Consider the following 57,671-nt stretch of genomic DNA (forward strand, 5'->3'; position numbering starts at 1 on the left):
AATATGCTGGAGATACAATGCCTTTTTGCTAATTATGTTCCAAAAGGGATATAGAGCCGCTAAAAAGGAATAGGAAAGATCTAAAGTTAAGATCGAGATCATCATGGTGGGGCATTTTCTTTTGAAACTTTGTTTAAAGCGCGTTCATAGAGAGTTTTTGTTGATCATAAAAAAAGGGGGTGAAAACGACAAGGCATGTCTATAGGGCTTTATGAGGTCATTATAATATAGATGCTGTTTTGTTTATATTCTTTCATAAAGTTGAATTTTTATTTCATGACAATGTTTTGGTTGATAAACATATGATAAGCGTTACGAATGGGAATATATTTATGTTTCATAAATAAAAGCACATTTTGTATAGAGAGCTCTTTCTTTGTGTTTTCGCTATTGTATTCTTTTGACAAATGCTTTTCTTTTTGATTGTATCAGAAAGTTTAAAGAGAGACCTTGTTAGGATATAAAATGTTTCGTTCAACTTTTTTTAAAAATCGTGAAATCTATGGACCTCTTTGTATTGGCTTTGATCCGAGCCATAAAGTTTTGCAATCGTGGAAACTAAGCTTTGATTATAAAGGTCTAAAAGATTTTTGTGATATTCTCTTAACAGCAGTTGTTGGTAAAGTAGGGATTATAAAGCCGCAAGTCGCATTTTTTGAATTATATGGTGTGGAAGGTCTTCAAGCTCTCAAAGAACTGATTGAAAATGCACACGAACAAGGCATATTGGTTCTGGCGGATGCAAAAAGGGGGGATATTGGCTCTACTGCTGAAGCCTATGGTAAGGCTTGGCTTGGTTCAAGCAGTGCGTTCAAGGTGGATGCCATGACAGTTAATCCTTTTTTGGGTTTTGATGCTCTTATTCCTCTGATAAAGGTTGCAGAAGAAACTGGAGCAGGGGTTTTTGTGGTTGTTCAGTCTTCTAATCCAGAGGGAAAACAAATACGAAATGCGCTTATTGGTGATCAGACACTCTCTCTTCATCTCGCACAGTGTATTTGTGATTATAATAGTCAGTCTTCGGTTCTCCATCATAATATTGGCCCCATAGGTGCGGTTATAGGAGCGACATTAGGATCTGAATCAAAAGATACAATTGAGCAGTTAAACAATAGTCTGTTTCTCGTTCCGGGTATTGGCGCTCAAGGTGGAACAATGACACAACTAGCAAATCAATTTCCACAAAGACTTTTGCAGAATGTTATTCCCTCTGTATCACGCTCTATTACAGATGCTGGACGAAATATTGTTGATTTAAAAAATGTTATCAATCATTTTGCAGAACAAGCGCAAAGCACACTGATGTCTTGAGGATTTTTGCATCTGTAATAAATCCGAAGAATTCTGAGAGGGAGGGGTTTTGAGGGGGATGCTTCCGATTTATCAAGAATCAACTGTCGCTTTGAGGTTTCTTTCAACAAGCACAGATGTCTTTTCATTGAATGTTAAGCGGGCATTTCATGTTGAGCGGGGGGCTATGTTCCTATTGAAAATGCAAATATTTTCAGTAGATTGCCTTAAGGGTAAAGGTTTGCATCTTTTAAAAGCAAAAGCTTATGCATATTGTTACCAGTTTCCAGTTGATAAAGTTATTGCAGCGTTTGTTTCTATAAGATAGACACACGTTATCGGTGAATATATATTGTTGTTAGAGAAAAACATGTCATCAAAACAAGAAAAAACCAAAGCCCGTTTACCCCGTGGGTTTGTTGATCGTACAAGTGCACAGTTGTATGCAACTGAAACAATGATTGCGCAAATTCGTGAAGTTTATGAGCTTTACGGTTTTGAAACGCTAGAAACTCCAATTTTTGAATATACAGATGTGCTGGGTAAGTTTTTACCGGATTCAGATCGTCCAAATGCGGGCGTTTTTTCGCTACAAGATGATGATGAGCAATGGATGTCTTTGCGCTATGATCTTACCGCGCCTCTTGCTCGTTATTTTGCCGAGAATTTTGAAGTTTTGCCAAAGCCTTATCGCAGTTATCGTCTTGGCTTTGTTTTTCGCAATGAAAAACCAGGTCCAGGGCGGTTTCGGCAATTTATGCAGTTTGATGCGGATATTGTTGGAACACCAACGGTAGCCGCTGATGCCGAAATTTGTATGATGGCAGCCGATAGTTTGGAAAAACTAGGGTTTCAGCATCATGAATATGCCATTCGTCTGAACAACAGAAAAATTCTCGATTGCGTTTTAGAGAAAATTGGTTTGGGGGGAAATGAGCAGGTTGAAAAGCGCTTAACTGTCTTAAGAGCAATTGATAAACTGGATAAATTTGGTTCTGAAGGGGTGCGTTTGCTTTTGGGAAAAGGGCGTTTGGATGAAAGTGGTGACTTTACAAAAGGGGCGGAGCTTAAGGATAAAGAGATTGAGTGTATTCTTACCTTAACTGCTGCTGGAGCTGAAACAGCAGAAGAAACGCTTGAGGCTCTTAAAGAAGTGGTTGGTGATCATGTTCAAGGGCGTGAGGGAATTCGTGAGCTTGAGGAAATGCAAGCAATTTTTGCCGCAAATGGCTTTCAGAATCGTATCAAGATTGATCCATCGGTGGTGCGTGGACTGGATTATTATACAGGTCCTGTTTTTGAGGCTACGTTGCTTTTTGATGTTTTCAATGATGATGGGCAGAAAGTTGTTTTTGGCTCCGTTGGTGGTGGTGGGCGCTATGATGGATTGGTGGCACGCTTTCGTGGTGAAAACATTCCAGCAACAGGTTTTTCAATCGGGGTCTCGCGTTTGATCGCTGCTTTGCAAAATCTTGAAAAGTTGCCTATGAAGGAGACAACAGGGCCGGTTGTGGTGCTGATGATGGATAAAGAGCCAGAGGCGGTTGCTGGTTATCAAAAAATGGTGATGCAGTTGCGTGGTGCGGGAATTCGTGCTGAGCTCTATTTGGGGGCATCGGGGATAAAAGCGCAGATGAAATATGCAGATCGACGCCAAGCGCCTTGTGTAGTTATCCAAGGCTCACAAGAACGTGAGAGCGGAAAAATACAGATTAAAGATTTGATTGAAGGGGCGCGTTTGTCTCATGAAATTAAGGATAATCAAACATGGCGTGAAAGTCGACCAGCACAAGTGACGGTTGATGAAGATCAATTGGTCAAAACAGTACAGGATATTTTAGCCGCCCAAAAATGATAATGGTAAAAGTCTTTATCGAAGTGATTGTTCGAAATATTTTGGAAATTTGAAATTCAATTTTTAAAATTTGTGCTTTGCTCGTTTATACGTGTTGGTGCACGCGTTCAAAAGCGCGGTTTTGAAGTGTGTGCGGCATAAAAGAGAGATTTTTTAAGAGATAAATAAGCGCTATTTGCTATAAAACGTGCCCTTCTGAGGATGCGATGATAATGCGTTAAAATGAGCAAAAAAATTGTAACGAACAAAAACTCTGAGAAAATTAAAAGGTTTCACGCAACGCTTTCCCAAAAGTTTATAAAAATATTGACAAGTTCATATTGGCTTCATCTTTGAATTCTCATCTATGAGTATAAAATCCTTTGATGTTCTCTTCTTGGACATTACAAAATTTAGCCTTATTGCAAAAGGAGGGAGAACTAGAGCGTTTTATCCTAAAAGACTTTTTAAGCTTCAAAAAACAATGGAATGACTTAAATCGAACAATTTTTTACAGGAGCATGTTTGGATGAATTGTAAGCTGCCATAATGGTAACATACTGATAATATGCATTTTTCATAAAGTCAATTCTTTAACGGAGAAATGAAAATGGTCCAATATGATTTTACTCTGCTCTATGAACGAAATCCCTTTATTCTTGAAAGACCTGAGAATATTGGAAAATCATTTAAACTTCCTCCTTCAAATTTCGGATTTGAAGATCTTCCGCAAATTACCTTTTCAGGCGCCTCGTCGTGTCGGCGTATGATTTTTGGGTTATCATTTAGTGGTATGAAAGCATTTTTTGTGATGTTGTGGCAGGTAGGGAAAATGTTAGATGAGGGGGATGATGTGGATTTATGGTTTGATCAGATAACATTGGATCATGATATTCTTGAAGAATTTTTGACTTGCGATCTTTTAATTCAAGAACCAGAATATCTTAATTTTGAAAGTTTTAAAGAAGGTATCAAAGAATTAGAAACAAATAAAATTGTAGCGAAGGGAACAAAAAAAGATTGTTATTTCATCAATCCAGATATTTTTGGTCTTCCTGAATGTGATGAAGATTTTGAGTTCGATGAAGAGGAAGAGATAGAAACACACTTTACGGTAGAATACCCGAATAAACAACTCCTTTAACCGTTTTTCTCTTAGAGAAAAATAAAAGCTTAGAATAAATGGCTATGAGAACAGCAATGAGTCTGTTTATGGTATGTGAATTGGAATGTTTTCGGGATTTGTTTTGATTTAATATTCTCCATGAATGGTTCTTTATGCAGAGCAGTTTTTATGCCATATTTTCTTCTTTTTATGAGACATAAGTCAATTTGAAGTGTGCACCTCTTCAAACAAATGTTTGATCTGTATTTTCTTTCTTGATACTTTTGTGAACTTTGCAGTCTTGATGTTCATACCTCTTGTATTTTAGAGCGTTTACGAGAGGTATTTTTACTCTTTTTAATCGTTTATTCATATGCCAATCCCACTTGCTAATGAGCAAGAAAATAGTTTTAAGGGATTCAATATAAGAAGGGATAAAATAAAACAATCTTATGATATTCGGCTCCTCTCATTCAATATGCAAAATTATAAATTATCTTTATAAATCAAATTATTATTCGACACAAAGTTTTTCTCAGTATGAGAAATTTAGCATTGATCTTGCATATTTCATCAATACGTTAGTCCTTGATGTTTCCGAGAGAGTTTTTGCATGAATTTGCGCATTTGGCAATTGCATCCCCATTTTTTGATAGCGTGCAACAGCTTTTAACTCTTTGATTTTTTAGCGCTACAACGGGATTTTTCATCGGCAATTTTCCAAGCTTTTGCAAAGCCGTTAAAACATGAAAGATTTATTGAAAAATTATTGTTGGAATATTTTCTCACAGAAGGCGCACAATCAACTTATCGTGTCTGTTTTCACGAATAGAGGTTGCAAAAAGTAAACGACACAAATTCCCTGAGGAGGGAGATTTGTGTCGTAAAATTTTGTTTAAATAAACGATTGGGGGAATTAGCTTTTCAAGGCTTTTAAAACATGTTGTGGTGAAGAAACTTCATAAGGATCTGTTGCACAATTATCTGAAAAACCTGCTTCTTCGAACCATTGTTCAACCACACCATCATTAATAACAGCTGCATAGCGCCATGATCGCATGCCAAAACCAACATTGTCTTTTGCAACCAGCATACCCATTTTGCGCGTGAATTCACCAGAGCCATCGGGAATTAATTTCACATTTTTGATATTTTGTGCTTTTCCCCAAGCATTCATGACAAAAGCATCATTGACGGAAAGACAATAAATTTCATCAATACCCGCTTGTTTAAATTCATCATAGAGTTTTTCAAAATCAGGCAGCTGAAAGGTTGAGCAAGTAGGGGTAAAAGCTCCAGGAAGAGAAAAAAGAATAACACGCTTTCCTTTAAAGTAAGCATCGCTGTTAACTTCTTGCCACCGATAAGGATTGTCTCCAGCCATTGATTCATCGCGTACGCGTGTGTGGAATGTTACATTGGGAACTGTTTTTTTCATCATCATGATGCTCCTGTCTTCTTTTACGAAAATTTTGTTTTAAAACAGCCTTCGTATTTAAAAACATATGGCAAAAAGCGTTTTAAACAAAAGGGCTTCTTTAAAAATTCTTACTTCTAACGAGTGTGCAAATATTTCACACTTCCGTCAAGTAGAATTAATGGTCGACTTTGGATACTCTTCACCTTAAAATTATAGGAAAGAATATAAAGGTATTGATATGACCATAAAGACAGTTTTAACCACGGCTTTTGAGGGGCAAAAACCGGGAACGTCTGGTTTGCGCAAAAAAGTGTCTGTTTTTCAACAACCCCATTATGTAGAAAACTTTATACAGTCTCTTTTTGATAACATTGGGCCTCTTGAAGGAAAACTGTTGATTCTTGGGGGGGATGGGCGCACTTTTAATCGTACTCTTCTTCAGATTGTGTTGAAGATGGCGGCGGCGCATGGTGTTTTTTGTGTTAAAATGGGAAGGGGCGGTATTCTTTCTACACCTGCTGTTTCGCATCTTATTCGTAAAACTCATGCTCATGGTGGACTTATTCTTTCTGCAAGCCATAATCCTGGTGGTCCAGGGGGAGATTGTGGTATTAAATATAATATTTCTAATGGGGGTCCCGCTCCTAATTCTTTATGTGATGCTATTTTTGCAACATCGCAACGTCTTTCCTGTTATAAAATTTTTGAAGCACCAGATGTTGATTTAGATAGGCAAGGTACAACCTTTATAGGAGCCATGCGGATTGATATTATTGATCCTGTCACTGATTATGTTGCTTTGATGCAGGAGCTTTTTGATTTTGACTGTATTGCTAAGGCCGTTGCTCGAGGTCTTACTTTACGGTTTGATGCCATGCATGCGGTAACAGGGCCTTATGCCCATGAAATTTTTGAAAAATGCTTAGGATTTTCTGAAGGGACGGTGGTTAATGGTATTCCTTTGCCAGATTTTGGAGGTGGTCATCCAGATCCCAATTTGGTTTATGCCAAGGCTCTTTATGATTTATTGATGTCAGAGCAAGGACCAGATCTTGGCGCAGCCTCTGATGGTGATGGAGATCGTAACCTTATTATTGGACGTCAACAATTTGTTTCGCCTTCCGATTCTTTGGCTATTATGGCTGAACATGCACATCTCATTAAAGGATATCGGAAAGGTGTTGTGGGGATAGCGCGCTCTATGCCGACGGGGCGTGCTGCTGATCTGGTTGCGGAAAAAAAAGGACTAAACTTTTTTGAAACGCCAACGGGATGGAAGTTTTTTGGAACCCTTTTGGATGCAGGAAAAGTAACCTTTTGTGGTGAAGAAAGCTTTGGAACGGGCTCTCTTCACATCCGTGAAAAAGATGGTTTATGGGCTGTCCTATTTTGGTTAAATCTTTTAGCGGTAACAGAAAAAACTGTCGCACAAATTGTTCAACAGCATTGGTTCACCTATGGGCGTTTTTACACGTTACGGCATGATTATGAAGAAGTCGAAGCAGACAAAGCCTTGGCACTTATAGAGCATTTGCGTGGGCATTTACCTCAAGAAGGAACCGAGATTGCTGGATTTTTCGTCAAAAAAGCAGATGATTTTACGTATCGTGATCCCGTTGATCAGAGCGTTAGTACGCAGCAAGGTATCCGTATTTTTTTCGAGAATGGCGCACGGTTGGTGGTTCGTTTGTCGGGAACAGGGACGCTAGGTGCTACTTTACGACTTTATTTTGAACAATATGAAAGTGATCCGCGCAAACACAATTTTAATCCGCAAGACGTTCTTAAACCTTTGCAACAGGTGGCATTAAAACTGTTAAACATACAACAAGCATTGGGGAGAGATCACCCTGATATTATCACCTAAGATCATTGGAATGTTTTTTTGTAAAGGTATGATGATTGATCACATGGGTGTGATTTTAGGGGTGTGATTTTATGTGCATAAGGGAGATCTTCCATTTTCAAGCTCTCTTTGTTTTTTCCTCCCTTACATATCAATCGGATTCCTCAAACTGCCGGATTCTTAAAACTAAATGCTGTAGGAAATTATAATCGAGCATAATCGGAGCATTTATGTCCAATGGGTTTGCTCAATGGCTTGATAGAAATTTTTGTTTAATAGGGGAATGTTTCTCATGCAAAACAAAATACGATCATTGTTGCACATTTCATATGTTTGTTTTAAAGAAGCTTCTCTCTCAAGACGCTAAAAACGCATCTTATGCGTGTTGCTTTGAAAGGTATAACCGGCCATCCATTGAGCAGCATCATTTTTACGCTTATGAGAGAGTAAGACGGCACCATCATTCACTTTGCTCGCTTTCAATGTTGGCTCTTATATTTGAGAGTGTTTAGTATTTTGGATAATCGTGTTACACGGATTTTCCTACTTGTAACATGCAAACAAAAGGCTTTGGTTGTTTCAATGTAAAAGGGGTTGAGAGAATCTCAGCTTATTTATCGGCTCTCATTCAATATACAAAACCATTAACTATGATCATAAATCAGTCTGTTCTCTAACATTATGACTGTTATCTTTACTTAAATAAAAGGTTAAGTTGGGGACATCATTTTCTTGTTTCTCAATGCTGCAATAGTTTTTAGCTCTCTGAGAACGTTTTATTCAGAGATGTTCCTTTTCTAATTGTTTTGTTATCCATTCGTTAATTGCATTGGTGATGTATAAGAAAATGATTTTGATTAATTTATTAGAGAGAATGAAGTGTGTAAATTTTATGATATGCGGGGGGCTTATTTGAGTTGTATAATGATCAATCATTTTTATAAACTTGTGTATAGTATGTGATGATAGTATTCATGAACACAGTTGGCAGATGAGGATTGAAACAAAGGGAAACATTTTTCTAAAATAATGGACAATAAGCACTTCTTGCTTTATGACCAGTCATAATGAATGTTTTTTCTAAAAAAGGGGAATTTATGACCCAATATCCCAAATGTCCTCGTTGTGATTGTCTTTATACTTATGAAGATGGTGAAAATTTTGTGTGTCCTGAATGCGCACATGAATGGCCACAAAAAAACGATGATACGGTTCTTGCCAATACTGTTTATGATGCCAATGGTCAGATTTTAACAAACGGAGATACCATTATAGTGATAAAAGATCTGAAAGTAAAAGGCGCTTCATCTGTTTTAAAAGCGGGGACGAAGGTAAAGAATATTCGCTTGGTGGATGGAGATCATAATATTGATTGCAAAATTCTAGGGATTGGTCAGATGAGTTTAAAGTCGGAGTTTGTGAAAAAAGTTTAAGCATTTGTCCTCTTGCAATTGTTTTTGGATTTCGTTGGTTTTCTATTTTTACATTCTTCTCTAATTGGGCATATTTTTCTCCAGTGGCTTCTTTTCTTGTTTCATAGATTACACCAATCAGATAAAAGCAATATGTTTTCCTTTATTGTAAGGCCATGTATAGCAGAGAAATAGCGACTCTGTCTTTTTCTTTTAATATGCGGTTATGAGGGGACAGGATGTTGACTCATAAGCAACAATAAAAGTATGCGCTTTATGAGAAGAACAATACCGTAAAGTAGACAAACTTATTCCTGCTGAATTGAAAAAATATTCTCATTTTTTTTATCAGATAATTTCTCAAACAACCATAATAGATCTGGCTTCAATGTATTTATTTTTTATGGGTAGTTACACCTTTTGCGTCATATTTATGGAAATGAGATTGAAAATGATAGAGGAAATTCTTGATTTTAAGAATGGAAAAAGGACGCTATGATCTTGATAAGGTCTTATTGCCATGCATTTTCCAGCTCTTAGTACTGCAACAGTCTCTTATAAAAGTGTACATAAGAGCTATTAAAAATAGTTTTTGTTATTATCCAGTTTGTGCTGTGTAAGCGGACGATTTTGATTGATGCAATAAAAACATAATTGAAATAAGAAGAATGTCAGAATTCTCATTGCAAGTTGCAAAATGTGATCTTTGTCGAGTGGCTGAAACAACATATTGATTTATAATAATAAATTAGCGTTATTCATATTGAATTAGAACCCCGAATAACGTGGGATTCTCTCATTTCAAATCTGTTCCATGTTGAATCAATTAAAATCACTTGCTTGCACACCACACGCGGGGCTGGCGTGTGGGTAAAAATGAGGAAAGAAAGGATTAAAAATGACTCTTATGAATCGTCTTAATGAAAGAGCTGTCGCATCATTAGGGGCTGGCAGATATGATGATGGTGCCGGCTTGCTACAAGAAGTATTTTGCGTGATTTGTCGTTGGAAGCACTGAGAAAGATAGAGCAAATGAGCACTCTATCGTACAATGTTTTCTTTTTTGGGTTTTCTTTTTTTGTAACGAGGTCGTGTTTTCCTCGTTAAAATTGCATGACAAGATTATGAGATAAAATAAATTTAAAGTGCACACCCATACATTGTACTTCTGTGTACGATTGGTTTGTTGAAATAACTTATGCTTCTTAAAGGGGGCTTTGAAATCTTTTTAAGGCATATGTGGAGGTGAAAGGTGAGTGAAGGTATCATTATTGGACAGATTTTTGTAACAGTACTCTATTTTTATGACTGCATGGCTTACTTCGAAAATTTCAGGAATAAAATGACGTAAGATTTTTGCACTCCATGTTTGAGCGCTGTTGAAGAGGGGCAATCGGTGTGGTTATTTTACCTATTGAGGTCAATATTTATTGTGGCATGGCTTCAACGCCTAAAACTTCAGGGATAAAATGACGTAAAAGATTTTCAATACCATGTTTGAGTGTTGCTGTTGAAGAGGGACATCCAGCGCAGGAGCCGCGCATATTGAGATAAACAATACCATTTTCAAATCCGCGAAAAGTAATGTCTCCACCATCGTTGGCAACTGCGGGGCGGATACGTGTTTCAAGGAGCTCTTTAATGGTTAAGACAATATCAGCATCTTTTTCGTCATAAAATTCTTCGTTAAGGGCATGGGTTTGTGCTTGTGTTGTAGCGTTGGTGGTGATCACTGGCTCATTGGATAGAAAATGTTCCATGATTGTGCCTAAAATGACGGGCTTGAGATGTTGCCATTCTCCTTCTTTTTTGCTTACGGTGATAAAATCATAGCCTAAAAAAACACCATTGATATTGGGAATATTAAATAGTTTAGCCGCTAAAGGTGAGTTTTTAGCTGCTTCTTCACGGTCACGAAATTCTAATACTCCCTCAGAAAGAACCACGCGTCCTGGCAAGAATTTAAGTGTTGCAGGGTTTGGGGTGGTTTCAGTTTGAATAAACATAAATTCTCCTTTTATAATGAAGGATTGGGAAGATCTTACATTGTAGAATATTATATTTTTTAGGCAATAGATCTAATATCTTCATCGGCAAGATTGCTAGGAATAACAATGACAGGGATTGAAAAAGCTGTTCCTTTATTCCCGATTAATTGAACAAGGGGTCCTGGTCCTTCTGTATGTCCACTGGCTGCTAAAACAATCAGTGCAATCCTTTTATCTTCGTCGATCAGTTTAGAAATCTCATCAATTTTTTTTCCTTCACGCACTACTATTTCTGTTTCAAGCGCATGGGTGGTGCGGACTTCACTGGCAATGTCTCCTAATATTTTATGAGCACTTTGCTTTGATTCTGTACGCATAACGTTGTTTACACCCAGAAAATGTTGAAATTCTGCACTATCAACGACACAAAGTAATACCAATGTTCTACTGGTATTTTGGGCATGCTGTGCGGCAAACGCAACGGCACGCCGACACTCTGGTGTTTCATCGATAATAACTAAGTTTTTTTTCTTTGGTTTTTTTTTCGGATTTTGGGGTTTGGAAATCATGCACTTTCTCTATTTTGTACAAACGATTTTTTTGCTCTCTACAGTTTTTAGTTTTATTATTTTTATGTATCGTGCAAAAATCCAATAATTTCACGAATTTTTTTCATATTTTCTTCTGCGAGCATACTAGCACGTTTAGCGCCATCATGCAAAACAGAGTCGATATAATCATTTTCTTGATGAAGGCGACGTAACTCCTCTGTTATAGGGGCAAGCTTATGGACGGCAAGGTCGGCTAGAGCTGTTTTAAAATGCGAAAATTGTTGACCAGAAAATTCTAAAAGAATCTTTTCTTTGCTAACTTTGGCAAAGGCGGCATAAATACCAAGCAGGTTATCTACTTCTGGTCGTTCTTTTAAAGCGGCAAGGGTATCGGGAAGTGGAGCCGAATCCGTTTTGGCTTTGCGTATTTTTTTTGCGATAAGATCAGCGTCATCGGTCAAATTAATGCGTGAAAAATCTGAAGGATCTGATTTTGACATTTTTTTCGTCCCATCGCGCAAAGACATAACGCGTGTGGCTGTTGTTCCAATAAGCGCCTCTGGGAGGGGAAAAAAGCCTTGTCTTTTTTCTTCATCCGTTTGCATAGAGACGCCAAAATTTAATTCGGCAATACGCTGTGCATAGTCGTTGTTAAATTTTTGTGCAATATCGCGTGTGAGTTCAACATGCTGTTTTTGATCTTCACCCACTGGAACATGCGTTGCACGATAGACTAAAATATCAGCAGCCATCAAAGTGGGATAGGCAAAAAGCCCGAGGGATGCTTTTTCACGATCTTTTCCCGCTTTATCTTTAAATTGTGTCATGCGTTGAAGCCAGCCAATGCGGGCAACACAATTTAAAATCCAGGCGAGTTCAGCATGTTGAAAAACACGTGATTGATTAAAAATAATATGTTTTTGAGGATCGATACCGGCGGCTAAAAAGGCTGCTGTCACTGTTCTGGTGGATTCGCGTAAAGTAAGGGGATCTGGGTTGACGGTGAGCGCATGCATATCCACAACACAATAGAGACAGTGATGAAAGTTTTGTAGTTCAACCCAATGCTGAATGGCTCCAAGATAATTGCCAAGATGTAAGTGACCACTCGGTTGTACGCCGGAAAAGACAAGTGGTGTGAAGGTATCCATAGGAGTGCTCTTTCTTCAATTAAGGTTATTCATTTTATTGTTTTTGACAAAGTATAGATATTATGAGCGTTTTTTCAAATTTTTAAGCGTGTGAAAAAAGGAACGGGTGTTGAATAAAAAATAGGCACTAAAATAGATCAAGAATATGCCGAGCATAATCCCTACTAAGGTGATCGCGCGCAAGAAAAAGGATGCTTGTGAGGATAAAGGAAAAGACAAAAAACCAAGCACATTCAATCCGTAATAGAGGGCTAGTGCACTCAAAAGAGTTGCCATCATGAGACATAATATTCGCTTTATCAGTTGGAAGTCGTATTTCCAATAACCGCGTTTGATAAGGACCCCCCAAAGCAACAGTGTGTTGACCCATCCAGAGGTAATTTCAGCAATAACAATGCCTCGTGCAGATAGAATAGGAAATAATGTTAAGGCGAGACCGATATTGATAAAAACGCAAATACCTGTAAAAATCATCGGTGTTTTGGTATCTTCATGGGCAAAAAAATTAGGAATAAAGACCTTAATAAGAACAAAAGCTGGAAGTCCTAGTCCATAAAGCTCTAGTAATTGTGCAACATGGTGTGTTGATTGACTGGTAAATTGTCCTCGCTCAAAGAGCAAACTGACTATGGGAGTGGAGAGCAGCAAAAAAGCGATGGATGCTGGAAGTGTTAAAAATAGCGTTAATTCAATAGAGCGGTTTTGTAAATGGTGGGTTTCTTCATGCTTTTTACTTCGCAAAGCGCGTGTTAATTCTGGTAAAAGAACGGTTGCAACGGCAATGGCGATTACGCCTAAAGGCAATTGATAAAGACGATCAGCATACATCAAAGAAGAGACAGCACCCGATTGACTAGAAGCAATATTGGTATTAATAAGCAAATTAATTTGCGTGATGCCACCCGTAATGGCTGCGGGGAATGCTAAAGTTAATAGCTTACGAACATTAGGACTTAAATGGGGCTGGCGGAAGGAAATTTTCATGCCACTTTGACGCAAAGCAAGGGCAATTAAGGTGAGTTGAATAAGACCTGCTGCCAATACACCCCAAGAGAGATTTAAACCGATATGCCAAGCGTCAAGTTTATAGATCCAAGCATAGGCAAGCACACCAATCAGAATAATGTTTAAAAAGAGTGGGGCAATGGCGGCAATAAAATAGCGTCGCAGTGCATTAAGCATGCCCCCCATCATGGCAGCAAGCGACATGCAGGTTAAATAGGGAAACATGATCGCCGTAAAATGAATTGTGGCGTTAAGCTTTGTTGCATCTTCGGTAAAACCTGGAGCAATAATGGTTCGTACCAAAAAAGGCATACTGAGTTCCATCGCAATCGTTAACAGTAAGAGCAGTGAAAAGAGAACGCCAAACACCTCTTCTGCAAACTTGCATGCCGTTTCGTGACCATCTTCAGTGATTTTTTTGGCAAAAAGAGGAATGAAAGCAGCATTAAAGGCACCTTCAGCAAAAAAACGGCGGAATGTGTTGGGAAAACGGAAAGCAGCATTAAACGCATCAGAAACAGGACCAGTTCCTAGTGCTGCTGCCATAAGCATTTCGCGTACGAAGCCAAAAATACGGCTCATGAGGGTTCCGGAAGCAACTGTTGCAATTTTTTTAATCAATGTCATAAAGATATATCAACTTTGTTGTAAAAGAGAAGCGATGACAGGAGAAATAAAGCGTTTTAAATCGTAAAAATCTGATCTCTATCCTAATCAAGGATACTTTTTGAAAGCGTTTTACGACGGTGTTTATCTTTCTGTCAACAATGGTGCTTGAAGACTTTTTTATGCTCCTTGTTTACTGTTGCATTAAAATTTTTATTGTTGCCATAAAATAATTAAAATTTCTTTTTCAAACTGAAATATGGGAGTGATATCATAACAGTTTGAAGAGACATGTAGGGATATATAATGATAATTTCTCTTTATGGTGTGATGTCGTGAATAGTGCAACCCAATGCCGTTCTGTTTTATGTGAGGGGTGTGCCCCTATTAAAAGAATGCAAATAAAATAAAAGCGTGGAGCAATACGTAATTTCCATTATTTATTCATTATTTAAAAAAAAACAGCGCTTTAGATGTTTTAAAAAGTCGTAAGGCTAAGCTAAAAGGTGATGGTAAAACTGGTGATTACTTTTCACTTTTACGGCTTTATGTTCTCCCCAAATGTGGCTGCCTTCCCATTTTAGAGATTACATAAACAAGAGGATAGGAAGACATGATCTTTCAACAGCATTTTTCTTGTTCAGGTTTCTTTTCACAGTTGATGAGGATAAAATCTGAGAAAATAAGATAAAGTTGCTCTCTCATGGTTTCCATTCTCGTTGAGGTGCGATTGATTTGCCGATGAAGGCAAGGGGATAAAGGCTATCATTTTTACCAGAGGGGGCGAAAAAGTTAAAGTTTATGAACCTTTTAGACATTCATTGCCGTTGCTTTTGTGTGCGCCGTTTTGTGAGGTTGAATATTTTCTTGTCTTTTGGGACTCTGATTGACGTTTTCTGTCATTTTTTGCACTTTAATTGCTTCTTTATCAAGGGTGTTGGAACATTTTTTTTCATTGTTTTTCTTTATAGATTGATGCTGGATAGATTGATACTGGTTTGGTGCGAAGCGCTCATCGAATTTATGGTTATAAAAATACATGGGTTGTATATGCGGTTCTATCTCTTTTATCTGCTTGATTATTTCCATAATCTCTTTTGCTTTAATGGTTGATGTGCCAAGACTCTTCGCAAGTCTTTCAGGATTATTTTCTTTTATAACTTCATGCTCGTTTGAAGATAAGCGCTCATTGATTTTTTTGATATAAGTCCTTATCTCCCCCCTTAATTCAGGAGAGTTTGATAACATTTCTTGCTGTTGTGCTTTTGACAAGGAAAGGAGATTTTTCATCCAAGCCTTAGGCATTTCTACCGACTGTTCACACCGCCTTTGTTTTACATGATGGGTATGGAGAATGTCTCTTTCTGTTTGTTTAGAAATATTGATATAACGATCAATGGCTCTACAGAGGGGCAAAATATTTTCTTCAGCATGGGCGCGCGCGTTGTTTTTTATGCCAAATACATTGCTACCAGAAAGCTTAGAAATCGATTGGGGAGAGGTGGTAATTTGATAGGTGAGTTGTTCTCCTTCAGTATGATTTTCATGGATCATCTCAATTCTTTCCCGCAAAATATGACGATTGCCATAAATGATTTGGCACAAAGTTTCTATTTCTTTTCTTCTTGCTTGAATGGAAACGTTGTTTTTTATCCTTGTGGCAATTTCATTGTTGGTAAGGGGGGCTATTGTTTGTGCGGGGATAAGCACTTCTTGCTGGTTTTGAATTTTTGGTGCTGTAAAGGAGAGGGCGTCACCGATTTTTAATGTCTGTATTTGCTCTGGGGTGAGATCTTTTTTATTTCCCAAGATGAAAGTTCCGTTAGCATCAAGCATAAAGCCATTGGGTCCACTGCCTCTGTAAAAGCCTTTATAGGTATGACCTTCTTTTGCTGTTATAATAAGATGATGATGAATACTCTCAAGCCCGATATGTTTCATACTGTCCATGAATTCTTTTAAAATAAGTATTTTTTCTGGATTTGAGATATCCTCAAGCAGATGTTTCATTTCTTCTTTATCTTTATGTTTTAGCGATGCAATGCTGGCAAGATTCATGCGTTTTTCTGTTACAAGAGAAAAGTCGAGTGTGTGGCCAGCAACTTGCCCAAGTTTTTCAAAAAACATTCGTTGTGTGCGTCCATTACCTTCTCTGAAAGGATGCGTATAGTTGAGTTGTATCAACATTTCAGTGACATGTTCAATAAATGTTTCGCGGGTTAAGCCTTTTAAACTATTCGTTTCAGCAAGTGTTTTATCTAAATTGTCTAGACCCTCCTGTATCTGTTTTGCTGAGGCAAAAGAAATACCAGCTTTTTTCATCATTGGCATATAAGCAACGGTACCATCTTCAAATGTAAATGGTTTTTCGCGTGTTTGTCCGGCCCATTCAAAAGTATTTTTAAATAGGGTGTGATGAATATATTGGAGATATGTGGAGGTTAGTTTTTGTGGTGGCGCTTCTTGGCGCAGATGAATGATTGCTTTTGTTGTATCATGGGCACATTGCACTTTTAATTTTCCATAGTCTTTTATTCCATATTTATTCTTTAAGGTGATACTATTGGGATAAAAGAAATTACGATGTATTGTCTTATTTTCTTCGGTTTCAGGCGGTGATGATAATTTCTCCTGTAAGGTGAGAGGGACGGTGTCCGTTTTTCTTGTACCAGTATCCCAGTATGCCATTGCTTTTTTTGGGGGCTGTTTTGTTCTTTCTTGATGATCAGAGCGTGTTTCCTTTGTCATTTTGACAGATATTGGATTATTTGTCGCTGTATTACTGCTCTGTAAAATGTTTTTTTGAAAATCTTTTTGCATTTGCCTCATAGCGGAAGCCGATTGAGCAATTGGTTGTGCCATTTGTTCTTTTTCTTGTTCTTGCAAACTTTGGGGCATAACTTTAACGCTGTCATGTAAAGCATGAGGGGCAATACACGGTGAAAAATGGGCTTGTTCTTTTTTCTTTGTTTGAATGGATGCGTTGTCTTTGCTCTTTTCAGTTATTTCATCGTTTTTAAGAGTGGCTCTTTTTTCTTCTTTTTCTTCTGGAAGCAATGTTTTTTGCTGGGTTTTTTCTGGGTTTTGAACTTTTTGTGCTGTAAAGGAGAGGGCATCACCGATTTTTAATGTCTGTATTTGCTCTGGGGTGAGATCTTTTTTATTTCCCAAGATGAAAATCCCGTTGGCATCAAGCATGAAGCCATTGGGTCCACTGCCTCTATAGGTACCATGATAGGTTTCTCCTTCTTTTGCAACGACAGCGAGATGATAATTTTTTTCATCCAATCCAAGCTCTCTCATAGAGTTGGTGAATTCTCGTAAGAGGAGCAATTTTTCTGGATTTGAGATATCTTCAAGCAGATGCTTCATAGGCTCTGGGTTGCCATGTTCCATGGCAGCGGCGCGGACAAAGTCTTTACGTTTTTTGCTCACAAGAGAAAAGTCTAGCTCATGTCCTGCTGCTTGAGAGAGTTTTTCAACAAACAGTCTCTTTGTGCGCCTATTGCCCTCTCTGAAAGGATGCAAGTGGTGCAAATCTATCATTATACTAGCTGCTTGTTCAACGAATTCTTCGCGCGTTAAGCCTTGTAAATTATTCTTTTCAGCAAGCGTTTTATCTAACTTTTCTAGTCCCTCCTGTATTTTTCTGCCAATCGCAAAAGTTTTTGTAAATTCTTTTCTTTTCAAAATGGGCATAGAAGCAACAGTGCCATCTTCAAATGTAAAAGGCTTTTCGCGTGTTTGTCCGGCCCATTCAAATGCATGGGAAAAGAGGCGTTGATGAAGGTATTTTAGATAAGAGGCATTAAACTGCTCTGGTAGAGGTTCTTGGTGCAGTTTTATCATTTCTTTTTTTACATCATTAGAACAGCATTCTTTTAATATTTCTTTATCTTTGATGCGGTATTTATTTTTAAGCACTTTGCTATTGGGGTAGAAAAAATTTTGCGCTTCTTCATTGATTTGCTTTGAAATGGCTGCATTAATTACAGAGTGTTGTTCTTGCAATTCTTCCTGTGTAGAGGAGGCACAATGTTCTGTGTTTTCTTTCATGCATATTTCCTTTCAAATGGTAACATTATTTTTGAAATCTTCTTTGTTTACATTTTTTGCCTTATATTATTTTCATAGCGTTTTCTTCAAAGAAGAATGCCTATTTGAATGATTGAAAAAATTGATCTTATTCGCATGTAACAAAGTTAAAGTTTATAATTTTGAAGTATTATCGTGAAATTTTATCAATGAATTCTGTAAAATAATGGGGTGTCTTATTCAAAAATTTCTGTATTTCATACACCGTCTTTGGTGCAATCTTGACAAGATAATTGCACCAAAGTTTTGGATAAAAAGCCAACAATTAGGAGATTTATCACGACAAAGCCATTGCTTTTGATGTTTCGGCTCTGCGCGGTCGAACATGCGGCTGGTCTTCTTGTCTAGAAGTTGCTGCAACTTCTTGATGCCGCTTTGCTGTTGAGCGTTCAGGCAGCTTCGGGGGCTGCGATAAGCTTTGCTGCTTTTGTAATTTTTTATCGAGATCGGTAAGTGGTTGATGACGTTTTTGTTGTTCTTCCTGATGGTTTTGCACAATGGTTTCTCTTAACTGTTTTATCGTATCAGCATAATCCTTAATGGCGGTACAAAGGGTAGGAAGATTTTCTTCAGCAGCTTTGCGTGCTCCGTTTTTTACGCCAAGGTTTTTTCTACCAGCAAGTGGAGCAAAAGATGTAGAATCCTTTTCAATTTGAAATACAAGCTCTTCTCCCATCTCTGGAATTTTGTGCATATCTTCTAGTCTATATTGCAAAATAAATGGATCCTTATAAACAATTTGGCACCAATATTGGATCTCTCTTTGACCATATTGAACCGATGGATCTTTTTGAACTCTGCGGGCAATTTCCTCATTTGAGAGAGGCTTTATTTTCTTTTCTGAATTGAGCGGATTTTGTAAATGTTGATTTGTTAGCTCTTCCTCTTGTGCTTGTCGCTGATGTTGTTGTTCCGTGTGAGAACCTTGTAAAATATTTTCACTTTTTGTATATTTTGAAGTATACACATAACCGTTAATGGCAGCACATAGGGTGGGAAGAGCTTCTTCAGCTTGTTTGCGCGCATGATTTTTTATGCCAAGAACTTTTCTACCAGCAAGCTTAGAAATAGACTTAGGCTGTTCTGTAACATCCCATAAGAGTTGTTCTCCCATATCAGGGTTTTCTTTAATTTCTGCTATTTTTTCTTCTAAAATAAGTCGGTCGCCATAAACCTTTTTGCACAAAAATCGTATCTCTTCTTGATATGCTACGAGCAATAGCTCTCTTTCCATTGTATTAATAGATGGTTTTTGTTCGTGAGACGGTTTTGGTTGTTCAATTGCTGTGTGTGGAGAGGCAGGCTTTTGGACGACAGTATCGCTTTGTTTTCTGTTTTCCATACGGTGCGGTTTTCTTGAAGGCGGGACGGCATATGTTCCACTGTCTTGTGATGATGAACTGCTTTGCTGCCTGACTTTCATATGTGATAGTGTTTTGGGTCTAACACTTGGTTCGTGTGTTTCAGGATTTTGGATTTTTGTGCCGTTTTGTACTCTTTCTCTCATGCGTGGGGGAAGGGGCGGAGCAGGCGTTGCATAGAGATGTTCTCCCTCTTGAGCTGTTGTTTTGTTTTGTTGCTTATCTTTTGCGCGTGGAGGTCTTTGTGGAGCTGCTTTTGTGTGCGGAGAGGAATGTTCTTGGATTTGTGAGCTGGTGATTTTTGCGTCGGCTTGTGTTTTTTCTCTCATGCGTGGAGGAGGGGGTGGAGCCACTTTTGTCTGTAGGGAGGGGGACTCTTGAACTGTTTGTTTATGTTGTTGTCTCTCTTTTACACGCGGAGGTTTTGGTGGAGCTGCTTTTTTTTGTGGGGGAGGCGTCTCTTGGTTTTTGGCGTTAGGAGGCATTGTGCTGGTTTGCATTGGGCTTTTCATACGAGGGGGTGGTGGTGGAGCAACTTTTGGGTGGTGTGATAAATTTTCTGGGCGTTTTTGTACAGTTGGTTTTGGCAAACTTTGAGAAACTTGGGAAGGAGGGGTTCTGGTGGGGGATTGTTCAGCCGGTTGTTGAAATTTTTCCATCATTTCGGTGATAAAAGGGGAGGGATTTCTTTTTTTCATGCATGTTCCTTTCAAACTCTTCCAATATTGTTTTTAAATACTATTTAAAAATGTACGTTGGTTTTTATTCTGTTTTATGCTTTTTCATTTGCTTTTATGAGAGAGGATATGAAACTGAGAAGTTTCACAAGATTTGACTCTCTTAGTGCAGATCATGATCACTCTCTAAATATTGTTTGATCAATAGCTGAGATTAAGTAGTGGAGGAATGAATTTCTCCATTTCTTGGCGCAAATCACCTCTGCTATGGTTGCGCCAAGACGTTGGATTCAACGTGAAAACTTATGTCTGTTTAGCTGGCAAAAGCCATCGCTTTTGGGGCGGCAGTTTTGCGAGGACGAATATCTGTTTCTCTTTGTTGAGTAGAGGTTGTTGCTCCTTCATGCGTTACTGTTGAAAGCTCAACGCGTTGAGCAGACTGTGAGACGCTTTGTTGTTGATGCAAGATTTTCGCTCTCTCAGAAGATGCTTCATTATGTTCTTGTTTTGTCTGCTGAGTTTTTGAAAGATTCTCTCTTACTTGTGTTACAGCTGTTGCATAATTGTCAGCGGCGTCAATGAGGTGAGAAAGACCCGCTTCAGCATGTCTGCGTGCTTGATTTTTAAAGCCACAAAAGTTATGACCAGCGTACTTGTGAATAGATTGAGGATTTCCAATAAGTTGCTGTGCCAGCTGTTCTATCGTTTCAGGGTTTTGGAAAAGTGTTTCCACCTGTGATTGCAAAATGTTTGTGTTGCCAAAAACAACTCCGCACCAATATTGGATTTGGGCATGGTGTCTTTTGACTTTTGAATGTTGATGAATTTGGGTAGAAATTTCTGTCTCTGAAAGAGTTTCTTTTTCACGTTGATCTGGTTTTTGTAGAAGTTCAGCGACGGCTTCCTTCCCCATTAAGCGTTTATAGTTTTTGAGTTCTTGATCTGGAGATTGTACGAGGCTCTCTCTTGCCTGCTTTACAGCTTCTGTATAACAATCAATAGTAATGCATAGAGCGGAAAAACTTTCTTCTGCTTGTCTACGCGTTCGATTTTTAAAGCCCAACGCGCTGGTGCCGGAAAGTTTAGCAAGACTTTCAGGATGGGCTGCCATGCGCCATGAGAGCTCCTCTCCTGCAGCGGGATTTCTTTGAATTTCCTGCATTTTTTCTTGCAAAATGTTTGGGTTACCATAGGCACTTGCGGATAAACGTTGGATTTCCTCTTGATAGGTTCGAACCAATGAATGGTGTGGAAGCAATAGAATGATTTCTTCCTCTGAGAGAACTCTTGTTGTCCTTTGGGTAACTTGTGAAGTAACTGTTGAGTGTGTCGTTTCAGGTTTTTGCTGCCTTTTGGTAGAGCTGCCTCTTGCTAACGAAACTGTTCGATTTGTTGATGCATGTACAGTTTCTTCGCTTAAAAGAGATTGTCTTTCCTCATCTTCTTCCGGTATGGATGATAGTCTTTTGCTTTTTGAAGGTGTTTCTTTAGGAAGGGGGGCTGCGCCTGAGACCTCTGCCGCCGCTTGTTCATAGAGCTTTATAAGTTCTTGTATTGAAGAGGATGGAAAAGGATGAGGGTGTTTTTTTTTCATGCATGTTTCCTTTCAAAAATTGTTTTAGAAAACCTCTTTGGAGCATTCTTGCCTTTTATGCTTGGATCGCTTTGAGACAAAAAAAATATCGAGCTGAATGAGCTTCCAAAGATCTGCGCTATTTGCAATCAGCTTAATAGACATTTGTGTCTTTTATACAGTTTTTTTGTGAAATATTATCAATAAGTTATCAATAGTTATCGTGAATTACAGGCGCCATTTTTAGGACTATTTTTTGTAACATTCTAAAACAATTCTTGGCGCAATCGCGATGAAACAATTTGCACCAAGAAACTCACTGAAAAAAAGATTACATGAAAAACAAAAACTATCTGTTTTTATGTTTATGCCCCTTTACATGGCATAAGAAAATCCTTTTTCTCCTTGTCTTTGTCTTTGAGGGCTGTGCTCTGAACTATTTTGTTCTTGTCCTCTTGCGTGATGACGATGATGATGATGGTGTCTCTCAACTTGCTGAGAATTTTCTTGACGGCGTCTTTGTTCCGCTAGAGGGGTTTGCGATAGCCTCTCTGTGGCTCTTTCTACAGCCTTTGTATAATCATCAATGGCGTCAACAAGCGATTTAAAACCCTCTTCAGCTTCTTTGCGTGTTTGACTTTTTAGTCCAAGTGCGGTACGGCCCGCAAGCTTATGTATAGACTCAGGATCTTCAGCAAGTTGATCTGAAAGCTCTTTTCCTTTATTGGGATCTGTAAGTATGCTTTGCAAATGTTTTTGGAAAATTGTATCATTGCCATAAACAATTTTACTCCAATGTATGACCTCTTCTGCACGTGCTTGGACCTGTGGATTTTTTAAAAGCATTACACTCTTTTGATCAGTTGTGAGAGAAGGTGAAGATGATCTTCCTTTTTGTTGTGGAGAAACCTCTGTATAGTCAGTTTCAGGATTTTCTGTCCTTTGATGTTTACCTCTTGAAGGAGAAATACTGCTAACGGATGCGTATGTAACCTCAGCTTCGTGTTTTGGGGGAGCAACCTCTGTGTAATCGGTTTCAGGATTTTCTCTTCCCCGATCAGGATGTCTCCCTCTTGAAGGAGAAACACTGCTAACGGATGCGTATAGAACTTCCTCTTCTGGGGTTGGTCCGCGCTGGTTTCCTCTGGTTGGTTTATTAATTTTTGCATAGAGGGCTTCTGGATTTGCAGAAGGATGTGGATGATGTTTTTTCATACATATTTCCTTTCAATATTTTTAGAAAACCTCTTTGGTGCATTCCCCACTTTTAGTTTTGATAACTTTGATATAAAGGAAGATATCCAACCGAATGACCTCCAAAGATTCTGCGCTATTCAATATTGATATGTAATGAACATTTATGTCTTTTATACAGTTTTTTTATGAAATTTTATCAATAAGTTATGATAAATTATAGGATCCACTTTTAGAATTATTTTTTGTAATATTTTAAAACAACTCTTGGTGCAATCACGATAAAATGATTTGCACCAAGAAACTCACTGAAAAAAAGATTACATGAAAAACAAAAACTATCTGTTTTTATGTTTATGCTCCCCTTACATGGCAAAAGCCATTCCTTTTTCTCCATGTCTTTGTTGTTGTGGTCTGTGCTCTGGACTATTTTGTTCTTGTCCTCTTGCGTGACGATGATGATGGTGGTAATGTCTGTCTTCTGTATCTCTTTCTGGACTTTCTTGTCTTTGACCTCTTTCTCTTTCATGCTCCCGTGTAAACTTTTTATGGAGCTTTTGTGTATTATGTATATGTCTCTCAAGAGCTGAGCAAAGAGGACGAAAACCATCTTCAGCTTCTCTGCGGCTTAGAGATTTTACACCAAGTATTTTGTGACCTGCAAGCTTACCAGCGCTTTCAGGATTTTCTGCAAGGCTCCATAAGACTTTTTCTGCATTTTGAGGGTCGTCAAGAATCTTAGCCAGTTGTTGATTCAAAGCATGTTCGTTACCATAAACAACTCTGCACCATTCTTGCGTTTCTCTTACACCATATTGAAAGTCTACGCTTGTTAAAAGCTTTGTTGTAACCACATCTTTTGGGGTTCTGGGAGGGGAGATTCTGCCTCCGCCAACGCCTTGATAGATGGGATTTTCTAGTTGTTCAGATTCTTGCCCGCCTTCAGCTCCCATGCCAACCGTTGCATAGACGGATTCGAGTGGTCTTTGGGGAGAGTGCCTACCATTTTCACCAACTTCAAGCTCTGCATAGAGATGTTCTGGTTCTTGGGGATGTCGTCCACCCTGTGCACCTTCACCAACTGTGTCGTAGGGTGTTTGCCAATTTTGTGCTGCCAAATCCGTTATTGAATAGGGGTTTACGAGTTTGTCGGTGCGTCGCCCATCACCTGGTCTTTCACCAAGTCTATCATAGGGATTTCCTAGTGGCTTTTGGGGAGCATAGGCCGTTTCTGATGGTTGTTGAAGTGTATATTGAGGTGAGGTGCGCTGTTCTTTGGGTGGCTTATTAACCCTTGCGTAGAGGTCTTCTACATTAGAAGCTCCTAGGTTTTGTTGGTCAAGTGGCTTTTTGGGAGCATAAACCGTTTCTGGTGGTTGTTGAAGTGTATATTGAGGCGAGGTGCGCTGTTCTTTAGGTGGTTTATTAACCTTTGCGTAGAGGTCTTCTACATTAGAAGCTTCTAGGTTTTGTTGGTCAATTTGTTGTCTTAGTTCCTCTACATTGGTAGAAGGGCTTGGGTGACTTTTTTTCATGGCTGTTTCCTTTCAATATTTTTAGAAAACCTCTTTGGCGCATTTCCCACTTTTTGATATTTTTTAAGACAAAAGAAGAATATCAAACTGAATGGTCTCCAAAGACTTCGCGCTATTCATATTGATATGTAATGGATATTTATGTCTTTTATACAGTTTTTTTATGAAATATTATCAATAAGTTATAGTAAATTATAGGATTCATTTTTAGGACTATCTTTTGTAACATTTTAAAACAATTGGTGGGCGCAATGGAGATAAAATGATTGGTATAAAGAGTTTTGTTGGAAGGCAAAAGTTCACGCGTTTTTAGCCGGTAAGAGCCAGCGATGAGGAACGACTAACTTTCAAGCTGCGAGCTTGGCATTGTGCTTCTTGGGTGTTCTTTACAGTATTCGCAATTTCTTTTGCTTTGCTTTCCGATGTCCCAAGGAGGCAAGCTAGTCTGGTATAATCTTTTTCTTGTATGGCTTTACGATCTTCTGAGGATAGACGATTGTGTAGTTGTCGTGAAAAGGTATGGAGTTCTTGTCGCAGTGAACGAGAATGGAATAAAGCTTCCCTTTGTTGTTCTTCTGGTAAGGCAAAAAGGTTTTGTAAATTTTTTCCAGGTTTTTCGACAGTGTGGTTCAGGCGATTTTGTTCTCTTTGGTGTTGCTCTAGAATTGCATCTTTTGTTTGTTGTGTTATTGCGCCATAATTTTTAAGGGCTTGGCTGAGTTGTGGAACAGCCTGTTCGGCTTGTCTGCGATTTGAACTTTTCATGCCAAGTATTTTACTCCCAGCAAATTTAGAAATTGATTGAGGGTTTTGTAAAGTTTCATCGGCAAACTGATTTCCTAAGTTTGGAGCTGCCGTTATGATATCTAATGTTGTCTTTAAGGCGTGGGTTTTACCATAAACAGTCTTTGATAAATTTTCGATTTCTTTTCGGCTCCCTTCAACATAAGCGTCATTTGAAATCCTTTCAAATAACTCTTCATGGGTAAGAGGGGCTAATGTTTCTTTTGGGATCAGTGTTTCTTTTAAGCTTTGAACGTTGGTTTTTTGAAAGCAGAGGCGGGCACCGTTTTGTAATGTTTTGACGAGTTCTGGGGTGAGATCATCTTTGTGTCCGACGACGAAAGCCCCTTCTATTTCCATGACAAAACCTTCTGCTGAAAAACCTCTAAAGACGCCTTCATAGGTTACATCTTCCTTTGCTGCAACAACAACACGATCGTTAATTTCATCCAGTCCAGCGTTTCTCATTTGGGAGATGAATTCTTTTAAAACAAGGGATTTTTGCGGATGGGTGATATCTTCAAAAAGATCTTTCATCGGTTGGGGATTGCCATATTGCATGGCTTCAATACAAGCTACTGCCATGCGTTCTTTTGTGATGAAAGAAAAGTCAATGGTATGCCCTGCTGCTTGTCCAAGTTTTTCCATAAACATTCGATTGACGCGCCCATTCCCTTTTCTAAAAGGATGTGCGTGCTCTAGCGCCATAAAAACTTCAGCGGCACTTTCAGCAAATTCTTGGCGCGATAAACCTTTTAAATTGTTCTTCTGGTTCAGTATTTTTTCGAGTTGTGTGAGTTCTTTTTTAATCTGTGGACCGATAGCAAAAGGAATTTCATAACCTTTGGGACGCATCGCCGGCATATGGGCAGAGGTGCCGTCTTCAAATGTAAAGGATGTATCACGGGTGTGGCCTGCCCATTCAAAAGTTTTGTAGAAGAGGCTCCAGTGGATTAGTTTTAGATAGGAAGCATCAAATTTTCGTGGGGGTGGTTCATGGCGAAAATTGACGGCTGCTTTAGTGACGTCATGGGTACTGCGTTGATACAGTTTTTTAGGGTTTTTGATGCCATATTTATTTTTGAGTGTTTTGGTTCCTTTATATAGATAATTTTGCTCTAACATGTAATCTCTCCTAAGTAGGTAGGGTGGTGGTTGATGAGCGTCTTAAACGCTGCATGTGAAAAATTCCCCTTCGCGTATTCTTTTGAGATTTTGGGTGTTATGAGAGGGAGTGTTTTTCCCTTCAGTGTATGGATGTTGTATAAATCGTTTCGTGATGCTTTTGAAAAGCTTTTCTGATGTTTCCTTTGTTTATTATCTTGTACTGTAAAATGCTGGTATTTAGGGCGCTGATATGAAGCCCATGAGTGGTCAGAAAATGGATTTTCTATAAAATTGACTCTGGGTAAAATCTTCGTTTTTTGAGGTGTAAGGAAGAGGTCAAAAAGAAAAATGTTGCTTAAAATTGTTGTTTTTTCCTTTAACAAAGTTGTTTGCAAGAGCGCTTTGATGAGGGGCGTGGATATAGCGGGTGTAATCGCTCTTGGTTAGTGGATGGTGCTGGTACTTTTCATACACAGCTCTCAGATTGGTGAATCTATGGGCAAAAGCAGTCATCAAAAATTTTTCTCCATTATATTTTTTTTTATTGCTCCATATGAATATCTTGCCATACGAACATTTTTTTGTGTATTTTTGCAACAAAATGTTTTTTACTTTGTGTTGTTGCTCTTATTGTGTGCGCTGCTTTAAGATCCATAAGAGAGGAAACCCTTTCTTTGGTTGGGGAGAAAAGCCTTTTTCAGCGCTTTATCATTAAAATAGAACACTTTATGATATCGTAAAGGGGGAAAAGCTTGTATAAGAATGATTTATTCATTTTGATGTATATCTTAAATATTTTTTGGGAAAAATCGATGTTCTTGAGTGTAGGTGTTTTGAGAGTTGTTGTCTCAAAGATCAACCGTTTTTTTCTTAAGTCTTGATATTGGTGATTAGCGTTGTGAAATGTTTTTGCTTGTTTGTAGGGGATAAATTATAAACAAAAAGCTTTGGAGGAATGTATTTGCAGGACGTTCTCAAGTGGAAATGTTGGTTTGATTATAGGTGATTTGAGGGGGGGTGGACTTTCTTGTAAAGACGATGGGTACTGGTAAAACGATACACAAAATACAAAAAGGAAAAAACACGGATTTTTTATCATGTTTTCCTTATGTATGAAGAAGCGGTCAAAAACTTTTTGTTAACGGGTTTTTAAAAAATAGAAATGTATGTTGTTTTTGTGGTTGGTCTTTTCATAGTCAAGATCTCATAATAGGAAGTTAGTTTTTCTTTTGTGGAGCAAAGCGGTTTTTTGCAGCTGCGGCTAACATTTCTTTCCTTCTGAAATAGATGGCGCAACCACATCGCGAAGGGGAGCCTTGCATCAGAATAATTTGTTCATCTTGACGCATTTCTCGGATAACTTCGTGGGGTAAAATGAGTGCTCTTTTTAAAATATTCATATAACCACGAAAATCGACTCCATCTAAGACAAATAAAATAGGCTTTTGTAGCTTTCGTCGGTAGTAATCATGACGTTTAAAAGGAATTAACAATTATCCTGTCCAATTGCTTTGGATATGGTGTATATGCTATGTGCAAAATTGGTGGTAGGGCGCTTAAGTAGTCTGTTTTTTGCATGTATGATAAGAATATTAAAATATCTCTTCCACATAGGTGTTTAAATCAAAAAAACAAAGTTTCATATTTTTTAGTTGGCCATAGCAAGTGTATTTGAACGATTTTGTGTGCGTGTGTAGAATTGGCTATGAGCGTTCCTTGCTTTTTGAACAATGTCGGTAATTTCTCGTGCTTTCTGTTCTGATATACCAATACTTTGTGCAAGTGTTTCATAATCTTTGTTTGTGATCGCACTACATTCGTTTGATGAGAGACGATGTTCTAAACTGTTTATAAAAGTACGGAGCTCTTGGTATAATTGAGGAGATTGAGACAAGATTTCTCTTTGTTTTTCCGGTGATAAAGCAAAAATATTTTGCAAGTTTTGACTGGGATTCTCTACCGCTTTTCCAAGGCGTTCTTGTTTAATTTTATGGTCTCGAGTGACTATATTATAGGTAGCTTCTACAGTATACACATAATTCTCAATTGCAAGAGAGAACACATCAAGATAATTTCGAGCGTGTACACGTGCCGGATTTTGTAGACCGCATATACTAAAACCTGCAAGAGGAGAAACAGAGTGCGGTGCCTGTTTAATCTGATTAGCAAACTGTCTGCCTAATTCTGGATTTTTAATAATCTCTTCTATCTGTTCGTTTAATACGTTTGCGTCACCATAAACAGTTTTTGCGTAAGCTCGGACTTGCTTTTGAGCTTTGAGAACGTAACTATCTAGCGCAACTGTTTTGGCACATTCACTTTTTGTGAGAGGCGCTAATGTTTCTTTTGGAATAAGCGTGTTTTCAAGCTCTTTGCTGTTGGGGGCGGTAAAGGTAATGATATCACCAGGTTTTAATGTTTTTAATCGTTCTGGTGTGAGATCATCTTTGCTACCAATGATGTAAGTTCCTTGCATATCGAGTATAAAACTTTCTGAATAACAACCTTTATAAGTTCCTATATAGGTTTCTCCTGCCTTTGTTGCCATAACAAGGCGATCATCCACGTTGCGTCCCGTATTGTTTACGTGGTCCATAAATTCTTTTAAAAGACGTATTTTAGGGGGATTGGAGATATCCTCAAAAAGATCTTTCAACAGTTGTGTATTGCTATATTGCATTGCTTCGCTACAGGCAGCCATCATACGTTTTTGTGTGACAAGCGAAAAGTCAAGCTGATGTCCTGCAGCTTTGGCAAGATTTTCAAAAAAGACTTGTTCTGTGTGCTCATTGCCATCTATGAATGGGTGGATTTTGTGAAGAGAATAAAATAGACTCGTTGCTTCCTTGACAAATTCTTCGCGTGTTAAGCCTTGCAAATTGTCTTTTTCGGCAAGCGTTTGATCTAATTTTTGTAAGAGTTCAGGGATTTCTTCACCGGTTGCAAAATTATTGCCCCATTCCATTCTTTTCATTTCTGGCATGGCGGCAATGCTATCGTCTGTAAATGCGAAGGGGATATGGCGCAGATGTCCAGCCCATACAAAGGTATTTTTAAACAATTGTTGGTGGATATGGCATAGATAAGTTGAATTAAAATATTCTGGCAGGGGTTCTGCACGCAGATTGATCATGGCTTTTTGCCTATCATGTGAGCATTTTTCCAGAAAACGTTTTAAATCTGTTTCTCCATATCTATTTTTGAGAATTTGGGTACCAAGATAGATATAATTATGGGGTGAGGGAATTCCTTTTGTTTTTTCTTTTGCTTTGGGCATTGTTACATTCCTTATAATGTTACATTGTCTATGAGAGTGTGTTAAACTTTTTGTTTGAAAATCCCCCACGCATATTGTTTTGAGATGTTGAGACTTGGGTGAGGAAAAAATCCCTCAAATTCGTAGGTGTTTTTGAGTGTATCAATCTTTATCTTGGCATTTTTTTCTTTTACTGAGAGAGAATGGTTCATTTGGGTTGTTTTCATGCATATTGTCTTTTAATTTTTTTGTAGAAAAATTTCCCTATAAAAGCGGTGCCTTCAAAAGTTTCCTGATAGGATTCTCAAGGCATAGATATGATTGGTATTTATTATTTGGAGATGAGGAGAGTGCTTTATAAAGAAAATTGGCATTGGTAAGCACAGGCATAATACCATCATTTAAAGACTTTTCCCCATATTTTTCTTGTTGTATCAAGCGGGAATTCCTTCTTTATAGGCTTTTATGAGATAGAATCTCTGCTTTTATCCTTTGATGTTTTTGTTTTGATGCATTGCCTCCATTAGAGGGTGTTTTTTAGTTTTTCTTTTGTGGAGCAAAGCGGTTTTTTGCAGCTGCGGCTAACATTTCTTTTCTTCTAAAATAGATCGCTCGACCACAACGTAAAGGGGGTTGTCCTTGCATCAGAATAATTTGTTCATCTTGACGCATTTCTTGAATAACTTCGTGGGGTAAAATCAGGGCTCTTTGTTGGTAATTGACGTTGTATGAACTCTTTCCTAAAGATAAACCTCTTGATTTGTTTGTTCCGGTTACTTCAACGGTCATTTGGCCACAGCGTTCTGAAATGTCTTTGGCAGTTTGGAGATCTTTAATGGCAGCATAGCTGACAAAGGAACAACTTTCAAACCATGAACGTGCTCCTGCTTCTCCAAAGTGGTTGACCAACTGGCCAGAGGATTGATAGAAGAGCATCAAGGATGTACCGTATTTACGTCCACGGTCGCGGGCTTCTTCTAAAATATTCATATAGCCTAAAAGATCAACTTCATCTAAGACAAATAAAACACGCTTTTTATAGTTACCGTCTGCTGTAACCATGGCATTGAGAAAGGCGCCAATAATCACACGTCCAATAGCTGGATAACTGTTTAAAATGCTTGCGGGGAGATTGAGAAAAACATCTGTATTGCCATTGGTAATATCTGAGGAAAAAAAATCATCTCCGCAGACAAGATCTGCATAATTGGATAAAGAAAGCCATTGGGTGTCTTTTGAGGCGGTGGTATAAACCCCTGAAAAGGTTTGCTCTGCCATTTCTGTAAAAATACCAACCATTTCACGAATAAAAGGAGAAGGTGTTGTTTCTTGAATCATGCGTAATTGATTAACAACAGCTGTTTCTGATTGAGAGAGAATACCACGCAATGTTTTTAAATTGCGCTCGCTGTCTTCATATTCATCAGAAAATACAACATGAGCAAGAAGAGCTGTTAATAGATTATGGGCTTGTGTTGAGAAATATTCCGCTGAAGAATTATCTGATTTTTTATCTGTAAGAAGCAACTTTGAAAAGCTTACAATATTTGCTTCGCGTTGTGTGCGTGGTACGCTGTCGTCTAAAAGCCAATCGATGACATTAAAGTTTTTTGTTAACAATGAGTTGGGATCGAGAACAATGACATTTCTATTTCCCATTTTTTGACGCGCAAATTTGACCATTGGGGCAACTTCTGTTGAAGGATCAAGACAAATAATAGACCCTGGATAGGTTAAACACGTAGGAACTACTGTACTTGTTGTTTTATAGCCACCAGAACCAGCAAAAAAGATCATATGAGTTGAACCAAAATCAAGATTAAAGGTTAGCAAAGGGGCTGTTCCACCCTTTCCCCATGTTGTTTTATTGCCAGGTGCAAAGGGAATGTTGCACACATTATCTTGATCGACACGGTATCTTTCACCCACAACAATTTGCCCATTGGCAGGAAAGATTTTTGCTGCCTCTCTTAAATTCATCCAAGCGGCCTCACCAAAAATACCTTTTTTTGCACGCTTGACCTTACTTTTAGGGGGAAGGGTTGTTACGAATTGAATGATGGAAAAAAAAACACCAATGATGATGCCAAAAACAACCATGGGGTCCATGAATTGAAGAGCATAGCCCCATGTTATTCCTTGTTGGCCAACATAGGGACTTAAACGTTTTATTTCACCACCAATATAGTAAAGAGCGGTTGTTCCAAAAAAGACAACGGAGACAAAAGTGATCATTTTACGCAGGTGCAGTTTTTGCGAGAGACTATACAACAATGAAACAGCAGCCGTTAGTGCTAAGACTAATAAAGGCTCAGAACGAAGTGTCCAATAAATTTGATCGCTTTTTAGTCCATTTGTTATAAACAATAAAAAATGAGGGACAAGGAATATCGTTAAAGCACCTAAAGCGATCGGTGTTAAAATGAGTACCATTTGTGTTTTGGTATATTTCATTGTATTTTACTTTCAATTCTGTCAGAATATGTTGCGAAGTGCTCTTTTCCCGTTGTGTGATATGAACTCTCATCTCTTTTTGCAAAGGTGCAGATAACGCCAAACAGTTTTCGCTTATGAGCCTTTCTCATTAAGGAGGAAGGTTTTGTCTATTCTTAGCAGGCCATAGCGAATGCTTTGGAACGGTGCATTGTGCATACTTGTGCTTGCTGGTGTACTTCTTTGGTTTGCTTAATAATTTGTGTAATTTGTTTGGCTTTATTTTCTGATACACCAATGCTTTGAGCCAATGTTTCATAATCATTATTTTGAACTGCTTTATGTTCATTTGGTGAGAGACGGGTGTTGATCTTTTTTACAAAGTTGCTGAGCTCTTTTTGACATAAAGGATTTTTTGTTAAAGCTTCTTGTTGTAATTCTTTTGGCAAGGCGAAGAGGTCTTGCAAGCTTTGACTTGGCATTTCTACCGTTTTTGCACGACGACTTTGTTCTGTTGCATGTTCTTGCGTAATTTCCTTTTCAGCATGTTTTACAGCATACGCGAAATTTGCAACGGCAGTACAGAGCATCTCAAGATGATTTTTAGCGTTTGCACGTGTCTGGTTTTGTAGTCCACATAAACTGAAACCGGCAAGATGAGAAATAGAGTGCGGTGCTCTTTCAATCTGGTTAGCGAGCTGTTGGCCTAAGCTTGGATTTTTGATGATTTCTACCATCTGTTTGTTTAATGTTTTTTCGTTACCATAAACAATTTTTGACAATTGCTGAACCTGTTTTAGGCTTGCGTGGACACAAGAATCTTCTGCAACCATTTGGGCCGTTTTATTTTCTGTCAAAGGGGCTAATCTTTCTTCTGGAATGAGAATGCTTTCAAGCTTTTTTGTTTTGGGAACGGTAAAGGTAAATCTATCACCAGGTTTTAATGTTTTGAGTTGTTCTGGCGTGAGCTGTTCTTTATTGCCGATGATGTAAGCGCCTTTCACATTGAAAGCAAAGCTATCATAACCAGCACCCCTATAGGTACCTGTGTAGGTTTCACCTTCTTTTGCAACCATAACAGGACGATCATTAACATTGCGCCCAAGTTCTTTCATGTTGCTCATGAATTCCTTTAAAAGAAGTATTTTATTGGGATTAGAGATATCTTCAAACAGATGTTGCATTGGTTCTAGATCACCATTTTCTGCTACAGCAACACTGGCGAGCATCATGCGTTCTTTTGTAACAAGTGAAAAATCAAGCTGATGCCCTGCGGCTTTGGCAAGATTTTCAAAAAAGACCCGTTGTGTACGTCCATTGCCTTCTCTAAAAGGATGAAGTTGGTTAAGGGCGTTAAATAAGCTTATTGCTTCAGCGTTAAATTTCTCACGCGTTAAGCCTTGCAAATTATCTTTTTCGGCAAGCGTTTGATCTAATTTTTGTAAACCGTCTTGGATTTCATCGCCGAGTGCAAAAGGATTTTCCCATCCTGTTCTTTTCATTTCGGGCATAGCGGCTATGGTGCCATCTTCAAATGTAAAGGGGAGATGGCGCAGATATCCAGCCCATTCAAAGGTATTTTTAAATAAGTGGTGATGTATAGAGCATAGATAGGAGCTATCAAACTTTTCTGGTACGGGGGATTCACGCAGATTAACCATCGCTTCTGCTGTATCATGTGAGCATTTCTCCAGAAAGGATTTTAAGTCTTTTATTCCATATTTATTTTTGAGTGTTGTGGTGTTTGGGTAGACATAATGATGGGGAGAAACTGTCTGTATATTTTTTGTCTTTGCTTTTGCTTTTGGCATCGCAGCTTCCTTATAATTTTACGTTGTCCATAAGAGTGTTAAATTTCTCGAGTGAAATATTCCCCTTTGCGTATTCTTCTAAAATTTTGAGTGTTGTAGGATGAAGCGCTATTCCCTCTATCGTATGGGTGCTGATGGCTGCTTCAACGGCTTCACGGCGTTTTTTTAATTCTTCCTCTGTCATCGATAAAAGATTTTCTCTATTTCTGTTTCGTTGGTTTTCATGCATTTTTTCTCTTATTTGCAATTGTTGCTTTAAAAGAGCCTTTGGCAGCCGGTGTGATCTTCTTTTAGTCACCTCCAAAGATGTTTCGTTGTTTGAAGGGATCGTAATAAATTTCTGTGACCTTAAATTTTCCTTCAATCCGTTTGCATTGGATGATGATATCAATCATTGAAATCAACAGGCCTCGAATATCATCACGCTCTAAATCACCACCGCCTTCACTTTCTTTGACCAAAAGGGTCATCTGCTCAAAGGCTGCAAGTGCTGTTGATGCGTGAACCGTCGTAATGGAACCTGGATGGCCTGAATTGACATTGCGGATATAATAAAAGGCTGTACCATCTCGAAGTTCTTGCAAAAGAATACGATCAGGACGCATCCGTAAAGATGATTCAAGTAACTCTTTGGGCCCAACGGAGGCTAAGCCTTGTCCATCTTTTGAATAGAACATTGAGACATGGTTAGGGTGTGGTATCACCAATTCTTGCGTGTCTTCAATGGTGATAATACGCTCTTCTTGAGGGATTTTGGCGATTAATGCTTTTGATAATGTTGTTTTACCCGAACCGGTTTTTCCCGCAATTAAAATATTTTTCTGGCATTCTACAGCTTGATTTAAAAAAGAGACAAAGTCTTTATTACAGTAGGCATTGGCTAATTTATGCTCGATGATTTTGAGTTCATTAAAACGAGAATGATAGTCATTCAAAGGTGTGAAAGAGACCTGTTCACAGAGCGAGAAGAGGCCTTTCTTGGCGAGTTCTTCGAGAGAAAAACTCTGCGATGATGGTTTACGAATTGTCATACTAATCGTGTCTTTTTCGACAGCCGGCGGAATGACAATTTGAATGCGCTCATTGCCTGGTAGCGTTGCAGATAATATTGGGTTTTTGTCCGATATGTTTTGCTTGGAATAGGAGGCGACAACTTTCGCAATCCCCATAAGCTCATTAAAAGAGAGCCCCGGTGCTTCTATTGTTTTCCATCCATCAAATCCTTCAGTCATGACTTGATAGGGACGATTGATAACAATTTCAAAGAGTCTATCATCTTTCAAAAAAGCACTGATGGGTTCAAGTTTTGTGAGAACAATCGCAACGGTTTCATCGCTCATGGTATGTAAGTTTGAGTTCATTCTAAAGTTACCGCCGAATTTTTGTAAAAGTTTCTTGAAACAGCTCGATTGATAATCTGTTTTTTGTTTTCGATGACTTTCAATTTATAAACGCTGGAAAAATCTAAATCGCGGGCAACAAAGATATTCACCATTTCCCCTTGGTTTTTGGATAATGTTGGAGGAATATTGGCGTAATTTTCTACGAGAATGTTTGCGATGTTTTGTCCTGAAGAGATTGTTTCAGTTTCTTCTTTTTCCTGTTTTTTTGATAAACGTTTATTGGCATAGTGTGTTGCATCTTTTATTAGTGAGACAAGAAGCGCAGACCCAATCCTCTCGAGCCAATGGTTATCAATATCTCCATCCATACCAGAACGCCCTAAAGCATCCGTTGCCGGTGAAGCTAAAGATATAATGATACCATTGGGGGTTTTTGCTCTATTCCATAGTACAAAGAGACGTGTTTGGCCTTTTTTCAATCCGGCGCGATATTCACCAACAATTTGGGTGCCTTTATCAAGAAGCACAACACGACCATTGTCTGATAAGATATCTCTGGAGATGATACAACTGGCAAAACCTTGTTGATCACTGTTGATGGCTGTTTCTAAAATACAAGGAATAGAAGTTCCCATCGCGATGATGTAGTTTCGATTGCCAAGGGTTGAAGCACGAATACCTTCAAGCACTGTGGGTTTGAGAAGATGATTAAAACGTTGTGTCGTTTCATCAGGTTTGCTTTCAAGTTGGTGAGGCAAAGCACCATTATTTGTTTGTGAATCTATTTTGCCTTGTTGTGTACTTGCATAAGCTAATACAGGAGCACGTTGTGCTGCCTCCAGCAGTGAGTCATCAGAATTTAATTGATTGATGTTTGGTGTTGGTAGCTCGACTTTTGGTAATAGAGCGTTATTTCGTTGAGGCTGTTCAAAGGGGGGAGGGGTAGGCTTTGCAGGATGAAAAAGCTCTGTTTGTTTTATAACTTTTCCTTCTTTTGAAGATTCAATTGGTTGCTTTTTGTCTGTAACAAGTGTTGAATAGGCTAAATAAAGACAGACACTGAAAAGAATAATAAGAGCAATAGCTTTCCCCACATTGTTTTGTTGACTTTTCCCTTGAGCATTTTTTATTGTATCGCGATCATTAATGCTTTTTTCATCCACGGTGTTATTCATGGCTGCTTCCTAGGTTCACTTTACGTTGTACAGATGGTGATGTCGTACCTGTTTCAGGATTAATTCCTTTTGGTACGAACCTTTTGTTAAAGATGCACAATACTTCATTCCCACGTCGTAGCGTGAATTGTGCAGCTGTTGCATGAACAATAACCTTGTTGCCTTTAATCGATTTGGGAATAAGCGCTTCTTGCCCATCAGGCGATACAATGTAAATGGCAGGGATTTCAATGTTGCCTAAAAAGGTAAAGGTTGTTGTTTTCCCATTATCATAGACAGAAGCAGGTTCAATAAGAGATGAGCCTTGAGCTTCATAAGCCCAATTGCGTGGTCCAAAATCTTCATGGATATTTAAAATATCATTGACAAAGTTTTCTTCACGTTGTTTTTCTTTTTCTGCTTCGGCTAATTTCTTACGTAAGGCTTCATCTTCTGGATAACGAAACTTTACCAAGAAATACGTCTCATTGCCGGCTGAAACATCGCCTTCACGGACTTGTAGCTCGAATTGATAAGAGCGTTGTGTTCCATCTTGGCGGCTTGTGACAATTTGTAAATTTGTCACAGGCTGAACTTCACGTGGTTTGAGAAAAACAAAGTGTCCAGCCGGTGCAACTTGCCAAGCAACCGAATTTCCAATTCCTACATAGGTTACTTCTTCATCAACGGCAAATTCTAGTTGAACCGAAGAGCGAATGGAGCCAATGATTTGTACGACGTTGTAGGGGTCATAATTGACAAATCTGATGCGGTTATCTTTACGTGCACTGACAGGCGCTGTTTCCGCAAGTGAGAGAACTGTGTGAAAGCTGACAGTGATCGTAAAAATTAAAGAGATTGTTTGTAAAAGTCTGATCATTTTATCACCTCTGGATCAGATCTATATTCCGATACTTGAAAACCAAGAGGGTTGATAAGACGATCAGACGTTGAAATGTGTGCGTTCACGTAGGAAAAATTTAAGATTGAAATCCAATGGGAAATATTTTCTTTTTCATTCAAGTCTCTGATCGTTTTATAGTAACGAACTTGGATAAGATCTTTACTTATAAAAGAGATTGATTTGATTGTGATCGTAGCAATCATGTTATGATAAATGTTTTGCGGACTTTCTGGATTATTGCCTGCGTACCATTTTGCAAAACGGTTTTGTTCTTTTGGAGAAGATAAAAGAGAGACTAAGCGAAAATTGTTTTCTGCTTCTGATGCTTGAAAACCTTCACGAGCGCGAACGTATTGGCTGGCAAAATAACGCGTTATCGCTTCATCATAGTCGTTAGGGGATTCTTTTAGGGCGCTTATAGTATCAATAATGCCTGTTGAGTTATCAACGCGGATAACAAAAGGCTCTACTGTTTTCAAAGGTGTCAAAGCTGCGACAGCTAAAGCCAGCGCAATTGTCATCAATCCAAAAAGCACTGTTAAAGCCATGGAGATTTTCATCCGCACGCGCATGCTATGCATGCGATCAATGTCAAATGAGCGCGCTTCTTTTATATATTCTTCAAGGGCATCACTTTTCACGCATAACCTCCACAGTTTTATCAGATCGTGCTTCATGAATAACCGGCTTTAATAAAGCTGAATTGGCTGTTACTTTTTCACTTTCCAAAGTATTGAGAATGATGGGAGTGGTAACAGGCTTTACGCTCTTTTCTGGGTAGACAATGTTTTTATTGTCCCAATTCCACTTATCTTTATTTAAAGCGCGTGTATGTTTGCCATTACAGCGTGGTGGTTTTTTAGGGCCACTCAAAGAGGCACAACCAGTAAGAGCGATTGTTAGGACCATAACAAAAGTTATTTTTCGTTTCATTTTTTGAACTCACAAATATCTTGGAATACAATGCATGAGAGCCTTTGTTCTGAACATTTTTACAAGTTTATGTGATGCAAGATTTTGATTGGTTTTGTTGTTAGACCCAAGATGTTAGATTTTATCTGGAACAGGATCATGGCGTGTGCGCCAAAGGGCGCACACAAGGCAAAAACAAAAATGCTTATTCTTTTAAAAAGGTGCTTTATCTTAAAATCGACCACGACCGCCTCCGGATTTACCTGCTTTTGCTGCCGCCCCTGCCGCACTTCTAACAGCGTTACCGGCAGCTCCTGAGATTTGTGAAGTGGCACTTTTTACTGCATTGCCACTCGCTCTTGCACCATTGGAAAGCATTGTAAAAATCTGTCCTCCTGAAGAGACACCAGCGTTAAAGTATGGTCCGCCAGAGGCCAGCGCTGTTGCAATACCAGGAAGCGCACGGAAGATAATAACTCCTATGATCGAAATGACGATGACAGGGGGAAAAAGAACATAAATTGATTCATATGAAACTTTGAGAACCTGTAGGATAACTTGACATATAATAGTTCCAAGCATGATTACGAGAACTTGTAAAATGGTAAAATTGATCAAAGTTGTAATCCATGCATCGGAGTATTTTCGCGTTGCATTGAACAAATACAAACTAATGAATAGAGGCCCAAGACCTATAATCATGACGAGTGCAACTTGTGCAAACATTTGCACAATAAAACCACCTATACAAAAAAGAATAACCGCGAGAAGCATGATAGAACCAAGAAGACCCACAATGATCTTTTCAAAAAACCAAGCATTATATAAGACTTCTTGATAACGCGAACTTGCTTTTAACAAAATATAATCAAAAACATTGGAGCTTGCAGGATTACTGTTAAGCGCATTCCCAATAGCATTGGATAAATCATTGAAGAAAATATCCTTGACATAAGTATTAAATGTATCCGCATTCGTTGCCATTGTTGTAACAACAACGATTTTAACAACATTATTGAGAAGACTATGCATGGAAAGCGCAACGCGACCTGTCATAACATTATAGCCATAAAGAAAGATAAAAATGATTGCGGCGAGATTTAAGGGCGCTGAAATAGCAGAAGACAGCCCACTCACCGTCGTGTCCATCACATTATCAAGGGGTTTTAAAATATACCCAGAAACGCTTTCAAAGGGAGAAAAACTAAAGTCTGACATTTGTACTCGTACTTTCAAGTTTTTCTTTTAATTTCTTTTCTTTTTCTTTTAATTGTGCCTCAAGATATTTATGCTTTTGTTGTTCCTTTTCTTCACGTAGCTCATCTTTTGTTTTCGTATCTCTTGCTTGAATCATATCAAGAGACTGAAGTTTTAAAGAACTTACTTGAAGACCTGCTTGAAGAAGAGAAAGCTTTACTTGAAGATCTTGCCGAAGAGCTTGCAATTCTTCAGGTTTTATGTCTTTTTGTGATTTAAGTTGTTCAAGCTGATGATTTATTTCTTTGATTTTATTTGCAGTTTCAGTTGCGCTTTTATAAATGTTTTCAGCTGTTTCTGATTTTGCAGCATCTAATTTTTGTGTGTTCTCGAGTGCTTGTTTATAATATTCATCTACATCGGGTGTTGTTTGCGCTATTGCATGAGAAATAAAAGAAAAAGATAACAGTGTAACTAAGCCATATTTTTTCATTGATTTTTTCTCCTTTGATAAAATATGGGCAGCCATTTGTCAGGGGCAGCTCCATATTCGTTGATAATTTCATTCATGAGTTCAATGTTTTTTGTTGTGCCGCTTAAAACGGCGATCTCATCATTCATTCCACGTAAGTTAAGTTCTGCAACGACGGAACTTTGTCCTTGTTTGATGAGAAAACGACGGGATTCTCTGCTTAACTCTGACTGTATCAGTTCAAATTCACGCTCAGTAAGTTTGAAAGCTTCGACATAATCATTGTAATTTGCTTTTTGATTTGGAAAAAATATTTGGGTGGGGCATTGCTCAATAATTGTGTGTGCGATTGTTGAGTTCAAAGCATCTTTAGGGCTTTGTGTTGCAAAGAGCATCATGCCATTTTGTTTACGGATTGTTTTTAGCCGATCTTGCGCAAAAGCTTTGAATGAATCATCTTCTAAAGCTTTCCAGAATTCATCAACGACGATAATGATACGTCGCCCATCAATCAAATCAAGAATGCGGTGAAAAAGATACATCATTAAGGGGCGCCGAATTTCTTCATTATCTAAGAAATCGGTCATGTCATATCCAATGAACTGCGCATTTAAATTGAGATCATCTTGGTCATTATCAAAAACCCATCCTAAATCATTGCCTCTAATCCAGCGTTGCAGCCGTATGGCAATTCCTTCTTTGGATGTGTTGTCAAAAAACAGTTGAAGGGCACCAAGAGAGCGCTGGGTTGGGGGTAAGTTTTCTAAGGAATCAATGGCTTTGGCGATATCTTGTCGCTCTTCTTCTGTTACGATTTGCCCTTCAGCAGTCACCAGCTTTAAGATCCAATTACGAAGAAAGATTTTATTTTTTTCGGTGTATTCCATGCCCTTTAAGGGAGCAATACCCGTGGGCTGCCCATTTTTTAAAGGTTTGTATTTCCCTCCTCCAGCCCGTACAAAAATCTCTGCTCCTTGATCTTTATCAAAAAAAACCATTGTTGGATTGTGTTTTTGTAATTGTGCAAGAAGAAAATTAACAATCACTGTTTTACCAGATCCTGATGGACCACAAACAAATGTGTTTCCAAGATCGCCATAATGAAAATTAAAATAGTAAGGTGAACCAGCCTGTGTTTTTAGCAATGCGACAGCAGCTCCCCAAACATTATCGTTCAGTTTTCCAACAGGGAAAGAATGGAAGGGCGATAAAGCGGCAAAATTTCTGCTGGTAATGGCGCCTGAACGTGCACGATAGCTAAAGTTTCCAGGAAGCTGTGCCCACCATGCTGCTTCCAATCCTAAATCTTCTCTGGCAATCACGGCTCCTCCATTGGTTAAATGGGAACGTGCTTTTGATAAGTTTTCAGACAATATTTTAGGATGATCAGCAAAAACAGCTAAAGAAATGTGGTGTTCTCCCAAAACAAAACGGTTTGATTCTAAATCATCTAGCGCTTCATCCAGTGCATCGATTTGTGAGCTAGCACGGTCAGCTGCATTGATCATTTGATTTTGTTTGCGGCTCATAATCGCACTGGCGGCTGCCTTACTTTTAAAGACAAAGGATTGTGTTAAGATGAATTCAAATGGCACCGTAAGCAGACCATCAGTCATACCTGGGCGTGTTTTAGAAGGATACTCTTTCCATCCAAACATGCCCACAAAGCGTTCATTGCTTTCATGGCGAATTTCGATAATTTCTTTCCCAAAAATAACACGATCCGAGTAAATTGTTGAAGCAATAGTTCCAAATGTGAGAGGAATACGCTCACGTCTTCCCCCCACTAGCTGGTGGAGAAATTCACTTTGTTCGGCAAATAAAAGTCCTTCATGTTCATAGATGGATAGCAGACGAACTTCATATTCTTCCAAACCTTGCATAAGATCTTGACTTAACTCTTCGAGTTTACGAATAGCTTCCTCATCGGGCTCAGATTGTGTTTTCTTGGCTTTGCTCAAGCGCTGAAAAAATGAAACCAGCTTTTCTGTTTTATCCGCGGCCGGATTCCAAAGCAGTGAAATAAATAGATCATTTCTATACAGTTCTTGCGAAACCATTTTCTTTTTATATTTTTCATCTAATGTTGTTGCAAAAGATGAAAGAAAATGACCTTCTGGGTATATCGTTTCACGGCGGCGGATGATGTGAGAATATAAAGCAAGCCGTTCGTCTGCGATATTTTTTAAAAGGGTGTTTAATTGGTTGTGTAAAGAATTTAATTGATCAATATCCGCAGTGTCAAAATTTATACCCTCAACAGCCATCACAACCATTAAACATCGTGAATTTAAAGCAACGACATGTTGGTTGATGTAGCGTATATAGGGAATATATTCTTCAGGCAAAGTTTCCCGTTTCATTATTGACATCTGTTTCACCAATTTCGTTCCTTCAGCTTAGTTCCTTATAGGTGCGGATAAGGCGTAAAGGGGAGGTAGAACCTCCTCCCCATCGGTTGAGGTTTTTTTGTTTTCCTCGGGTATTGAGCCATGCAAACAATACGCGAAATTGATTGTGATCGTACTTTGTCACTTCTCGCAAAATAAAGTGCATCCCAATCCCAAGACCAAACATGGTAAAATCACTGGTCAAAATGAAAAGAATGGATGTCGCCATGACATTGAGCGCCATCGCTTCCATTGTAACACCAGCAAACATGGCCGGGCGCGTACAGGCAAGGAAAAGAGTATCTTCATTCATTTATGTTGTGCCCGCTAATTTACCGACGAGAGTGGGAGCACCAAAAACAATAGCAATCCCCAGAACACAGTAAGCTGCTTTGCGTAAATCAATAAAGCCGTACATCCAACCAATCCCCACAGCAGCAACACATATAATAGCAATGAGTCTTGCCGTTGGACCCGTCATCATTGCGACAATGTTGCCTAAAACACCATCGAGCTTCCCGAAACCACCTCCACCAGCAGTAGAAGCAGCATAAGAAGGATCTGATACAAGCAATGCGGTAAAAAGCAGCATGGTCACGATAAAAATGATGTTTTGGAATCTATTATCTGTCATTTTACCTCTCTTTAACAAATAATATTTGTTCATATGTCGACATTCCATTGCCTCTAACAAACTGGAAAGTGCTGTCATTTGATGACAGTTTAATTCTTCTCGTTTGTTTGTTTTAAAAGCCTTGATCGTGGATCTGTTCACTCTCAAGCTCTTCTTCGTAAAGAGACAGAAGTCTTTTCAAATTGAGATTGTGTTACATGAAAATGGCAATTTTAAGTTGTGTATATTGGTAAAAATAACAATATTAAAATAATGAAAGAAAGAATATCATTCTTTACAAAATGTAGTTAATCTGCAACACTTATATTTGGATTTTTTCTTTAAAAACAAGGGGATTGCTGATCAATAATCTGACATGATAGGAAAAAAACGAATTTTTTGAGCGAGCGTGTTAAGAGATGCTATTTAAATTGATTGTTATTATTTACATTATGGGGGCTACGGTGTGGGGATTAAGCCAATATAAAGATAAAATGGATTTCAGCATTCTTAAAACATTTGAGACGCAAGATATCCAAGATATTGTCGATCTCTATCGAGAAGAAAAAAAGTTGGGTAGATCTATCACCAAACAGCAATTAGAAAAAAATGAACCAGCTCTCGATTTGCAGAAGAGTGTTTCATTAAATGATGTTGCAAATAATGCTGTTGTTTTTCATGGTAAGGCTTCTGTTACAAGTGGGGCTACATTTAAATTACTGACGCCTGCTGCACAATCTTGGCGCTCACATATCTCCCGTGATATTCATCTTTATGGTGTGGACACATGTGCACCCCGTCAAAAAGCAAGATTAAATGATCAAGAATGGCCCTGTGGTGCGGTTACAACGGCTTGGCTTGTCACCAAAACACTTGGGCAGGATTTATCCTGTAAACAGGCTTTGATGCACAATGGTGTTTATTATGCGCAATGTTTTGTTCAAGGGGTTGATTTAGCTGAGGAAGGTCTTAAAGAAGGTATGTTGGTACTCTCAAAAGAGGGGAAAAATCCTATTCCATCCCAGTATCATCATGCGGAAGAAAAAGCACGTGGCAACAAGATTGGTCTTTGGTCGAGTGATTTCACTGAACCTTTAAAATGGCGGCGAGATAATGGATCCTATAACCCCTTTGCTAGTCCATGATTGGTTTTAACGAACATATTTACTTAAATTTTTATAGAGAAAACTTTATCAATAAAATTGTACCAAATCGTAGAGCAAATTTGAATAAACGGTGAGATTATTTTCGTTTAGGAAGTAAATGGATGGTAATTCCCTTTTCAAGGTAGGGTTGCTTTCAAAATCGCTTCTCTATTTTTACTTATGTGTTTTATAAAAGCAGGAAAATGTCATTGTTGGTGGCAAAGCATTTTTGAGTATTTGTGTTTGAAGGAGAAGTGAGGCGATAAAAAACGCTCAAGAAACGGATTTCTAGAGCGGTGTTGATAAAAGTAAAAAATAAACAGACCCAAAAATGGTGTAACGTTTGATATAATGGATAAAATCTTTCACAATGCCTTAAAAGAATTCATAACAAAAGTTTTTTCATCAGAATTTTGTCTTCAGGATTGGATCACGTTTTTTACTTCTTTAAAAGTGATCAATCTGTTGCATTCCTTGAAAAGCTTTCATAATTATCTGCTTTTAAATTCAGACTTCCAAATGATGGATGGATTTCAAATAGACTCTACACGAAGAAATCTTCGTAAAATGATTTGCATTGCTGATTGTTTTCTATATATCACAAAACGTTTCTATTTAGGCCTCGATGGAGGAACAATAATCAACATACAAATAGGTAAAAAGAGCTCATACTTTTTTGTTATGGCTGCATAGTCCATTGATCGTGAGATTTAAGTATTATAATGCTCATAGGCTTTCTATAGGGCTAGGGGCGATGCCTATTGCAATGTAACTATTTGAAATCAGTTGGACAAAAGCATTAATGCGTCTTCTGATTTCGTCATTTGTGTTCAGTTTTTGCCCTTTCCCTTCTTATTGCGTTTTAATGTCAAACTCATACGATAGCTATTGTGAGCTCTTCTTTGCGTTATTTTACTCAGAGTATTCACTTTGAAAGTAAGCAAGTGATAGTGAGGCTGTATTCTCATACAGAAATTCAACCCTCATTTGGGGAGATGATATTAACAGATAAGGTATTTAAAGAGGGATAAAATGAAAAAAAATTATTTTATTATGCATGACTCTATTATTCGTTTTGGGGTGTGAAAAAAAACTATAGCGTAGAAGATTTAAAAAAAGATGCAAAATTAAGAGAAGAATGGGGAACGAAGTGTTTTCTTTCAGGACAATTTGTTAAGGAATCTAAAAACTGTCAAAATGTCTTACAAGCAGATACTGAAATGGTTTTCTCGTAAAGCTTGATGTTACAGACCGTGGTCATGCATCTCAACAGTAAAGTGTGATATAAAAATTCTAAAATAAAGAAGTTATGGCTCAACGAATGCTCGCTTCTTCAATTGTTATAGCGGAATTTTTTATCATTTTTCATCTTTCAGATGAGCTCCCCAAATCATATTCGCAATCTTATTGTTTGTTTCAACTTTATCAGATTGAGGATTATAATCATGAGAGAATTGGATAGCATTGTCTTATAGAAATATCTCTCAAGGTATCCAAGCCTATTTTGCGACGCTGTTCGTAAAGGGTATAAGGGTAAATCCATTGAGCACCTCCATCTTTACACTTCATAACGGAGTAAGCCTTGCACCATCACACAGTTTGTCAGCTTGTGGGTGTTGCTTACAGCTCTTGGTAATTGAGACGGTTCGTTTGAGGCATTTTTAATTCTTACTTAATAGTTTTTATCCATACGCCTCTTCCCACTTGTAACCTGCAAGAGATATAGTTTTGGTTGATTCAACATGGAACAAGTCTGAAATGAAAGAATCTTACGATATTCTGGATTCTCATTCAACATGTAAAACAATAAATTGTCTTTATAAATCAATGTTTTGCCTTATGATAGAGTTGGTGTAGCATTGAGATTTTAGAGGGAAAATATGCCTTTAAGACTTTATAACAGATACTAAGTCTTTAATAGCAGGTATATTAAATGTACATCATTTAAAATAAATAGAGCGTCCATAGCGAAAAGGGGGCCACTCTTTAAATACAGATAAATACTTATTCTGTTGTGCTGTAAAACGCTATTGTTTGCGGGTGTGGTGATATAAGACATAAAACTTTATACATGGGGTGTTTTGATAAGAGAGTGTGATGAATATTCAAGGGAGGGCTTGTTTATATAATTTTGTGAAAGGAACCATATGAAATGGGAAGCTGAGAAGGAGCTATTTTTGAAAAGGCGGATCGTTTATCAACCGGTTTGAGGAGGGGGGCATCCTTTTGGGGTGTGGGGAGAAAGACAAGAATAGGGTGTGTAGCACTTTATAGCTATGCTTTTAAAGCGTTTTAATTTTGATCACAAATTAAGTTTAAAATCGCTTTCTGCTTGACAGATGTGAGGACTCTAAAACTTTTTAAAAGCAAATATTCCTCTTTGCTCGAGGCGATTTCATCATAATGGTACGGGGTGTTGTCTTTTTTGATGATATCAGTGTAAAAAAAGGCAAGTGGAACATTCAAAATATCGGAAATTTCCTTTAAACGTCCTGCGCTCACGCGATTTAAGCCTTTTTCATATTTCTGGATTTGTTGGAAAGTGACACCTAAATGATGCCCTAATGTTTTTTGAGACATTTTTAGCACTTTTCGCCTAAAGCGAACTTTTTTGCCTACAAAAAGATCAATATTAAGATTTTGAGCTTGCATTTTCCCCCTCCAGGCGCGAGCGCCCTCGCATTGGTATTCCGGGAGCTTGAAAACACTGAACCCTAGTCAGCATTTTGCTTTTAGTGCTTGGAGCACCTGGACATAGCAAAATCTCCCGGAATTCCGGGATACCCACATAGTGGGTTTATTTTTACGCTAGGGTTTCGGGTTTTCAAGACCCCTTTTGATCGTTGCGTATGCGATCAAAACATTTTTCGATTCATAAAGTAATTTTAGGAGATTGGCAATAAAAATAGTTTTTCTTGAGACGGATAGATTTTTTAAAATAGGAGGTTGTTTGCCTTTCAAAGTTTTAAGGTTTGCTTACTCAACTCATGACATCAGATATGCATTTTACGAAGGTAAAGCTTGGTTTTTAAGCTCAAGTCACCGCTTACGGTGCTGTCCTTAACCAATAATCAAAATGACTTGTTTTGATGCGTCTGAGATATCATGATGATAGGGGAAAGCTTTTATGAGTAAAGAGCCCTCATGCAAAATAAACTCAAAACATTATAGATCTGATTGTTGTATATTCACATGTTTGTTTTAGAAGATATTTCTCAATGTTAGCGCCTATTTTACAATGGCGCTTCGTAAAGTATATAGCGTAAAAGCCTCTATGAATGGGATAAAAGCTATATTGCTATCTTTACTGAAAAAAAGATGCTCGGACGGCATATACTCTCTGCCAGTTCAAAATATTACGACAGTTTTTGCCTTTGAAAGGGAGCCTAAGAGCTATTTTTTCTTTCTTCACGTGTTTTTATCTGTACGCTCTCTGCTTATAATATGTAAGTCAATAGTTTTGATTGATTCAATATAAACAAATTTGAAATGAGAAAATATATTGGGCTTTCTCATGATGCATGTTTTTAAGAGGGGGATACGTTTATTTTCTCAGTGAAGAATTTGAGTATTTTAGATAAAAAACTCTATCAACGTCGTTGTTGTTAGAATTAAAATTTTTATGAGAAAAATAGCATTGGGGAATGATAAGCTTTTGCTATCAAGCATTTTAGAATTTTGCACAACTTAATGATAACTTAGTTATTTTATCATTTCTTATGATCTCTATAGACGATAAAAAGTTGGGATATGGTTTGAGAAAGCAGATGACACAAGTATTATCTTTCGGTAAGTAGTTTTGAAGTAAAAGACAGCTTTAAATGACAAATAGAGATAGGTGCACCATGAATGAACTTACCCATATTGAGACTATTATAGCGCATTATGATGCTGTTTTTTGTGATGTGTGGGGTGTTGTGCATAACGGTGTACATGCATTTGAACCAGCGTTGAAGGCGTTGTATAAAATCCGACAAATGGGAAAAACTGTCATTTTATTAACCAATTCTCCTCGGCTACGGGAAGATGTTGCTGCTCAATTACAAAGCATGAATGTTCATAGCGACTATTATGATGCCATTATCACTTCAGGGGATGTAACGCGCGATCTCATTCAGACTGCTCCACGTAAAGTTTTTTTCATTGGTTCACAACGTGATTTGGTGCTGTTTGAAGGGTTAGAGTGTGAATTTGTTGAAGAATGGGAGGCTTCTGTTGTCGTCTGTAGCGGTTTTCTTGAAGATTTTGACGAAGAACCCTCTGCTTATGAGGAGATGTTTCGTCGTATACGGTCGCGGAATTTACCTTTTATTTGTGCGAACCCAGATGTGATTGTCCATTATGGAAATAAAGAATTTTGGTGCGCTGGTGCATTGGCTCGTCTTTATCAACAATTAGGGGGGGAAGTGCGCATTGCTGGAAAACCTCACGCGCCTATTTATGAATGTGCCTTTGAAAAACTTCAAAAAATACGGGGAACAGTAGAAAAAAGTCAAGTTTTAGCTATTGGTGATGGTCTTTTAACGGATATTAAGGGGGCGGCTCACTTTGGTCTTGATGCCCTTTATATTATGGGGGGGATTCATCATTATGATTATACGCAAAAGGGTGTGGTTGATAAGCAAGCTTTGCATTCTTTTCTTGAACATCATGGTTATAAACCACAAGCAATCATGTGGGCACTTCAGTAATGACTAATTTTTTGCGTCTTCAGGGAATTCATATGTTTCCCTCGGCTTGGCGGGGAGCAGTGTTGGCACTTGGAAATTTTGATGGTGTTCATTGTGGGCATCAGGTGGTGTTGCAAAAAGCACTTGATTTCGCGCGTATAAAAAAGAAATCATCTGTTGTTTTAACTTTTGAACCCCATCCAAGAAGTTTTTTTCAACATTCAGCTCCTGTCTATCGTTTGACAGAGGCAGCTGAAAAAGCTGAAATTTTTAAAACCCTTGGTTTTGACGGCGTGATTGAACAGCCCTTTGATGCACAGTTTGCCGCTCTTTCAGCGGACGAATTTATTAAGTCGTTTTTAAAGGAAGTTTTTGATGTTTCAGTTGTGGTGACAGGCGAAAATTTTCAATTTGGTCATCAGAAAAGCGGAAATGTACATCTTCTTTGCCAAAGGGGAGAGAAATATGGATTTGAGGTTGTGCAAGTTTCTTGCGTTTCTCGTCCTCAAGAGTCACAATCTTTGATCATTTCCTCGAGTTTTATTCGGCAACTTCTCTCACAAGGGGAAGTGGACAAAGCAGCCCATTTGTTAGGGTATCACTATCGGATACGCTCCAATATTATTCAAGGTGAAAAACTTGGACGTCTTTTGGGATTTCCTACCGCTAATCAAATGTTGCCTCCCCAAGTTCGTTTGGCTCATGGTGTTTATGCGGTACGTTTGCGTCGTGCGAACGGTGTTTTGTATGATGGTGTTGCAAGCTTTGGTTGTCGTCCAACGGTTGTTAAGGATGGGGCGCCCCTTTTGGAAACCTATTTGTTTGACTTTAACGACGACCTTTATGGGGAAAGCTGTACCGTTTCTTTTTTCCAGTTTTTGCGAGGACAAGAAAAATTTGATGGACTTGAACCTTTGATTGCGCAAATGCATCGTGATGAAAAGAAAGCAAAAGAAATTTTAAAGACAGTACAACCATTATCAACGTTGGATAGGCTGCTTACTTTTAAAAATATGTCCTAAACTGATCTGAAAAAGAGAGAAGAGCCGTAAAAATAGCACTTAAAGTGATTATAATCACAAAGATATATTCCAAAACATCGTGGAATATATGTTTTTTCCGTTGTTGAGAGGGAGAATCGAATATCTGAAGATCTGATTTTGGCATCATTTTTTTCAAAGTTAACTTTATGGTTTTTGTTGTCATTCAAAACTTTACTGCTTGTTTCTTTCTGATACGTTAAAACTCATCATAAAAGATGCAGTAAAGAATAAGCAACCAGCCTATTTAGCAATAATAGACGTGAAGAGGGAGAAAGGCTGTTTTTAAAATTTCTTGCGATTTTAAGCTTATAGTTTGATAAAATTTAATTGATGACTTTTTTTATTTTAAAAGTTTATTGTTTCTTCTTTCTAATTTTTTTTATTATGTCATTTATGCCGTATCATCGTTTATGATGAGAGTTGGTTCGTGTAACCTTACGCATGTGATATTTTGTATTATGTAATGAATATTTTTAAAAAAGGTTTATTTGTCAAGTCTCGTGAAGAAGATCAGTGGTTAGCAGCAGTTTTTGTGCTAACCAATCACGTAAAAGAGAATGAAGCTGCTGGAAGATGCTTTAAGTCTCCTTTCTCTTGTATATTGTGATGGGGAATGCATATTAAGGAGACTGTGCGATTGATTGCAGATAAAAAGAAATCATTGCAAGAAAGCAGGTGTATTGTTTCAAAATTTCTAATGCTTTTGATGGATAAAGGCACAATTTTGTTGTCGTAACACGTCAATCTTTCAGATTTTCAAGTTAAAAACTATCCATATATTTCCTTTGTCTTTCACAAATGTAACGCCTATAATGAAAAGGAAAGACAGTCTTGTAAGGATATGAAAACACAAAGCCAATAATGTTTTGTTGTTTTTTGATAGAAATATTGGATAAAAGTTGGGACATCTTTCCAATCTATGTTCGCTCTATTCGTGACTGTATCGTATTGTTTTTCTCATAAAACTTTTGCTTTAGTGTTCCTCAACGCGAGCAGTATGTTTGAGACGAAGATTAAAGCGCTTTAATGCTCTCTCTGCTGTTACAGCTTTTGTATACTAGATGAGGAGAGCCCTATTGCATTATCCATTTGCGTAATCTCTGAAACCGGTTTACAGCCTTATTGGGGAAAAATATGAAGTTATAAAGGAGAAAATCAGTCCAGATGACAGTCTTTTTTACATTCGGGTTTGCCACTTTCAAAAGGGTCCAGAGCAATATCTCTTAAATCATGAAAATAACAGTTTCAGGTTGTTCTTGTTCTTTGAATAGGATATCACGCCCTACAGGTAAAATAAAATGCTGGAATATCCTTGTGTTGCTAATTTATGCACTTCTTTTAAAGAAATATCTTTCAACGCTTCCCATATTCATTTTCATGATGACATTCATGAATGGTATCTTGAAAGCTTCGTTGAGGGCTATCATCTTTATGCCTAATAAAAGAGCAATCCGACACCATCCGTTATATTGACAAGCCTTTAGTGTTGTACAGTCTAGGCTATTTGAGAGCGCTTATGAGAGTTTTTTCTTAACTCGTTTTATTTCACACGAACACTTCCTGCTTGTGACATGCAAGAAACACGCTTTTGATTGCTTCACTATAAATAGGCTTGAGAGAATCTTACGGTATTAGGATTTATCATTCAACGTGCAAAATAATTAATTGTTATAAATCAATATGTTGTAGTTAACCATAGATTATGGCTTACGACTTTTTTTATAAAATACTCTGCACGCCTTTTATTCGGAATATAGGGTTTTCTTAGTGGTTTTACTGTCATTTTAGGTGTCTGTGGCGTACGAATGAGTTCGTATTGGTAAAGGAAGAGAAAAAGAAGGTGGAGCAGTGATAAAAAGTGAGGTGAAAATAATTTTCTTTGATCATCATATGAATTTTCATGCATTTTTATGGCTTCGGGTGTGCATGCTTGTTGTATATTGAGGAGCAAAGCTTGCTCATAGAGTTTTATGAAATGTGAAGCCTGAGTGGAAAGGTGCAAGACAAAGATTATTGACTGATTATTTTTTTACAGATCGATGTATATTTAAGAATCTTCGTCTTTTAAGGCGAGGCGGAAGTGTGCAACCCCTCTGTTTAAAGACGCGCTAAACGATAAAGATGCAGCGAGCGTGATCCGTGATGACAATAGGCAAGAAGAGGCAGAGAGGCTGTTTTTAAAATTGTTTGCATGGCTTCAACAGCTGACTTTTCTATAGTTGGAGGAGAAATGGGAATGTGATAGGCTTTTATGCCATATTCATTTGCGACCGTTTTAATGCTAGAAAAGTCAGGTTGATGGAGCTCTTCGTGATCGGGGCGGTTACAGATAATTGTTTTAAAACCAGCTTGTGCCAATGTTTTGATATTTTCTATGCTAAGTTGGGCGCTGATAAAAATATCAGGTTCAATTTGTTGTAAATTCATTTTTATTTATTCTCAATTGCACGATCTTCACGATACCCTCTGGTCTAATATATAGAAAGAACATAATGAAGGTAAGTTTTTCACTGGCATCTTAACAAAAATATTCTTTTTGTCGAGAAGATCTATTTGGGAAAAATGAGCTGTAAGATGCAAAATATCTCATTCCGCAACATGTTCGTTATGCGATCTTATAAAAGACGGATGTTTGGTCTTTATGGATAATCTATAGTGTTTACTCAGCATAGACATTTCATTGTGTTGTTTGTTTACGCGCTTGCTAGAGGTACCCTTATTTCTCTTAAGCCCATTTTACTCTGTCGAGCGTCAAAGAGTATAAAATTCATGGATCACCACCCTTTTTACGCTTATGAAGAAGGAAGTCGGTACCATTGTTATATTTGCCAACCTCCAATATTGTAATAGTTCTTGGTACTTGGAGATTCTGCATAAGAAGCATTTTAAATCCTTTCTTGTACAGTTTTTACCCACACGCCAGCCCTGATTGTACGTACAAGAGATATGATTTTGATTAATTTAATATAAGAGGCATGAAATGAGAGAATCTTCCTGATTTCGGCTCTCTCATTCAACGTGCAAAACAATGAATTCTCCTTATAGTTTGTTGTATATTCAGAGTGGAGCTTGTTTGTAGAGTTGCATTAAGTGGATTGCATGAAGGGAGAATCCCAAAAGGCCGGTGCAAAATAAGAAGCTGGATCATTTACAGCGCATTGTTTACAGATCGACATGGATTTAAGAAACTTCGTTTTAGGGTGGGGGGGAAGAAGAGCATGCCTCTTTTAAATTTATTTTGTTATTTTCAAGAATATCATCTTCATAATGTTTTGCTCATGTTAAAGAATATTATAAAAAATTGCGGGCTATTGTTATTTATCCTGAAAATGGGAGAAATGGTTATTTTGCACGTATTGGATGCTTGTTTCTTTTATTACTTTCAGTATAATCGTAAAAACGATAATACTGAAAGGCGTAATGGATGATCATTGGACTTTTGAATCAAAAGGGAGGTGTCGGAAAAACGACGTTGAGTGTTAATCTTGCTGCCAGTTTTGCACGTACTGGTACACGGGTATTGCTTATTGATGTTGACCCACAGGGAAGCGCATTGGATTGGGCTGCTGTACGTGAAGATGCTCCTTTGTTTTCAGTTATTGGTTTACCGCGTGCAACGGTTCACAAAGAGATTACACAGATTGGTCATGGTTATGATCATATTATTATCGATGGTCCTCCGCGTGTGACGGATCTTGCTCGTAGTGCTCTTATGGCTTCGGATTTGGTGCTTATCCCTGTTTTGCCTAGTCCCTATGATATTTGGGCAGCGGATGGAATTGTAAAGCTGATTGATGAAGCACGCGTTTATAAAGAGAATCTCAAATCTGCTTTTGTTATTAATCGTAAAATCGTCAATACAGCGATAGGGCGCGATGTGAACGAAGCTCTTGGCATATACCCTGTGCATGTTCTTTCTTCTAGTGTTGCGCAGCGCGTGATTTTTGCAGAAGCAGCAGCACAGGGGAAGGCCGTTTATGAAGTTGATAAGCAAGGACCCGCAGCGGCAGAGATTGAAGCGGTTGCAGCGGAAATCAAGGAGTTAGCACGATGAGTAAAAAAATTAAAATTGGCACAAAACCAACCAATAAATCAATTCCTTTAACAGCGGATGCATGGATAGGAAGCCACAAAGGGAGCATGAGTGGAGGTATGAAGCGCCTCACGATTGATATACCAGAAAGTTTGCATCGGTTGATTAAGGTCAGTTGTGCAAGTCGTGGAACTAAAATAGCTGATGAGGTCCGCGAATTGCTTTCACAAAAATACGGAAAAGTGTAAAAAATGATACGATAATTTCATTGGTTTGAGTTCTTTTTCTAGAGATGATATCGATTGTTTTTATACGAAGTTAATAATAAAAGTGCTCTTCTTTTTTCACGATGGTTGCTTCATTCAAGTTGTTTTTCATAAGGTTCTGTATCATCGCATGAAAGAGCTATGAGTTTGCGAAAAATTCTCCGTTTCAAACTTTTCCCTATAAATGTGATAATCATCATACTACTTGTGATCTTATCCGCTAGATGAGTAGATAAGTTTATTCTTCCATAAAAATTATCTTGATAATGATTTTAAACATCAGGTTATTTTTGTTTATTGTACTTAATACATGCGTCAATAATGTAATTAAGAGTAGCGTTGATTATTTTTTTCTGTTATGCAGTAATCCGTTTTATTAAATTATATTCATGTTTATAAGGGGGGGATAAAAATAAGTAAAATTTACTGATATTGACGCGCTATAATTATTTCCTAATAAACAAAAGAATTCATTGAGCATATTATAGACAATATTTCTTACATTTATATGATTTTATAGTCTTAAATAGTTAATGCCAGCTGTAATGGTACGCAAGGCAATAGGCTTTTTTCTTCAATTGGAATGTATAAGATTGCTTTTTTAGCATTTCTATTGGCTTTTAAAAAGTGCAGGGGACTTAAAGCTTTCTTTCTTTTCCGGTGGTTTAGAAATGATAAGAGCGCAATTAGTTGACTAAAAGCTGTATTCTTTCGTTTGCAGGGAATTTGCAATGGGTATAGGCATGACGAATTTGGGGTAAGAAATCGTGCTGCTTCTCGTTACCAAGAGGTTCTTGAAGGAAAAGAAATGATTAAAATGCTTTTTGAGAATGTCAAGATATCAGAATTTTTGCTGAAGTTTTAACACTTCAAATACAAAGAGCTGCCGTGCAGATAATGTTACAAATGCAAGTCTGATAAATGAAAGCGGCTCTCATGATTTAACATGTTTGCGTTGAAAATGTGCGTATTTGCAAAGGAAAATTAGACGCAAGGTCACAATATAGGAGGGGATGTGAACCCAAAGATATTGTTAATAAAATATAAAACAAAGAGAGGGGTTAAATCATGAACAAGATCATTATAACAGCGCTGCTGCTTTGCGTGGGACTTGTCGTTTCTGGTTGTGAAAAAACTTATAGCGTAGCAGAGTTTAAGAAAGATAAAAAATTGATGCAAGAATGGGGAAAGAAATGCGATAAAATGGGCCCCTCTGCTTTTGAAACCAAGAATTGTCAAAATGTCATGCAAGCCGATATGGAACTTTTTCAAGAGCATTATAGAAATCTTGCAAAGGAACTTCGTGAAAGTAGCAAAAAGGGGAATGAAACTGAAAAAAAGCAGGATAACAATTAAATCATAAAAAATATATTGATAGCGGTATTTTTCTTTGTACGCGATTTATCATCATAGGTTGGGAAAAATCGCGTACAGAAGTAGATTTTTAAATTTTTGAAAATGCACAATGAACCGAATGTACAATTTTAATCGGGTGCTAAATTGTGTCCTAAACTTTGTAAATTTGAAAAAAGGGAATTTTATTGATGAATAAAGCCATTATAACAGCGCTGCTGCTTTGCGTGGGACTTGTCGTTTCTGGTTGTGAAAAAACTTATAGCGTAGCGGAATTTAAGAAAGATCCCAAATTACTCAATCAGTGGTTAGAGAAATGTTTTATTGCAGGAAGTTTTGATTCAAAAAATTGTAAAAACGCAGAACAAGCTGAATTAGAGACTCGTAAAAAATGGGGAATTTTGGGCTCTGGAAAGGACGACCAAGAAAAAACTGAAGATAAAAAGGAAGGGAATTAAATTATGAATAAAGTCATTATTACAGCATTGCTGCTTTGTACTGGACTTGCTGTTACTGGTTGTGAAAAAACTTATAGTGTAAAAGAATTTAAAACAAATGAAAAATTATACGAGGAATGGGCAAAGAAATGTGAGAACGATGATTCACCGCTCAAATCCTCTCAAAATTGTAAAAACCTTCGACAAGCATATGTAGAACTTTTTTTAAGGCCCTAAATTGTGTCCTAAACTTTGTAAATTTGAAAAAAGGGGAATTTTATTGATGAATAAAGCCATTATTACAGCATTGCTGGTTTGTACTGGACTTGTCGTTGCTGGTTGTGAAAAAACTTATAGCGTAGCGGAATTTAAGAAGGATCCCAAATTACTCGAGCAATGGGCAATGAAATGCATGATATCAGAGGATTTAGATTCTCAAAATTGTAAAAATGCAGATAAAGCGTATCGTGAAGTTCATGCCCGAGATTGGCCTGGTTCAAGCTTTGTACATGATGACGAGAAAAAAACTGAAGAGAAAAAGGAAGGGAATTAAATCATGAATAAAGTTATTATTACAGCATTGCTGCTTTGTACTGGACTTGTCGTTGCTGGTTGCGAAAAAAACTACAGCGTAGCGGAATTTAAGAAAGATAAAATATTACTTGAAGAGTGGGCAAAAAAATGTGAAAAGCTGGATCAATCTTCTATGGAGAAATCTAAAAATTGCCAACATGCCAGACAAGCATATATGGAACTTATGTTTGGCATTAATTAAAAACATACAGTTCAATAAATAAGGAATTGTTTAGTTCTTGATTCTATTGCGTTTTTAGGCTCTCTCTAACTTTTAGAGAGTCTTTTTATGGCTTCAAGAATTAGTTGTTTACGATCAGTACTCTTTGTGTAAACGTATGCTATACTGTCATTTGTTCAGCCCAAAAGTGCTTTCAATTGTAGATAGTATTGCCTCCCAATGAGTTGTTACGTGTTACTGCTAATTTTTTAATGTTTTGGTTATATGTATTTAAAATATGAGATTAAATCTATCTTTGGGGTGTTTTTTTGCCTTTATCACAAATAAATGTTTCATCACACTAAGATCGTCTTTAAGTGTTGCGGCTAATTTCGGAAAAATTAGGAGGAAACATTTGTTTGGAAATTACTTTCTCTGTTTTAATAAAGAGAAAAACATTCAGAATAGAATTATTATCGTTTCATACTCAAATGTTTTTCTCAAACTATTTTTAAAAAATTTCTTTTGATTTGAGAATATTATAACATTAGTTAAGTTGTGAGACAGTTTTGCTAGGACGGTTTTGCTGGATGTGTGAGGAATTGAGCGCTCTCCACATCTTTTCATTTTTCTCCTCTCTTTTCTGAGTTTACAAGGGTTTTCCTTGTTATTTTTTTATCTTAATTGTGTTGTGATATTATCATGTTGAGCGGTGGAGCGCATATAAAACTTTACGTATGAGGTGTTTTTTGTTCTCGAGTGTGTGATGAATGTTTTTCTGAATAACACTTTGATTTATAAAAATAATTTAATTATTTTATGTTGAATAAGGATCTCGAATAACGTAAGCTTCTCTTATTCCAAATCTGTTCTCGGTTGAATTAATTAAAACCATCTTCTTGCATGGTACAAGCGGGGAGAGCCGTGTGGATAAAAACTGTTGAAGAAAGACGTAAAAATGCCTCTTATGAAT

General features: G+C 37.8%; 44 protein-coding genes and 2 pseudogenes. 18 read left to right on the forward strand and 28 right to left on the reverse strand.

Annotation, left to right across the window (positions count from 1 at the left end):
- Window positions 1-465 precede the first annotated feature (465 nt).
- The 4 genes from pyrF (at window position 466) to ACFIQE_RS03760 (ending at window position 4,268) form a co-directional block, all read left to right on the forward strand.
- Window positions 466-1,311: an orotidine-5'-phosphate decarboxylase gene (pyrF, locus tag ACFIQE_RS03745; RefSeq protein ID WP_375630138.1), complete on the forward strand. Its 846-nt coding sequence runs from the start codon at window positions 466-468 to the stop codon at window positions 1,309-1,311.
- Between the two features lie 49 nt (window positions 1,312-1,360).
- Window positions 1,361-1,618 carry a hypothetical protein gene (locus tag ACFIQE_RS03750; RefSeq protein WP_375630139.1) on the forward strand — a complete coding sequence of 86 codons (258 nt, stop codon included), beginning with the start codon at window positions 1,361-1,363 and terminating at the stop codon, window positions 1,616-1,618.
- Between the two features lie 42 nt (window positions 1,619-1,660).
- On the forward strand, window positions 1,661-3,145 hold the full coding sequence (hisS, locus tag ACFIQE_RS03755) for a histidine--tRNA ligase (protein WP_375707279.1): 1,485 nt from the start codon (window positions 1,661-1,663) through the stop codon (window positions 3,143-3,145).
- A 589-nt stretch (window positions 3,146-3,734) separates the two neighbouring features.
- Window positions 3,735-4,268 (forward strand): replication protein, encoded by a 534-nt coding sequence (locus tag ACFIQE_RS03760; protein WP_375621516.1) that lies wholly within the window; start codon window positions 3,735-3,737, stop codon window positions 4,266-4,268.
- Window positions 4,269-5,145: 877 nt separating this feature from the next.
- Here the strand turns inward: ACFIQE_RS03760 and ACFIQE_RS03765 are convergent.
- Complete coding sequence (locus ACFIQE_RS03765) at window positions 5,146-5,670, reverse strand: peroxiredoxin (RefSeq protein WP_375621555.1); 525 nt, start codon at window positions 5,668-5,670, stop codon at window positions 5,146-5,148.
- Between the two features lie 217 nt (window positions 5,671-5,887).
- Here ACFIQE_RS03765 and ACFIQE_RS03770 point away from each other — a divergent pair, with 217 nt between their 5' ends.
- From ACFIQE_RS03770 to ACFIQE_RS03780, 3 genes and pseudogenes are all read left to right on the forward strand, one after another.
- Window positions 5,888-7,516, forward strand: a complete 1,629-nt coding sequence (locus ACFIQE_RS03770; protein ID WP_375640974.1) for an alpha-D-glucose phosphate-specific phosphoglucomutase — start codon at window positions 5,888-5,890, stop codon at window positions 7,514-7,516.
- A 1,076-nt stretch (window positions 7,517-8,592) separates the two neighbouring features.
- Window positions 8,593-8,928 carry a zinc ribbon domain-containing protein YjdM gene (locus ACFIQE_RS03775; protein ID WP_375640973.1) on the forward strand — a complete coding sequence of 112 codons (336 nt, stop codon included), beginning with the start codon at window positions 8,593-8,595 and terminating at the stop codon, window positions 8,926-8,928.
- A gap of 877 nt (window positions 8,929-9,805) precedes the next feature.
- Window positions 9,806-9,886, forward strand: a pseudogene (locus ACFIQE_RS03780) (DUF4102 domain-containing protein); the annotation flags it as partial.
- 448 nt (window positions 9,887-10,334) lie between these two features.
- Here the strand turns inward: ACFIQE_RS03780 and ACFIQE_RS03785 are convergent.
- From ACFIQE_RS03785 to ACFIQE_RS03905, 25 genes and pseudogenes are all read right to left on the reverse strand, one after another.
- Window positions 10,335-10,913, reverse strand: a complete 579-nt coding sequence (locus ACFIQE_RS03785) for a NifU family protein (RefSeq protein WP_375612176.1) — start codon at window positions 10,911-10,913, stop codon at window positions 10,335-10,337.
- 59 nt (window positions 10,914-10,972) lie between these two features.
- Window positions 10,973-11,464, reverse strand: coding sequence for a universal stress protein (locus ACFIQE_RS03790; protein ID WP_375621519.1), 492 nt, complete (start codon window positions 11,462-11,464; stop codon window positions 10,973-10,975).
- 62 nt (window positions 11,465-11,526) lie between these two features.
- Window positions 11,527-12,597, reverse strand: a complete 1,071-nt coding sequence (trpS, locus tag ACFIQE_RS03795; RefSeq protein ID WP_375706809.1) for a tryptophan--tRNA ligase — start codon at window positions 12,595-12,597, stop codon at window positions 11,527-11,529.
- Window positions 12,598-12,657: 60 nt separating this feature from the next.
- Window positions 12,658-14,229, reverse strand: a complete 1,572-nt coding sequence (gene murJ, locus ACFIQE_RS03800) for a murein biosynthesis integral membrane protein MurJ (RefSeq protein WP_375621521.1) — start codon at window positions 14,227-14,229, stop codon at window positions 12,658-12,660.
- A gap of 789 nt (window positions 14,230-15,018) precedes the next feature.
- Window positions 15,019-18,264, reverse strand: coding sequence for a BID domain-containing T4SS effector (locus ACFIQE_RS03805; RefSeq protein ID WP_375707280.1), 3,246 nt, complete (start codon window positions 18,262-18,264; stop codon window positions 15,019-15,021).
- Between the two features lie 316 nt (window positions 18,265-18,580).
- Window positions 18,581-20,362, reverse strand: coding sequence for a BID domain-containing T4SS effector (locus ACFIQE_RS03810; protein ID WP_375707281.1), 1,782 nt, complete (start codon window positions 20,360-20,362; stop codon window positions 18,581-18,583).
- Window positions 20,363-20,654: 292 nt separating this feature from the next.
- On the reverse strand, window positions 20,655-21,935 hold the full coding sequence (locus ACFIQE_RS03815; RefSeq protein ID WP_375707282.1) for a BID domain-containing T4SS effector: 1,281 nt from the start codon (window positions 21,933-21,935) through the stop codon (window positions 20,655-20,657).
- A 354-nt stretch (window positions 21,936-22,289) separates the two neighbouring features.
- Entirely contained in the window at window positions 22,290-23,129 is an 840-nt protein-coding gene (locus ACFIQE_RS03820) for a BID domain-containing T4SS effector (protein ID WP_375707283.1), read from the reverse strand.
- A 344-nt stretch (window positions 23,130-23,473) separates the two neighbouring features.
- Complete coding sequence (locus ACFIQE_RS03825; protein WP_375707284.1) at window positions 23,474-24,643, reverse strand: BID domain-containing T4SS effector; 1,170 nt, start codon at window positions 24,641-24,643, stop codon at window positions 23,474-23,476.
- A 309-nt stretch (window positions 24,644-24,952) separates the two neighbouring features.
- Window positions 24,953-26,551 (reverse strand): BID domain-containing T4SS effector, encoded by a 1,599-nt coding sequence (locus ACFIQE_RS03830; protein WP_375707285.1) that lies wholly within the window; start codon window positions 26,549-26,551, stop codon window positions 24,953-24,955.
- A gap of 1,199 nt (window positions 26,552-27,750) precedes the next feature.
- Window positions 27,751-27,933: pseudogene (locus ACFIQE_RS03835) on the reverse strand (type IV secretory system conjugative DNA transfer family protein); the annotation flags it as partial.
- Window positions 27,934-28,181: 248 nt separating this feature from the next.
- Window positions 28,182-29,810, reverse strand: a complete 1,629-nt coding sequence (locus tag ACFIQE_RS03840) for a BID domain-containing T4SS effector (protein WP_375707286.1) — start codon at window positions 29,808-29,810, stop codon at window positions 28,182-28,184.
- 516 nt (window positions 29,811-30,326) lie between these two features.
- Window positions 30,327-32,243 carry a Ti-type conjugative transfer system protein TraG gene (traG, locus tag ACFIQE_RS03845; RefSeq protein WP_375634755.1) on the reverse strand — a complete coding sequence of 639 codons (1,917 nt, stop codon included), beginning with the start codon at window positions 32,241-32,243 and terminating at the stop codon, window positions 30,327-30,329.
- Between the two features lie 155 nt (window positions 32,244-32,398).
- A complete protein-coding gene (locus ACFIQE_RS03850; RefSeq protein ID WP_375707287.1) occupies window positions 32,399-34,033 on the reverse strand; it encodes a BID domain-containing T4SS effector in 1,635 nt (544 codons plus the stop codon).
- 10 nt (window positions 34,034-34,043) lie between these two features.
- Window positions 34,044-34,262: an antitoxin VbhA family protein gene (locus ACFIQE_RS03855; protein WP_375607250.1), complete on the reverse strand. Its 219-nt coding sequence runs from the start codon at window positions 34,260-34,262 to the stop codon at window positions 34,044-34,046.
- Between the two features lie 61 nt (window positions 34,263-34,323).
- Window positions 34,324-35,394, reverse strand: coding sequence for a P-type DNA transfer ATPase VirB11 (gene virB11 / locus ACFIQE_RS03860; protein WP_375610602.1), 1,071 nt, complete (start codon window positions 35,392-35,394; stop codon window positions 34,324-34,326).
- Complete coding sequence (virB10, locus tag ACFIQE_RS03865; protein ID WP_375612191.1) at window positions 35,391-36,551, reverse strand: type IV secretion system protein VirB10; 1,161 nt, start codon at window positions 36,549-36,551, stop codon at window positions 35,391-35,393. The genes virB11 and virB10 overlap by 4 nt, the downstream gene beginning before the upstream one ends.
- Window positions 36,544-37,410 carry a P-type conjugative transfer protein VirB9 gene (gene virB9 / locus ACFIQE_RS03870; protein WP_375634366.1) on the reverse strand — a complete coding sequence of 289 codons (867 nt, stop codon included), beginning with the start codon at window positions 37,408-37,410 and terminating at the stop codon, window positions 36,544-36,546. The genes virB10 and virB9 overlap by 8 nt, the downstream gene beginning before the upstream one ends.
- The gene (locus tag ACFIQE_RS03875; RefSeq protein ID WP_375621533.1) at window positions 37,407-38,111 is read right to left on the reverse strand and encodes a virB8 family protein; all 705 of its coding nucleotides are present in this window, start codon (window positions 38,109-38,111) and stop codon (window positions 37,407-37,409) included. The genes virB9 and ACFIQE_RS03875 overlap by 4 nt, the downstream gene beginning before the upstream one ends.
- A complete protein-coding gene (locus ACFIQE_RS03880) occupies window positions 38,065-38,367 on the reverse strand; it encodes a type IV secretion system protein VirB7 (RefSeq protein WP_375610598.1) in 303 nt (100 codons plus the stop codon). Before ACFIQE_RS03880 ends, ACFIQE_RS03875 begins: the two co-directional genes overlap by 47 nt.
- Window positions 38,368-38,577: 210 nt before the next feature.
- Window positions 38,578-39,564 (reverse strand): type IV secretion system protein, encoded by a 987-nt coding sequence (locus tag ACFIQE_RS03885; RefSeq protein ID WP_375610597.1) that lies wholly within the window; start codon window positions 39,562-39,564, stop codon window positions 38,578-38,580.
- A complete protein-coding gene (locus ACFIQE_RS03890) occupies window positions 39,551-40,036 on the reverse strand; it encodes a type IV secretion system protein VirB5 (protein ID WP_375707288.1) in 486 nt (161 codons plus the stop codon). Before ACFIQE_RS03890 ends, ACFIQE_RS03885 begins: the two co-directional genes overlap by 14 nt.
- Window positions 40,033-42,387: a VirB4 family type IV secretion/conjugal transfer ATPase gene (locus ACFIQE_RS03895; RefSeq protein ID WP_375612194.1), complete on the reverse strand. Its 2,355-nt coding sequence runs from the start codon at window positions 42,385-42,387 to the stop codon at window positions 40,033-40,035. Before ACFIQE_RS03895 ends, ACFIQE_RS03890 begins: the two co-directional genes overlap by 4 nt.
- A gap of 22 nt (window positions 42,388-42,409) precedes the next feature.
- Window positions 42,410-42,718, reverse strand: a complete 309-nt coding sequence (locus ACFIQE_RS03900) for a type IV secretion system protein VirB3 (RefSeq protein WP_212112790.1) — start codon at window positions 42,716-42,718, stop codon at window positions 42,410-42,412.
- Window positions 42,719-43,039: a TrbC/VirB2 family protein gene (locus ACFIQE_RS03905; RefSeq protein ID WP_375610628.1), complete on the reverse strand. Its 321-nt coding sequence runs from the start codon at window positions 43,037-43,039 to the stop codon at window positions 42,719-42,721.
- Between the two features lie 398 nt (window positions 43,040-43,437).
- Here ACFIQE_RS03905 and ACFIQE_RS03910 point away from each other — a divergent pair, with 398 nt between their 5' ends.
- Window positions 43,438-44,163 (forward strand): hypothetical protein, encoded by a 726-nt coding sequence (locus ACFIQE_RS03910; protein WP_375706814.1) that lies wholly within the window; start codon window positions 43,438-43,440, stop codon window positions 44,161-44,163.
- Window positions 44,164-45,245: 1,082 nt separating this feature from the next.
- Complete coding sequence (locus tag ACFIQE_RS03915; RefSeq protein ID WP_375621537.1) at window positions 45,246-45,398, forward strand: EexN family lipoprotein; 153 nt, start codon at window positions 45,246-45,248, stop codon at window positions 45,396-45,398.
- A 1,057-nt stretch (window positions 45,399-46,455) separates the two neighbouring features.
- Here the strand turns inward: ACFIQE_RS03915 and ACFIQE_RS03920 are convergent.
- Complete coding sequence (locus ACFIQE_RS03920; RefSeq protein ID WP_375621538.1) at window positions 46,456-46,815, reverse strand: helix-turn-helix domain-containing protein; 360 nt, start codon at window positions 46,813-46,815, stop codon at window positions 46,456-46,458.
- 1,193 nt (window positions 46,816-48,008) lie between these two features.
- Here ACFIQE_RS03920 and ACFIQE_RS03925 point away from each other — a divergent pair.
- Window positions 48,009-48,854, forward strand: coding sequence for a TIGR01459 family HAD-type hydrolase (locus ACFIQE_RS03925; RefSeq protein ID WP_375621539.1), 846 nt, complete (start codon window positions 48,009-48,011; stop codon window positions 48,852-48,854).
- Window positions 48,854-49,855 (forward strand): bifunctional riboflavin kinase/FAD synthetase, encoded by a 1,002-nt coding sequence (locus ACFIQE_RS03930; RefSeq protein WP_375621540.1) that lies wholly within the window; start codon window positions 48,854-48,856, stop codon window positions 49,853-49,855. The genes ACFIQE_RS03925 and ACFIQE_RS03930 overlap by 1 nt, the downstream gene beginning before the upstream one ends.
- Before the next feature lie 2,118 nt (window positions 49,856-51,973).
- Here ACFIQE_RS03930 and ACFIQE_RS03935 read toward each other — a convergent pair.
- Window positions 51,974-52,303, reverse strand: coding sequence for a TIGR01244 family sulfur transferase (locus ACFIQE_RS03935; protein WP_375610590.1), 330 nt, complete (start codon window positions 52,301-52,303; stop codon window positions 51,974-51,976).
- Window positions 52,304-53,300: 997 nt separating this feature from the next.
- Here ACFIQE_RS03935 and parA point away from each other — a divergent pair.
- The 7 genes from parA (at window position 53,301) to ACFIQE_RS03970 (ending at window position 56,740) form a co-directional block, all read left to right on the forward strand.
- Window positions 53,301-53,930 (forward strand): ParA family partition ATPase, encoded by a 630-nt coding sequence (gene parA / locus ACFIQE_RS03940; RefSeq protein ID WP_375613562.1) that lies wholly within the window; start codon window positions 53,301-53,303, stop codon window positions 53,928-53,930.
- Complete coding sequence (locus ACFIQE_RS03945) at window positions 53,927-54,157, forward strand: plasmid partition protein ParG (protein ID WP_375613561.1); 231 nt, start codon at window positions 53,927-53,929, stop codon at window positions 54,155-54,157. The genes parA and ACFIQE_RS03945 overlap by 4 nt, the downstream gene beginning before the upstream one ends.
- A 1,086-nt stretch (window positions 54,158-55,243) precedes the next feature.
- Window positions 55,244-55,531, forward strand: coding sequence for an EexN family lipoprotein (locus ACFIQE_RS03950; RefSeq protein WP_375621541.1), 288 nt, complete (start codon window positions 55,244-55,246; stop codon window positions 55,529-55,531).
- Window positions 55,532-55,719: 188 nt separating this feature from the next.
- Window positions 55,720-55,986, forward strand: coding sequence for an EexN family lipoprotein (locus tag ACFIQE_RS03955; protein WP_375621542.1), 267 nt, complete (start codon window positions 55,720-55,722; stop codon window positions 55,984-55,986).
- Between the two features lie 3 nt (window positions 55,987-55,989).
- Window positions 55,990-56,202, forward strand: coding sequence for an EexN family lipoprotein (locus tag ACFIQE_RS03960; protein WP_375621543.1), 213 nt, complete (start codon window positions 55,990-55,992; stop codon window positions 56,200-56,202).
- A 46-nt stretch (window positions 56,203-56,248) separates the two neighbouring features.
- A complete protein-coding gene (locus ACFIQE_RS03965) occupies window positions 56,249-56,518 on the forward strand; it encodes an EexN family lipoprotein (protein ID WP_375621544.1) in 270 nt (89 codons plus the stop codon).
- 3 nt (window positions 56,519-56,521) lie between these two features.
- Window positions 56,522-56,740: an EexN family lipoprotein gene (locus ACFIQE_RS03970; protein ID WP_375621545.1), complete on the forward strand. Its 219-nt coding sequence runs from the start codon at window positions 56,522-56,524 to the stop codon at window positions 56,738-56,740.
- The last annotated feature ends 931 nt before the right edge of the window (window positions 56,741-57,671 follow it).

Source organism: Bartonella sp. AA1HLJMS, from assembly GCF_042197445.1.
Lineage (GTDB): Bacteria > Pseudomonadota > Alphaproteobacteria > Rhizobiales > Rhizobiaceae > Bartonella.

What these genes read in the sequence shown, in the direction of transcription:
- ACFIQE_RS03825 (WP_375707284.1), bottom strand. Translation starts at nt 24,643, where the DNA reads ATGAAAAAAAGTCACCCAAGCCCTTCTACCAATGTAGAGGAACTAAGA.
- pyrF (WP_375630138.1), top strand. Translation starts at nt 466, where the DNA reads ATGTTTCGTTCAACTTTTTTTAAAAATCGTGAAATCTATGGACCTCTT.
- ACFIQE_RS03760 (WP_375621516.1), top strand. Translation starts at nt 3,735, where the DNA reads ATGGTCCAATATGATTTTACTCTGCTCTATGAACGAAATCCCTTTATT.
- parA (WP_375613562.1), top strand. Translation starts at nt 53,301, where the DNA reads ATGATCATTGGACTTTTGAATCAAAAGGGAGGTGTCGGAAAAACGACG.
- ACFIQE_RS03790 (WP_375621519.1), bottom strand. Translation starts at nt 11,464, where the DNA reads ATGATTTCCAAACCCCAAAATCCGAAAAAAAAACCAAAGAAAAAAAAC.
- ACFIQE_RS03955 (WP_375621542.1), top strand. Translation starts at nt 55,720, where the DNA reads ATGAATAAAGCCATTATAACAGCGCTGCTGCTTTGCGTGGGACTTGTC.
- murJ (WP_375621521.1), bottom strand. Translation starts at nt 14,229, where the DNA reads ATGACATTGATTAAAAAAATTGCAACAGTTGCTTCCGGAACCCTCATG.
- ACFIQE_RS03820 (WP_375707283.1), bottom strand. Translation starts at nt 23,129, where the DNA reads ATGAAAAAACATCATCCACATCCTTCTGCAAATCCAGAAGCCCTCTAT.
- ACFIQE_RS03880 (WP_375610598.1), bottom strand. Translation starts at nt 38,367, where the DNA reads ATGAAACGAAAAATAACTTTTGTTATGGTCCTAACAATCGCTCTTACT.
- virB11 (WP_375610602.1), bottom strand. Translation starts at nt 35,394, where the DNA reads ATGAACTCAAACTTACATACCATGAGCGATGAAACCGTTGCGATTGTT.
- virB10 (WP_375612191.1), bottom strand. Translation starts at nt 36,551, where the DNA reads ATGAATAACACCGTGGATGAAAAAAGCATTAATGATCGCGATACAATA.
- ACFIQE_RS03830 (WP_375707285.1), bottom strand. Translation starts at nt 26,551, where the DNA reads ATGTTAGAGCAAAATTATCTATATAAAGGAACCAAAACACTCAAAAAT.
- ACFIQE_RS03840 (WP_375707286.1), bottom strand. Translation starts at nt 29,810, where the DNA reads ATGCCCAAAGCAAAAGAAAAAACAAAAGGAATTCCCTCACCCCATAAT.
- ACFIQE_RS03815 (WP_375707282.1), bottom strand. Translation starts at nt 21,935, where the DNA reads ATGAAAAAAAAACACCCTCATCCTTTTCCATCCTCTTCAATACAAGAA.
- ACFIQE_RS03925 (WP_375621539.1), top strand. Translation starts at nt 48,009, where the DNA reads ATGAATGAACTTACCCATATTGAGACTATTATAGCGCATTATGATGCT.
- ACFIQE_RS03960 (WP_375621543.1), top strand. Translation starts at nt 55,990, where the DNA reads ATGAATAAAGTCATTATTACAGCATTGCTGCTTTGTACTGGACTTGCT.
- ACFIQE_RS03930 (WP_375621540.1), top strand. Translation starts at nt 48,854, where the DNA reads ATGACTAATTTTTTGCGTCTTCAGGGAATTCATATGTTTCCCTCGGCT.
- ACFIQE_RS03770 (WP_375640974.1), top strand. Translation starts at nt 5,888, where the DNA reads ATGACCATAAAGACAGTTTTAACCACGGCTTTTGAGGGGCAAAAACCG.
- ACFIQE_RS03855 (WP_375607250.1), bottom strand. Translation starts at nt 34,262, where the DNA reads ATGCATGAAAACCAACGAAACAGAAATAGAGAAAATCTTTTATCGATG.
- ACFIQE_RS03895 (WP_375612194.1), bottom strand. Translation starts at nt 42,387, where the DNA reads ATGTCAATAATGAAACGGGAAACTTTGCCTGAAGAATATATTCCCTAT.
- trpS (WP_375706809.1), bottom strand. Translation starts at nt 12,597, where the DNA reads ATGGATACCTTCACACCACTTGTCTTTTCCGGCGTACAACCGAGTGGT.
- ACFIQE_RS03805 (WP_375707280.1), bottom strand. Translation starts at nt 18,264, where the DNA reads ATGAAAGAAAACACAGAACATTGTGCCTCCTCTACACAGGAAGAATTG.
- ACFIQE_RS03785 (WP_375612176.1), bottom strand. Translation starts at nt 10,913, where the DNA reads ATGTTTATTCAAACTGAAACCACCCCAAACCCTGCAACACTTAAATTC.
- ACFIQE_RS03970 (WP_375621545.1), top strand. Translation starts at nt 56,522, where the DNA reads ATGAATAAAGTTATTATTACAGCATTGCTGCTTTGTACTGGACTTGTC.
- virB9 (WP_375634366.1), bottom strand. Translation starts at nt 37,410, where the DNA reads ATGATCAGACTTTTACAAACAATCTCTTTAATTTTTACGATCACTGTC.
- ACFIQE_RS03810 (WP_375707281.1), bottom strand. Translation starts at nt 20,362, where the DNA reads ATGAAAAAAAGAAATCCCTCCCCTTTTATCACCGAAATGATGGAAAAA.
- ACFIQE_RS03950 (WP_375621541.1), top strand. Translation starts at nt 55,244, where the DNA reads ATGAACAAGATCATTATAACAGCGCTGCTGCTTTGCGTGGGACTTGTC.
- ACFIQE_RS03965 (WP_375621544.1), top strand. Translation starts at nt 56,249, where the DNA reads ATGAATAAAGCCATTATTACAGCATTGCTGGTTTGTACTGGACTTGTC.
- traG (WP_375634755.1), bottom strand. Translation starts at nt 32,243, where the DNA reads ATGAAATATACCAAAACACAAATGGTACTCATTTTAACACCGATCGCT.
- ACFIQE_RS03900 (WP_212112790.1), bottom strand. Translation starts at nt 42,718, where the DNA reads ATGAATGAAGATACTCTTTTCCTTGCCTGTACGCGCCCGGCCATGTTT.
- ACFIQE_RS03850 (WP_375707287.1), bottom strand. Translation starts at nt 34,033, where the DNA reads ATGCCAAAAGCAAAAGCAAAGACAAAAAATATACAGACAGTTTCTCCC.
- ACFIQE_RS03885 (WP_375610597.1), bottom strand. Translation starts at nt 39,564, where the DNA reads ATGTCAGACTTTAGTTTTTCTCCCTTTGAAAGCGTTTCTGGGTATATT.
- ACFIQE_RS03875 (WP_375621533.1), bottom strand. Translation starts at nt 38,111, where the DNA reads ATGAAGCACGATCTGATAAAACTGTGGAGGTTATGCGTGAAAAGTGAT.
- ACFIQE_RS03945 (WP_375613561.1), top strand. Translation starts at nt 53,927, where the DNA reads ATGAGTAAAAAAATTAAAATTGGCACAAAACCAACCAATAAATCAATT.
- ACFIQE_RS03920 (WP_375621538.1), bottom strand. Translation starts at nt 46,815, where the DNA reads ATGCAAGCTCAAAATCTTAATATTGATCTTTTTGTAGGCAAAAAAGTT.
- ACFIQE_RS03910 (WP_375706814.1), top strand. Translation starts at nt 43,438, where the DNA reads ATGCTATTTAAATTGATTGTTATTATTTACATTATGGGGGCTACGGTG.
- ACFIQE_RS03935 (WP_375610590.1), bottom strand. Translation starts at nt 52,303, where the DNA reads ATGAATTTACAACAAATTGAACCTGATATTTTTATCAGCGCCCAACTT.
- hisS (WP_375707279.1), top strand. Translation starts at nt 1,661, where the DNA reads ATGTCATCAAAACAAGAAAAAACCAAAGCCCGTTTACCCCGTGGGTTT.
- ACFIQE_RS03775 (WP_375640973.1), top strand. Translation starts at nt 8,593, where the DNA reads ATGACCCAATATCCCAAATGTCCTCGTTGTGATTGTCTTTATACTTAT.
- ACFIQE_RS03765 (WP_375621555.1), bottom strand. Translation starts at nt 5,670, where the DNA reads ATGATGAAAAAAACAGTTCCCAATGTAACATTCCACACACGCGTACGC.
- ACFIQE_RS03890 (WP_375707288.1), bottom strand. Translation starts at nt 40,036, where the DNA reads ATGAAAAAATATGGCTTAGTTACACTGTTATCTTTTTCTTTTATTTCT.
- ACFIQE_RS03905 (WP_375610628.1), bottom strand. Translation starts at nt 43,039, where the DNA reads ATGACAGATAATAGATTCCAAAACATCATTTTTATCGTGACCATGCTG.